This is a genomic window from Streptomyces coffeae (genome assembly GCF_016741875.1).
GTDB lineage: Bacteria > Actinomycetota > Actinomycetes > Streptomycetales > Streptomycetaceae > Streptomyces > Streptomyces coffeae.
Genome location: NZ_JAERRF010000008.1, coordinates 401,199 through 443,073, shown reverse-complemented (window position 1 = coordinate 443,073; position 41,875 = coordinate 401,199). Strand labels below are relative to the sequence as shown.

General features: G+C 71.2%; 28 protein-coding genes, 3 tRNA genes and 3 pseudogenes (1 of these 34 running past the window's edge). 18 read left to right on the top strand and 16 right to left on the bottom strand.

The genetic code is table 11. The features are described 5' to 3' along the window. The first annotated feature begins 30 nt into the window (after positions 1 to 30). The 4 genes from JK363_RS16855 (at position 31) to JK363_RS42445 (ending at position 10,784) form a co-directional block, all read left to right on the top strand. Entirely contained in the window at positions 31 to 5,085 is a 5,055-nt protein-coding gene (locus JK363_RS16855; RefSeq protein WP_215910959.1) for a non-ribosomal peptide synthetase, read from the top strand. Then, positions 5,082 to 9,020 carry a non-ribosomal peptide synthetase gene (locus tag JK363_RS16850; RefSeq protein WP_201875706.1) on the top strand — a complete coding sequence of 1,313 codons (3,939 nt, stop codon included), beginning with the start codon at positions 5,082 to 5,084 and terminating at the stop codon, positions 9,018 to 9,020. Before JK363_RS16855 ends, JK363_RS16850 begins: the two co-directional genes overlap by 4 nt. After that, positions 9,017 to 9,235, top strand: a complete 219-nt coding sequence (locus tag JK363_RS16845; protein WP_201875705.1) for an MbtH family protein — start codon at positions 9,017 to 9,019, stop codon at positions 9,233 to 9,235. Before JK363_RS16850 ends, JK363_RS16845 begins: the two co-directional genes overlap by 4 nt. 187 nt (positions 9,236 to 9,422) lie before the next feature. Beyond that, complete coding sequence (locus JK363_RS42445) at positions 9,423 to 10,784, top strand: tryptophan 2,3-dioxygenase (RefSeq protein ID WP_236075834.1); 1,362 nt, start codon at positions 9,423 to 9,425, stop codon at positions 10,782 to 10,784. Here the strand turns inward: JK363_RS42445 and JK363_RS42440 are convergent. Further along, entirely contained in the window at positions 10,774 to 11,265 is a 492-nt protein-coding gene (locus tag JK363_RS42440; protein WP_236075833.1) for an alpha-hydroxy-acid oxidizing protein, read from the bottom strand. The genes JK363_RS42445 and JK363_RS42440 overlap by 11 nt on opposite strands. Before the next feature lie 27 nt (positions 11,266 to 11,292). Beyond that, positions 11,293 to 12,816: an aminotransferase-like domain-containing protein gene (locus JK363_RS16835; RefSeq protein WP_372444792.1), complete on the bottom strand. Its 1,524-nt coding sequence runs from the start codon at positions 12,814 to 12,816 to the stop codon at positions 11,293 to 11,295. A 157-nt stretch (positions 12,817 to 12,973) separates the two neighbouring features. On the opposite strand from JK363_RS16835, the gene JK363_RS16830 reads away from it, so the two are divergent. From JK363_RS16830 to JK363_RS16820, 3 genes are all read left to right on the top strand, one after another. Next, a complete protein-coding gene (locus JK363_RS16830; protein WP_201875704.1) occupies positions 12,974 to 14,857 on the top strand; it encodes a B12-binding domain-containing radical SAM protein in 1,884 nt (627 codons plus the stop codon). Beyond that, positions 14,857 to 16,068 carry a MalY/PatB family protein gene (locus tag JK363_RS16825; protein ID WP_201875703.1) on the top strand — a complete coding sequence of 404 codons (1,212 nt, stop codon included), beginning with the start codon at positions 14,857 to 14,859 and terminating at the stop codon, positions 16,066 to 16,068. Before JK363_RS16830 ends, JK363_RS16825 begins: the two co-directional genes overlap by 1 nt. 326 nt (positions 16,069 to 16,394) lie before the next feature. Beyond that, positions 16,395 to 17,111: a GntR family transcriptional regulator gene (locus JK363_RS16820; protein WP_201875702.1), complete on the top strand. Its 717-nt coding sequence runs from the start codon at positions 16,395 to 16,397 to the stop codon at positions 17,109 to 17,111. Positions 17,112 to 17,288: 177 nt separating this feature from the next. Here JK363_RS16820 and JK363_RS42435 read toward each other — a convergent pair. The 3 pseudogenes from JK363_RS42435 to JK363_RS16810 form a co-directional block, all read right to left on the bottom strand. Continuing rightward, positions 17,289 to 17,524, bottom strand: a pseudogene (locus tag JK363_RS42435) (amidohydrolase family protein); the annotation flags it as partial. Positions 17,525 to 17,567: 43 nt separating this feature from the next. Beyond that, positions 17,568 to 17,936: pseudogene (locus tag JK363_RS16815) on the bottom strand (mandelate racemase/muconate lactonizing enzyme family protein); the annotation flags it as partial. Positions 17,937 to 18,009: 73 nt separating this feature from the next. Continuing rightward, positions 18,010 to 19,088, bottom strand: a pseudogene (locus JK363_RS16810) (substrate-binding domain-containing protein). 789 nt (positions 19,089 to 19,877) lie between these two features. Between JK363_RS16810 and JK363_RS16805 the strand changes: the two are divergent. After that, positions 19,878 to 21,245 carry an alpha-L-fucosidase gene (locus tag JK363_RS16805; RefSeq protein WP_201875701.1) on the top strand — a complete coding sequence of 456 codons (1,368 nt, stop codon included), beginning with the start codon at positions 19,878 to 19,880 and terminating at the stop codon, positions 21,243 to 21,245. A 619-nt stretch (positions 21,246 to 21,864) separates the two neighbouring features. Here the strand turns inward: JK363_RS16805 and JK363_RS16800 are convergent. The 3 genes from JK363_RS16800 to JK363_RS16790 form a co-directional block, all read right to left on the bottom strand. Then, positions 21,865 to 21,941, bottom strand: a tRNA-Ile gene (locus tag JK363_RS16800). A 190-nt stretch (positions 21,942 to 22,131) separates the two neighbouring features. Further along, a tRNA-Asn gene (locus JK363_RS16795) sits at positions 22,132 to 22,204 on the bottom strand. Positions 22,205 to 22,209: 5 nt separating this feature from the next. Further along, positions 22,210 to 22,282 (bottom strand) — tRNA-Asn (locus JK363_RS16790). Positions 22,283 to 22,508: 226 nt separating this feature from the next. Between JK363_RS16790 and JK363_RS16785 the strand changes: the two genes are divergently transcribed. Both JK363_RS16785 and JK363_RS16780 read left to right on the top strand, forming a co-directional pair. Then, positions 22,509 to 22,781, top strand: a complete 273-nt coding sequence (locus JK363_RS16785) for a YtxH domain-containing protein (protein ID WP_201875700.1) — start codon at positions 22,509 to 22,511, stop codon at positions 22,779 to 22,781. Between the two features lie 216 nt (positions 22,782 to 22,997). Then, positions 22,998 to 24,479, top strand: coding sequence for an FGGY family carbohydrate kinase (locus JK363_RS16780; RefSeq protein WP_201875699.1), 1,482 nt, complete (start codon positions 22,998 to 23,000; stop codon positions 24,477 to 24,479). Between the two features lie 40 nt (positions 24,480 to 24,519). Here JK363_RS16780 and JK363_RS16775 read toward each other — a convergent pair whose 3' ends face one another. The 5 genes from JK363_RS16775 to JK363_RS16755 all read right to left on the bottom strand — a co-directional run bounded on the left by JK363_RS16775 (position 24,520) and on the right by JK363_RS16755 (position 32,095). Further along, a complete protein-coding gene (locus JK363_RS16775; protein WP_372444791.1) occupies positions 24,520 to 25,803 on the bottom strand; it encodes an RNA polymerase sigma factor in 1,284 nt (427 codons plus the stop codon). 315 nt (positions 25,804 to 26,118) lie between these two features. Continuing rightward, positions 26,119 to 28,071: a DNA primase gene (gene dnaG, locus JK363_RS16770; protein ID WP_201875697.1), complete on the bottom strand. Its 1,953-nt coding sequence runs from the start codon at positions 28,069 to 28,071 to the stop codon at positions 26,119 to 26,121. 88 nt (positions 28,072 to 28,159) lie between these two features. Continuing rightward, positions 28,160 to 29,455, bottom strand: coding sequence for an NAD(P)/FAD-dependent oxidoreductase (locus JK363_RS16765; RefSeq protein WP_201875696.1), 1,296 nt, complete (start codon positions 29,453 to 29,455; stop codon positions 28,160 to 28,162). A gap of 415 nt (positions 29,456 to 29,870) precedes the next feature. Continuing rightward, the gene (locus JK363_RS16760; protein WP_201875695.1) at positions 29,871 to 31,274 is read right to left on the bottom strand and encodes a deoxyguanosinetriphosphate triphosphohydrolase; all 1,404 of its coding nucleotides are present in this window, start codon (positions 31,272 to 31,274) and stop codon (positions 29,871 to 29,873) included. Further along, the gene (locus JK363_RS16755; RefSeq protein ID WP_201875694.1) at positions 31,271 to 32,095 is read right to left on the bottom strand and encodes a sirohydrochlorin chelatase; all 825 of its coding nucleotides are present in this window, start codon (positions 32,093 to 32,095) and stop codon (positions 31,271 to 31,273) included. Before JK363_RS16755 ends, JK363_RS16760 begins: the two co-directional genes overlap by 4 nt. A 286-nt stretch (positions 32,096 to 32,381) precedes the next feature. Here JK363_RS16755 and JK363_RS16750 point away from each other — a divergent pair, with 286 nt between their 5' ends. Beyond that, entirely contained in the window at positions 32,382 to 34,664 is a 2,283-nt protein-coding gene (locus tag JK363_RS16750) for a molybdopterin oxidoreductase family protein (protein WP_201875693.1), read from the top strand. Positions 34,665 to 34,713: 49 nt separating this feature from the next. Here JK363_RS16750 and JK363_RS16745 read toward each other — a convergent pair whose 3' ends face one another. Then, complete coding sequence (locus JK363_RS16745; RefSeq protein WP_201875692.1) at positions 34,714 to 35,727, bottom strand: adenosine deaminase; 1,014 nt, start codon at positions 35,725 to 35,727, stop codon at positions 34,714 to 34,716. Between the two features lie 149 nt (positions 35,728 to 35,876). Here JK363_RS16745 and JK363_RS16740 point away from each other — a divergent pair, with 149 nt between their 5' ends. Then, positions 35,877 to 36,632 (top strand): ElyC/SanA/YdcF family protein, encoded by a 756-nt coding sequence (locus JK363_RS16740; RefSeq protein WP_201875691.1) that lies wholly within the window; start codon positions 35,877 to 35,879, stop codon positions 36,630 to 36,632. 67 nt (positions 36,633 to 36,699) lie between these two features. Here JK363_RS16740 and cutA read toward each other — a convergent pair whose 3' ends face one another. Further along, positions 36,700 to 37,023, bottom strand: a complete 324-nt coding sequence (gene cutA, locus JK363_RS16735) for a divalent-cation tolerance protein CutA (RefSeq protein WP_201875736.1) — start codon at positions 37,021 to 37,023, stop codon at positions 36,700 to 36,702. 174 nt (positions 37,024 to 37,197) lie between these two features. Between cutA and JK363_RS16730 the strand changes: the two genes are divergently transcribed. The 6 genes from JK363_RS16730 to JK363_RS16705 all read left to right on the top strand — a co-directional run bounded on the left by JK363_RS16730 (position 37,198) and on the right by JK363_RS16705 (position 41,320). Next, positions 37,198 to 37,569, top strand: a complete 372-nt coding sequence (locus JK363_RS16730) for a cupin domain-containing protein (protein WP_201875690.1) — start codon at positions 37,198 to 37,200, stop codon at positions 37,567 to 37,569. Between the two features lie 153 nt (positions 37,570 to 37,722). Next, positions 37,723 to 38,463: a bleomycin resistance protein gene (locus JK363_RS16725; protein ID WP_201875689.1), complete on the top strand. Its 741-nt coding sequence runs from the start codon at positions 37,723 to 37,725 to the stop codon at positions 38,461 to 38,463. Positions 38,464 to 38,840: 377 nt separating this feature from the next. Then, positions 38,841 to 39,251, top strand: coding sequence for a hypothetical protein (locus tag JK363_RS16720; protein ID WP_201875688.1), 411 nt, complete (start codon positions 38,841 to 38,843; stop codon positions 39,249 to 39,251). Between the two features lie 470 nt (positions 39,252 to 39,721). Then, complete coding sequence (locus JK363_RS16715; protein WP_201875687.1) at positions 39,722 to 39,910, top strand: hypothetical protein; 189 nt, start codon at positions 39,722 to 39,724, stop codon at positions 39,908 to 39,910. Continuing rightward, entirely contained in the window at positions 39,907 to 40,491 is a 585-nt protein-coding gene (locus tag JK363_RS16710) for a sigma-70 family RNA polymerase sigma factor (RefSeq protein WP_307821744.1), read from the top strand. The genes JK363_RS16715 and JK363_RS16710 overlap by 4 nt, the downstream gene beginning before the upstream one ends. A 1-nt stretch (position 40,492) precedes the next feature. Continuing rightward, a complete protein-coding gene (locus JK363_RS16705; RefSeq protein WP_201875686.1) occupies positions 40,493 to 41,320 on the top strand; it encodes a hypothetical protein in 828 nt (275 codons plus the stop codon). A gap of 130 nt (positions 41,321 to 41,450) precedes the next feature. Here JK363_RS16705 and JK363_RS16700 read toward each other — a convergent pair whose 3' ends face one another. After that, on the bottom strand, positions 41,451 to 41,875 hold the 3' portion of the coding sequence (locus JK363_RS16700) for a sulfite exporter TauE/SafE family protein (protein ID WP_201875685.1). It continues 358 nt past the right edge of the window; 425 of the gene's 783 nt are visible here — the last part of the coding sequence; its start codon lies beyond the right edge, outside the window; its stop codon occupies positions 41,451 to 41,453.

Below are 41,875 nucleotides of genomic sequence, written 5' to 3'. Positions count from 1 at the left end.
CCCACGATCCCGCTCTCGCCCACCGGAAAGGTGGACCGCGCCGCGCTGCCCGCGCCCGCGTACGGCGGAGGGGCGGGATCGGGCCGTACGCCGCGCGGCGGTCTCGAAGAGGTGCTGTGCGGGCTGTTCGCCGAGGTGCTCGACGTCGAACAGGTCGGCGTCGACGACAACTTCTTCGACCTGGGCGGCCACTCCCTGCTCGCCACCCGCCTGGTCAGCCGGATCAGGTCGGAGCTGGGCATCGAGATGCCCCTCAGGCTGCTCTTCGACGCGCCCACGGTTGCCGGGGTGGCGGCGGGCGCCACCCCGGGCAGCACCGCCCGGCCGGCCCTGACGGCGCGTCCCCGGCCGGAGTCGGTGCCCCTGTCCTTCGCCCAGCACCGGCTGTGGTTCCTGGAGCGGCTGCGCGAGGAAGGCTCCGAAGCGCTCTACAACATGCCGGTGGCGCTGCGCCTGACCGGTGCGGTCGACCACACCGCGCTGCGGGCCGCGCTGCGGGACCTGATGGCCCGCCACGAAGTCCTGCGCACCCTGCTGGTCGACACCGACGGGCGGGCCGAGCAGCGGATCCTGGCGCCCGGGAGCGCCGACTGCCCGCTGACCGTCGCGGAGACCACCGAGGACGAGCTGCCCCGCCTGGTCGCCGCGGCGGCCCGGACCGGATTCGACCTGGCGGCCGAAACTCCCCTGCGCGTCAGCCTGTTCACGCTCACTCCCGCGGATCATGTGCTCGTGCTGGTCGTCCACCACAGCGCCGCCGACGGCTGGTCGATGGCGCCGCTCGCGCGCGACCTGGGCACCGCCTACGCCGCGCGGCTGGCGGGCACGGAGCCGGCGTGGCCGCCGCTTCCGGTGAGTTACGCGGACTACACGCTCTGGCAGCGCGAACTCCTCGGCGACGAGGAGGACCCCGGCAGCGTGGCCTCCCGGCAACTGTCCTACTGGCGCGAGGCGCTGGCCGGACTGCCCGAGGAACTGCCCCTCCCCACCGACCGGCAGCGGCCCGCCGAGCCCGGGTACCGGGGCGGCCGCGTCCCGGTGCTCTGGGACGCCGGGATCCACGAGGCGGCCGCCGCACTGGCCCGGCAGAGTTCGGCCAGCGTCTTCATGGTCGTGCAGGCCGCGCTGGCCGCGCTGCTGACCCGGCTCGGCGCCGGTGAGGACATCCCGATCGGCAGCCCCATCGCGGGCCGTACCGACGACGCACTCGACGACCTGGTGGGGTCCTTCGCCAATACGGTGGTGCTGCGCACCGACACCTCGGGCGATCCCGGCTTCCGCGCCCTGGTGGAGCGGGTGCGGGCGGCGGACCTGGCCGCCTACGCCCACCAGGACCTGCCCTTCGAGCGCCTGGTGGAGGCGGTCAAACCGGTCCGGTCGCTGTCCCGGCAGCCGCTCTTCCAGATTCTGCTGGCCTTCCAGAACACCCCCCGGGTTTCGCTGGAGCTGCCCGGACTGAGCCTGGCCCTGGAGCCGGTCGAGGCGGCGGCGGCCAAATTCGACCTCTCGCTCAGCCTGCGCGAACGACGGGCCGAGGGCCCCGGCGAGAGCGCCTGCGCGGGGATCGAGGGCATGCTCGAGTACAGCACCGACCTCTTCGACCACGGCACCGCGGAGCGGATCGTCGCGCGGCTGGGCCGGTTCCTGCGTGCGGCCCTGGCCGCCCCGGACCGTCCCATCAGCGCCCTCGGCATCCTGGACGAGGCCGAGCGGCACCAGGTGGTCGAGGAGTGGAACGACACCGCGGTGGCCCTCCCGGAGGGCGTCACCACCGTGTGCGAGGCGTTCGCCGTCCAACTGCGCCGCCGGCCGGACGCCATCGCCGTACGAGCGGCGGACGGGGAGCTCAGCTACGCGGAACTCGACGCACGGGCCAACCGGCTGGCCCACCACCTGATCGCGCTCGGCGTGCGGCCGGAGGAGCGAGTCGGCGTCCTCATGGAGCGCTCGGCCGGCCTGGTGACCGCCCTGCTGGGCATCCTCAAGGCGGGCGCCGCCTACGTACCCCTGCACGAGGGGTACCCCCGCGAGCGGATGCGCGAGGTGCTGCGCCGCGGCGGGGCGCGTCTGCTGCTCACGGACACCGCATGGCACGACCGGGGCCTGCCGTCCACGGTGCGCACCGTGGTGATCGGCGCGGACCCCGGACCGGAGCGCGGGGAGCCGACCGCGCCCGAGGTGGCGGTGCGCCCCGGCCAGCTCGCCTATGTGATGCACACCTCCGGCTCCACCGGTGAGCCCAAGGGCATCGCGGTCAGCCACCGGTCCCTGCTGGAGCTGGCGCTGGACCCGTGCTGGGAGCCGGGGAACCACGACCGCGTCCTGATGCACGCGCCGTACGCCTTCGACATCTCCGACTACGAGCTGTGGGTGCCGCTGCTGACCGGCGGACGAGTGGTACTGGCACCGCCCGGGGACGTCGACGTGGCCGTCCTCAAACGGCTCATCGCCGACGAGGACATCACCGCCGTGCACTTCACCGCCGGGCTCTTCCGCGTCGTCGCCGACGAGCTGGCGGGCTCGCTCGGCGGCGTACGGGAGATCCTCACCGGCGGCGACGTGGTGTCGGTGACCGCCGTGGAGAGCGTGCTGCGGCACAGCCCCCACCTGGTCGTACGGCATCTGTACGGGCCGACCGAGATCACCCTGTGCGCCACCCGGCACCGGATCACCGCACAGGCCGCACTGGGCGAGCGGGTGCCGATCGGCCGACCGCTCGCGAACACCCGGGTCTACGTGCTCGACGGCTCGCTGGCACCCGTCCCGGTGGGCGTGGTCGGGGAGCTGTACATCGCCGGCGCCGGCCTGGCGCGGGGATACCTCGACCGTCCGGGGCTGACCGGCGAGCGTTTTGTGGCCGACCCGTTCGGGGCGCCCGGCACGCGCATGTACCGCACCGGCGACCAGGTGCGGTGGCGGGAGGGCGGCACACTGGAGTTCGTGGGCCGGGCCGACGACCAGGCCAAGGTGCGTGGTTTCCGGGTCGAGCCCGCCGAGATCGAGGCGGTGCTGGGCCGCCATCCGGCGGTCGCGCAGAACGCGGTGGTCGTCCGCGAGGACCGGCCGGGCGACAAGCGCCTGGTGGCCTACGTCGTGCCCACCGGCGGTGAACCGGGGCCGGACGCGGACGCGTTGCGCGCCTACCTCGGCACCGTGCTGCCGGACTACATGGTGCCCGCGGCCGTGGTGCGCCTGGACGCGCTGCCGCTCACCCCCAACGGCAAGCTGGACCGCGCGGCGCTGCCCGTCCCGGTGGCCCCCGGTCCGGCCCCGGAGCAGGCGCCGGCCACCGAGCGGGAGGAAGTGCTGTGCCGGCTGGTCGCCGAGATCCTCGGCCTGGACCGGGTGGGGCCGCAGGACAACTTCTTCGAGCGCGGCGGCGACAGCATCGGCTCCATCCAGCTGGTCAGCCGGGCCCGGGCGGCCGGTCTGGCCCTGACGCCCAAGCAGGTGTTCCAGCTCAAGACGGTGGCCCGGCTGGCCGCCGCGGCCGTCGAGGCGGCCGGAGAGACCGCCGGGGACGACGGTACCGGGGAGCTGCCGCTCACCCCGGTCATGCACGATCTGCGGGCGCGCGGCGGCACGCTGGCCGGTCTCCATCAGTCGGTGCTGCTGCGGGTGCCCGCGGCTCTCACCGAGGAGAGCCTGGTCCGGGCGGTGCAGACGGTGCTGGACCACCACGACGTGCTGCGGCTGGAAGTCCTGGACGCGTCCTGGCGGCTGCGGGTGCGGCCCCCCGGCGCGGTCCCGGCCGCCGGCCGCGTACGGCGCGTGGACGCCGCGGGGCTGGACGACGCGGCGCTGCGCGCCGTCCTGGCCGGCGAATCCGCGGCGGCCTTCCGGCGGCTCAACCCCGAGGACGGGGCGGTCGGCGCGGTCGGGGCGGTCGGCGCCGTCCTGGAGGCCGTCTGGTTCGACACCGGCCCCGGCCGCTCCGGCAGGCTGCTGCTGGCCGTCCACCACCTGGCGGTGGACGGGGTGTCGTGGCGGGTGCTGCTGCCGGATCTGGCAGCCGCCTGGAGCGCCGTGTCCGACGGCCGCGCACCGCGGCCGACGCCGGTCGGCACCTCGTTCCGGCGCTGGGCCCGGACGCTGGCCGAACAGGCGACGGCGGGCTCCGTGACGGCCGAACTGGGCTACTGGCGCACGGTCGGTGAGGGGCCGCGCCCGCTCCTGGGCAGCCGCGACCTGGACCCCACTCGGGACATCGCCGCCACCGCCCGGTCCCTGACCGTCACGCTGCCCGCGCCGGTGACCGACGCCCTGCTGAGCCGGGTGCCCGCGGCGTTCAACGCGCGCGTCGACGACGTACTGCTGACCGCGCTGGCCATCGCGGTGACGGCCCGTCGGGACACCGGGGACGGTGCCGCGCCCGTCGTGGTCGACCTCGAGGGCCACGGCCGGCACGGCCTGGTGGAAGGGCTCGATCTCTCCCGCACCATGGGCTGGTTCACCTCGCTCCACCCGGTCCGGCTCCAGGTGTCCACGGATGCGTCCACGGACGTGACCAAGGATGCGTCCACGGTGGACTGGGACGACTTCTGGGCGGCGGGCCCCACCGTCGGACGGCTGCTGAAGCGGATCAAGGAGCAGCTGCGCGCGGTGCCCGGGGACGGCCTCGGTTACGGTCTGCTGCGGTATCTCAACCCGGACACCGGGCCGGAACTCGCCGCGCTGCCCGCCCCGCAGATCGGCTTCAACTACCTCGGCAGATTCGACACCACGGCCCCGGACGCCGACTGGGAACCGGCACCCGAGGCGGCACCGGACGAGGCGGCCGGTCCGCCCCTGGCCGACACCATGCCGCTCCGGCACGTGCTGGAGGTCAACGCGATCACCCGGCCCGGTGCCGGGGGCGCCGAGCTGACCGCCGTATGGACCTGGCCCGCCGGTGTGCTGGACGAGGCCGCCGCACGGGACCTGGCCGACACCTGGGTGCGGGCGCTCGAGACCATCGCCCGGCACACCGCCACCATCGGCGCGGGGGGCGCCACCTCCTCCGACTTCGACCTGGTGCTGCTGGACCAGGACGAGATCGAGGAGTTCGAGACCGACATGTTCACCGAGGACGGGGAGTCAGGATGAAGCGAGCCAGGATCGAGGACGTACTACCGCTGACCGCGTTGCAGGAAGGCTTCCTCTTCCACTCGCTGTACGACGAGAAGGCCGCCGACGTCTACCACCTCCAGCTCGCGTTCGCACTGCGCGGCCGCCTGGACGCCGAGGCGCTGCGCCGGTCCTGCGCCGGGCTGCTGCGGCGGCACGCCAATCTGCGCGGCGCCTTCCGCCAGCGGCGCAGCGGCGAGTCGGTGCAGGTCGTGCCGGCCGAGGTCGAGCTGCCCTGGCGGGAGGTCGACCTGTCGGCCGAGGAGTCCGCCCGGCGCGAGGAGCGGTTGTCCGCGATCCTCGCCGAGGACCGCGCCGAGCGCTTCGACCTGAAGACCCCGCCGCTGCTGCGCTGCCTGCTGATCCGGCTCGGTGCCGACACCTACCGGTTCGTGCTGACCAGCCATCACATCCTGCTCGACGGATGGTCGGTGCCGCTGCTGCTGAACGAGCTGTTCACCATGTACGCGCACGGCGGGGCCGATCACACACTGCCCGCCGTCACCCCCTATCGCGACTACCTGGCCTGGCTGGGCGGCCGCGACCGCGAGACCGCGCTGTCCGCGTGGCGGCGGTCGCTCGCCGGGCTGGAGGAGCCGACACTGCTGGGCCCCGCCGGGGCCGGCCGGGAGACGGTGGTTCCGGACGAGTTCGAGATCGAGCTGGACGAGGCCACCACGGCGGCGCTCACCGACGTGGCCCGCGGCCACGGGCTGACCCTCAACTCGGTAATCCAGGGCGCCTGGGCGCTTGTGCTCTCCCGGCTCACCGGCCGCGACGACGTGGTGTTCGGTACGACGGTCTCCGGCCGTCCGACCGAACTGCCCGGCGTGGAGACGATGATCGGCCTCTTCGCGAACACCGTCCCGGTCCGTGTGCGCATGGCACCCGGTGAGTCGCTGGCCGGGCTGATGAGCAGGGTGCAGGACGAGCGCGGCGCGCTGGGCGAGTCCGAGTACATCGGTGTCGGTGAGCTCCAGCGGCTCTCCGGTGTGGGCAGTGAACTCTTCGACACCCTCTACGTCTTCGAGAACTATCCGGCACCGGCCGGGGCGAGCACCCTCGGCCACGACGGTCTGGAGATCACCGGCACGGAGGGCCGGGCCGCCGCGCACTACCCGCTCACCGTGACGGTGATTCCCGGTCCGGCGCTCCGCGTGCGCTTCAACTACCGCCCGGACCTGTTCTCCCGGCAGCGGGTCCTGGGCTGGTCGGACCGGCTGCGGCGGGTCCTGGACGCCGCGGTGGCCGACCCCGGCCGGCTCGCCGCCCACGTGGACGTACTGGACGAGGCCGAGCGGCGGCGGATCCTGGTGGAGTGGAACGACACCGCCCGCGCGCTCCCCGCCGAGACCTATCCCGAGCTGTTCGAGGCCCAGGTCCGGCGGACACCGGACGAGCTCGCGCTCGACGAGGACGGGACGGCGCTCACCTACGCCGAGCTGAACGCGCGCGCCAACCGGCTGGCCCGGCTGCTGGTTTCCCGGGGGGTGGGTCCGGAGTCGGTGGTCGCGCTCGCCCTGCGGCGGTCCACGGACCTGGCCGTCGCGGTGCTCGCGGTGCTGAAGTCCGGGGGCGCCTATCTGCCGGTGGACCTCGACCACCCCCGTGAGCGCATCGAACTGATCCTGGACAGCGCCCGGCCGGTGGCCGTCCTGACCACCCGGGCCGGGGCCGCGGGTCTGCCGGAGGGCACCGGCCACTGGTGCCTGGACGACACCGGGTTCGCCGCCGAGGCCGCACACCACGACGGACAGGACCTCAACGATCCGGAACGGGTGGCCCCGCTGCTGCCCGACCATCCGGCCTATCTGATCTACACCTCCGGCTCCACCGGCACTCCCAAGGGGCTCACGACCCCGCACCGCGGCCTGTGCAACGTGGTCCTCGGCATGGACGAGCGGCTCGGGGTGCGGCAGGGGGTGCGTCTGCTCGCCCTGGCGGCCGTCGGATTCGACATGTCCGTCTACGAGTTCCTGGGCCCTCTCGCGGTCGGCGCGGCCGTGATGATCGCGCCGCCCGACGCCGCCCGGGACCCCCGGGTGCTGGCGGCGGCGATCCGCGGGACAGGCGCCACGGTGATCTCCGGCACCCCCTCCCTGTGGCAGAGCGTCCTGGGCGCGGGCGCCGAACTCCCCCGGGGGCTGCGGATCCAGCTCGCCGGCGAACGGTTCGGCGAGAACATCCCGCGCGGCCTCCAGGAGGCCGGGGCCTCGGTGGTGAACCTCTACGGGCTGACCGAGGCGTCGGTCTACTCCACCGTGGCCGACCTGCCGGAACCGTTCACCGGCCAGGCCACCATCGGCCGGCCCATCGCCAACACCCAGCTGTACGTCCTCGGTCCCGGTCTGCGCCCGGTACCGGCCGGAGTGACGGGAGAGCTGTACCTGGCGGGCGTCGGTCTGGCCCGCGGCTTCACCCACCGGCCGGGAGCCACCGCCGCGCGCTACGTGGCCAATCCGTACGGACCACCCGGTTCGCGGATGTACCGCACCGGCGATCTGGTGCGGTGGACGGACGACGGCGAGCTGTTCTTCGTCGGCCGGGCCGACCACCAGGTCAAGGTGCGCGGTTTCCGGATCGAACTCGGCGAGATCGAAGCGGCGCTCTCCGCCCACCCCGCGGTGGCCCGCAGCGTGGTCATCGTGCGCGAGGACCGGGAGGGTGACGCGCGGATCGTCGGCTACGTGGTCCCCGAGGAGACCGGAGTGGACCCCGGCGAACTGCGCGCCCATCTCCGCAGGACGCTGCCCGACTACATGGTGCCCTCGGCCGTGCTGCCGCTCCGGGCCCTGCCGCAGACCCCCAACGGGAAGCTGGACCGCAAGGCGCTGCCCGCCCCGGACTTCGCGGCCCGGGTCTCCTCCCGCACACCGCGGACCCCGCAGGAGGAGGTGCTCTGCCGGCTCTTCGCCGAGACGCTGGGTCTGGAACGGGTGGGCATCGACGACGACTTCTTCGAGCTGGGCGGCCACTCCCTGCTGGCGACCCGGCTGGTCAACCGGATCCGCGCCGAGCTGGGGACCGGATCCTCGATCCGCAGTGTCTTCGAGGCGCCGACTGTCGCGGCCCTGGCGGGGCGGCTGCACCAGGAGGACGACCCGTTCGACACGCTGCTGCGGCTGCGCGCCGGGAAGGGCGGCGCCCCCTGGTTCATCGTCCACCCCGCCGTCGGCCTCGGCTGGTGCTATTCGGGGTTCATCACCCGGCTCGGCCCCGAATCGCCGGTCTACGCCCTCCAGGCGCGCGGACTGAGCGGCGGCGAAGCCCTGGCGCCCACCCTGCGGGAGATGGCCGCGGACTACATCGAACGCATCCGCTCGGTGCACCCCAAGGGCCCGTACCGGCTGCTCGGCTGGTCCTTCGGCGGCCTGGTGGCCCACCAGATGGCGACCATGCTGCAAAGCGAGGGCGCGGAGGTCGAACTGCTCGGCTTCCTGGACTCCTTCCCCGCCCCGGAGGACGCGGACGAGACCAGCGAGGACCTGGAACAGGAGATCCTGGCCGCCCTCCTCATCGATATCGGTCTTGACCCGGCGGACGAGGACGGCCCCCTGGAGGCGTCCGAGGTCGCCGCCCGGCTGCGCGAGGAGGAGGGCCCGCTGGCAAGTCTGGGCGAGGAGGGCATCGCGGCGCTCAGAAGGGTGACCGGTAACAACCTGCGGGTGGCCCGCGACTTCGTGCCCGAGGTCTTCCACGGGGACGTGGTGGCGTTCCGTGCGGGCCGACACGGCGTGGACCACCCCTACGCCGTCAAGGCGTGGGCCCCCTATGTGACGGGCGGGATCCAGGAGCACGAAGTGGACTGCGCCCACCTGGAGATGACCACACCGGCGGCACTGGATGTGATCACAGGCGTGCTGCGCGACCTGATGCCGCGGCCCGCCTCGGGACGACAAGGAGCGACACGATGACCAACCCCTTCGACAACACCGACGGAACCTTCCTGGTGCTCATCAACGACGAGGGCCAGCACTCGCTGTGGCCGGAGTTCGTGGAGGTGCCCGCCGGCTGGGAGACGGCGCACGGCCCGGACACCCGGCAGGTGTGCCTGGACTTCATCGAGCGGAACTGGACCGATATGCGGCCCAAGAGCCTCATACAGGCCATGGACAGGGAACATGCCTAGTCGCCGTGGGGAGGCGGAGAGCGGCCGCCCGCGCATGGCGGAGTTAGGCCCTGTTCGGTGGATCTTTGAGGAGCAGCCCGCGGCGTCTGGTGCCGTGGATCGCAAGGCGGAGGATCGCCCTCGTACTGGGCGTACTCGGGCGACTCCGACAACGCAGCGAGGTGCGGTGCCAGGCGTCGCGGGCCCGATGAGATCCACCGGACAGGGCCTGGGCCCGGCGGCCGCCCCCGAAGGGCTCCCCTGGCCCGGTGAGGGCGAACCGCCGGGCGTCGGCGGACCGGCCCTCACCGCGGCGCGAGGGGGCGAGGCCGCCCGGTCACTGCGGCGCGCCCTGGAGGCCGTCACCGACTGGTCCCGGCGGCCGCTCGGGGCGGAGGCGATCCGGACCTTCCCGTATGACGCGATCGCCGGGTACTACCGGCAGGTCGGCAAGGCCGCCGCCGCGCCGGAGCTGGTCGCCCTGCTCCGGGGCGCCCGCGCCCGGCTGCTGTGCGCGGGACCCCCGCGCGCCTGGTCCTCGCCGGACGCCTGGCTGCTCGACAAGTGGCTGCCGCTGACCTTCGCCGACCAGGCCATGGCGTACGACAGTTACGCCGGGCACGAACTGCTGGAGATCGCCGAGTGGGAGGGCGCGGACCCGGCGGCGGCCGAGGACGTCCTGCTGGCGACCCTGCTGGCGGAGCTCGCGGTGGTCGAGTCCGAGGCCCTGCTCGGTGCCGGACCAGCCGCCCGGCAGCGGACCAGGACCACGGCCGTCCTGCGGGCGCTCGCCCGGCTCGGCGAGTTCGCCCCCCGGGCGGTGGCGGACGCGGGTCCGCTCGCGGAGGTCCGGGCCCTGCGGGCCGCGCTCGCCGCGGCCCCCGGGGACCGGCCACCGGCCGGTGCCGGACGGGACGCGGCGGCCGCGATCCGGGACCGTGCCCCGCTCCCGGTGCGGCGAGCGGTGGACATCGCCCTGCTGCCGGTGACGACGCTCCACGACGAGTACATGTTCATCCGCTGCATCCAGCTCTTCGAGCGGCTGTTCACACAGGTGGCGCGGGCGCAGCTGCGCGCGGTCGACGCGGTGCGGCTGGGCCGGGTGCCGGAGGCGGTCGACGCCCTGGACGGGGCGGAGCTCCGGCTCTCGCACGCCACCGGGCCGCTCTACCGGGTGCTCACCACCATGCCGCCCGAGGCGTTCGCCGTGATCCGGGAGTACACCCACGGTGCGAGCGCGATCCAGTCGCAGTCCTACCGGCTGGTCGAACGCTGCGCCGCGCCGCGCAAGGAGGGGGCGTACGGCTCGGAGAAGGGCCCGCAGTTCACGCTGGTCACCACCCTCCAGGAGGAGTACCTGGAGCACGCCGGTGACTGGGACGCGGCCGACGCCGCCCGGCTCGAAGCGGTGATGCGCCGCCTGGACACCACGTGGCAGGCCATGAAGCGCACGCACTGGGGCGTCACCCTGAAGATCATCGGAAAGGCATCGGGCACCGGTGGCACCACCGGAGCCGAGTACCTCAAGGCCGCGGCCGACGTCCCGCTCTTCCCCCTGCTCACCGCGTGACGAGCGGCGGGCGCGCTGTCGAGCAGCACGGCGCAGCCGTCCGGGACCGCGTCGCGGACCGGTGGCAGTGCCGTGATGCTCGCCACCGCCCGGCGAACTGGCGCCCGCCGTGGTTGGACACCACCACGGCGTCCGCTCCCAGTCCGGCGGCGCGGGCCACGTCACGCGGATCGAGGACGCCCTTGACGACCAGCGGCAGTTCGGTGTGTGCGCGCAACCACTCCAGGTCGGTCCAGGACAGCGCCGGGTCGAAAACCGCACCGGTGTGGGCCGCGACGGCCGACCGCCCGGCATGACGGGTGTGGGTCACGGCGGTGGGGCCGGTGCCCAGGTTCGCCGCGCTGACCGAGGCCGGCACGGAACTCGACGCCGCGGTCGCCCAGTCGTTGTCCGCGCCGCCGGAGGCGGGGGCCGGGCGCAGCCCCGGCAGCCTCCAGGGTTCCGCGGGCGAGGGCCGCCCGACGAGGGTGCATACGGGCATGAGCGGAGCTCCTGACCGCCGGGGGCCTCAGCCGCGGGCCGTCGCGCAGAGCTCGAAGACGAATCCAGCCAGCCGCTCGAGGCCGACCGTGATCTCGTCGGGCGTCAGATAGCTGAAGGACAGCCGGATCTGGTGACGCGGTTGTCCATCGCCGAAGAAGTGGTGCATGGGGGTCCACAGCACGCGATGGTGACGCGCGCAATGCTCCAGGAGTGCGTCGTCCACCGGAAACGGTACGTCCAGGACGACGAAGAAGCCCCCGGTTGGTGTGTTCCAGGTGACTTCCGGAGTCGAGCCGGGAGGGAAATGCTTGGCCAGTCCGTGCAGCAGGTGCCGGAGGTTCTGCTGATAGAACCGGCGCTCTCTGGTATTCGCCGAGCGTAGACTGCCGCCGTTCTCCAGCAGCTTTCCGCCGATAACGGCCTGCGCGATGGGCGAAGTGTTCACCGTCAGCATGCTCTTGATTTTGGCGAGCTCATCGGCGAACAGCCCCGGGCCGGTCGCGGACTCCACCCGCTGATCGGCGACGACGAAGCCGACGCGGGCTCCGGGGATTCCGGTCTTGGCGAACGAACCGAGGTAGACCACCCGCCGGTCCGGGTCGAGAGCCTTGAGCGTGGGCGGCTGCGCTGCGTCCTCCGCGGAGAAAACCCCGTAGGGATTGTCCTCCAGGACCAGGAAATCGTGTTCCACGGCCAGTTCCAGCAGGCGTTCGCGAGTGGCGCGGCTCATGCTGATACCGGACGGATTCGCGAAGTCGGCGACGATATAGCAGGCCCGCGGGCGCATTCCGGCCGCCTTGGCCCGGCCGACGGCCTCGGCCAGGTCCGTCAGGTCGATACCGTCCGCCGAGCTTTTGACCGGCAGCAGCGGCATGTCCGCGAGCTCGGCCGCGCCCGTCGCTCCGACATAGGCGGGCAGCACGATGAGCAGCGCGTCCCGCGGGGTCCTGCGCAGCGCCCGCAAGGTGAGGAAAAGGGCTTCCTGGCAGCCCGCGGTGACGACGACGGATTCCGGGTCGGCCTCGATACCCTCGTCCACCGAGAGGTTTTCCGCGATCAGTTCATGGATGATCCCCTTGGTCCTGCCGTACTGGAGCACATGACGGCGGACCAGCGCGGGATCGTCACCGAACCGGGCCGCCGCGTGGTCGCAGTACGTACGGATGTACCGGTGTACATCGTCCAGATCGAAGAAGCCCTCGTAGGGGCGGCCGGCCGCGAAGGAGATCGCGTCGGGGAATCGGTGCGACACCTCGTTGAGGAAATTCATCGACTCGATGACGGGAGACCCCAGAGAACCGTGCAGGTCGAGCAGGTGTAATTCCGAGGCCATCTCATCGTTGCCGAACACCGTCTCCTCCCCCTCCGAGATGAGATGAACAGCTCCCCCTTTGCGCACCCGCCCCGACCAAGGGCCGATCGATTCGGAACGGTCGATTCCACATGAATCCATCGGTGCATAATGAACAGAACTTCGGCGATTGAACCACGCTGTCCGACCGCCCGTCAACCACCCACTCTGCGCGGCGGGTTGCGTGGGAAGTGTCACCCCCGACGCGGTCCGCGTGTCGCGTCTTGTATTCGCTTGAGATCGATCGGCAGTCTGGTACATGCTCGTGAGCGCGCCCGCATCGGCGCCTGAGGGGGAAGGGTCCATTTTGCCTGGTAACATTCACATTCAGCGCATCCCTGGGTCGGCCATTTCCATGGAGTTCAAGGAAATGCTGGCCACCCGCCGGGAGACCCTGTCGAGACTCCTCGCCCAAGGGCGGGCGAACAGCCGCTACTTCCCCGTCATCTCCGCCCTTGCACCGGTAATGACACAGCACGAAGGTGAAATCACCTACCCCGGTGATCCCATGTGTCTGTATTCCGCACTCAGCGTGACCGTCCACAATGCCGTGCACGATGCCGGTCCGCTTGAACTGGCCGAGCACTACAATGATGTGGCCCCGGATTGGACACGGTTCCCGACCATCGATTACCGCTTATCCGTCGGCTTCACCGGGTACCGGGAGTACGGGGAGCAGCCCAATACCGATCAGACGGTTTTCGATCCGCGCGTCTGGGACCAGGACGCGCGGATCCGGTGGATCCGGCTGCTGCGCGAAGTGCGGCCGCGGGTGGTGCTCATCAGCAGCGTGTCACCGGGACACCGCTATGCGCTGGACATGGCCGGTCTGGCGAAGATCGAGGTGCCGGGCACCTATGTGATCCTGGGCGGCCGTCATGTCGACGAAACCGTCCATCTGGTGCCTCATCGCGACCCCGCCCAGGAGCGGGTGCTGCTCGCGCCGAGCAGCACCTTCACCGTGATGGAAGAGGGCCGGGTGCCGCGTGTGGTGGACGCGGTCGTCTCCGGCGAGGCGTACCACTCGCTGGACCTGCTGATGCGCTCCGTCGCCCTCTCCATGGACGTCGGGACCCGCTGGGCCGACCCGGCCCAGGTGGGCCCGGTCATGGAGGAACTGCTCCGGGCCGAAGGGCCGCCCCCGGGGCGGTCGCTGGCCCTACTGGCCGACCGGGACCGGCTGGACGCCTATCCGCTGGAAGGGGCCAAGCTCGACCTGGCCCCCCTCCCCTCCCCCTACGAGGCGTTCGCGATCCGTTCGCGCTTCCCGATCTTCCTCGCCCGCACCGGGGAGATCCAGCGGACCGCTCATGTCATGGTGTCCAACGCCTGTCCGTACCAGTGCAACTTCTGTTCCGAAACCGCCAAGATCGCGGGCGGGCTGAAGCGATTCCGGCAGACCTCCGTCGGTGTGGAGCGGGTGTGCGAGTACGTCGGCTACGGCGCCGAGGCTCTGTTCTTCGACGACTCCATCTTCTGGAGCGGACGATTCCCTGACATCGCCGAGTTCTGCGCGGAGTTGAGGGAGATCAGAGAGAAACCCTCGGACGGCCTCGACGAGCGGTACCGGCGTTTCCTCGAGGACGACGCCGCCGTGGAGCGGCTGCGGCGGTTGCAGTGGGGCGCCCAGCTCACCGTGGACGTACTGGCCGCGCTGCACAGCCCTGAGGAGTCGGGCCGGATCCTGGACCTGATGCGCGACGCGGGGTGCACGTATGTCTACATCGGCATCGAGAGCATGTCGGCCCAGGTCATGGAGAGGATCCACAAGAACCTGCGGCGCGAGGAACACCGCGACTGGGCGCAGAAGGTGAAGGAGGCCGCGAGCCTGGTCAAGGCCGCCGGAATGCGGGTGGGCACCTCCGTCCTGTTCGGGCTCGACGGAGAGACGCGCTCCAGCATCGACGAGACCATCGCGGGAGTCAGCCACCTCATCGACGAGAAGCTCATCGATCTCGCGAGTCCCAATGTGCTCACCTACCACCCGGCCACCCCCATCACCCGGATGCACGGCATGGTCGCCAAGCTCGACTACCACTCACCGCACGTGGACAACCGCAAGCCCTACATCTACTTCGAGGAGGCATTCCCGGGAGTGGTGTCGACCTCGCTCACCGAGGACGACCTCTGGTACATCCACCACGAGACCGAACGGCGCTGGGGCACCACCCGCAACGACAGCGCGCCGGTGCAGGACGCACGAGACCCACGGAACGCACACGAGAGGGTGGGCGGCTGATGCGCCTGGACGCCTTCGATCTGGCCACGCTCTCGCGCCGGGATGGCGAGAAATGGTCATCGGCCCCCGAAGGGGTCCTGCCGGCCTGGGTGGCGGACATGGACTTCCCCATCTCACCGGCCGTCCGGCGCGCCCTGTTGCACCGCATCGACACCGACCTCGGCTACCCGGCCTGGTACGACGAGTCCGAGGGCGGACCGCTGGGCGAGGTCTTCGCCCGGCGGATGCGGCAGCGGTTCGCCTTCGAGGCCGATCCGGCGCACGTCCGTCTGTTCACCGACGTCAACCAGGCCATGCAGATCGCCCTGCACCTGGGTACCGCGCCGGGCGATCCGGTCGCCGTGCACACCCCGGCGTGCCCGCCGTTCCTGGACGTGCTGACGAAGCTGGACCGACCGCCGAGGACAGTGCCGATCCGCCGCGCGGGCGGCGAGTGGGACCCGGACATCGGCCGGCTCGTCGCGGAGCTGCGCGGCGCGGCCGACGGCGGCTGCCGCGCGCTGCTCCTGGTCAACCCGCACAATCCGACCGGGCGCGTGCTGCGGCGCGATGAGCTGCTGGCGCTGGCCGAGGTGGTCGTCGAGCGGGACCTGCTCGTCATCTCGGACGAGGTGCACGCCGAGCTGACCTATGACGGCTCCGTGCACATCCCCTTCGCCTCACTCTCCGAGGAGGTCGCCGCCCGGACCGTCACCGTCACCTCCGGCAGCAAGGCATTCAACCTGGCCGGCGCGCGCTGCGCGGTCGCGCACATCGGGGTCAAAACCCTCCGGGACTCCGTCGACGCCCATCGCGGCCTGCTCTTCGGGCAGGTCGGGGCACTGGGTGTGGAGGCGCTCAAGGCCGCGTGGAGCGAGGGGGACGAGTGGCTGGCCGGGGTGCGGGAGGTGCTGGCGCGCAACCGTCTGCGGGTGGCCGAGGCGCTGCCGGAGGGCATCGGCTTCGTGCCGCCCGAGGCGACGTATCTGGCGTGGCTGGACTGCCGCGCCCTGGGCGTCGGGGACGACCCCTCGGTGTTCTTCCAGGACCAGGGGAAGCTGATGCTGTTCCGGGGCGCGGACTTCGGGCCCGAGGGCAGAGGCTTCGCCCGGCTGAACTTCGCCACGTCGCCACCCGTACTCGAGGAGTTGCTGCGCCGGATGCGAACGGCAGTCGAGCGCCACCGCGGCGGGTCCGCGCACCGCGGGGGCCCTGACGCATGGCCGATCTGATACCGATCCGCGAGGTGGCCGACCACGTCGGGCTGCCGCTGTCGACGCCGCACTACGGGGAACGGCGGGGCCCCTCTGTTCCCTGATCCGGCAGTAGCTGGCGACAAGCCCGAGCAACCCCAACATGGTGACGATCGCCTGGAGTGCGTCCTTGCGGCTGGGAGCGATGGTCGGCGTCTGCTCGCCGGGCTTCTGGGTCTCCGTGATCGACGTGAGACGAACGCCGGCGGGCCCGTGAAGCCCTGGGTCCGAACGCGATGACGCAGTACCCCACCTCGGTAAACTGGTGCTGCCCCGACAAGCCCCGAACAGCAGCAGGAGTCCGGATGCCGCCGCACGACACGTCCGCGTCCGGGGCACCGCGGGAACTGAAGGGGCAGGACCTGCCTCCTGCCCGTCAGGCTCTCTCGGACAGCGTCTATGAGGACATCAAGGCCATGGTCATGGACCATGAGATCACCCCCGGCGCGCGTGTCAGCATCGAGGCCCTGGCCCGTGTCCTCAAGGTCTCGCCAACTCCCATCCGGGAGGCGCTGGCCAGGCTGGAGTCCGACGGCCTGGTGGTGAAGAGGACTCGCTCGGGGTACCGCACCACCGAGCTGCTGACCCGGCAGGGACTTGAGGAACTCTTCGAGATGCGGCAGCTGCTGGAACCAAGGGCAGCCGCTCTCGCTGCGGTCAACGCCAGTGAGGCTCAGCTCGACGACATCGAGCGGATCGCGGAAGAGATGCAGTCCCACCCGGGGACTGCCGGGCGCTATGCGGCCTACCGCGACTTCGCCGCCCTCGATCAGCGCTTCCACGACGTGATCGCACAGGCATCCCACCGGCCGCTGCTCGCGGATGCGGTGGAGCGGCTCCACTCCCATCTGCACATCTTCAGGCTCAGCAGCGTCCTCGGCGCCGATGACCCGACCCTCGCGGAGCACCAGCGCGTGGTGCACGCGATTTTGCGCCGCTCTCCCGACCGCGCGGCGGAAGCGATGGCGGAGCACCTCTCCCGCAGCCTCCAGCGCCAGCTCAGCCGGGGCGAGGAGTCCTGAGCCCGCGGCTTGCCGCGTCAGCTCGGCCGGGCCGGCGGTTCTGGCCGGTGGACAATCAGCGGTCACGGCGCTGGCTGGTCCACCGTCACTCGGTGGACCCGGGCCGCGGTGCCTGACCACACGGCCGACTGCTCGGTTTCGCTGAGTGCGGCGGTGCGAGCCTGGGTGTACGCGACGCAGGGCGGCGAAGCGCCGCAGTTCGCCGGACCAGGGCTGGACCACGTTCGATGCGATGGGCGGCCTGCCCAAGTGGTCCAGGACGAAGGTCAGTTCCGGCAAGGCGTCGGCTGCCTGGATCGCGGCGGGCAGCTGGTGGGCGGCACCACCACGTCGTAGACGAGACCTGCGGCTGCCGCCGAACGCAACCCACGCAGCACATCCGGCCGGGTCAGCCATCGCAGTCCAGGCTCGCCCGCTCGCCAGGAAGGGGCCGTCGATGTCGCGGGGCAGCCCGGCCAGGTCCTGGCGGTGACCGCCGGCCAGCCGCCACAGCGGCTCGCCCGCGCGCTTGCGGCGCACGTCCCACAGCGCGGTGTCGACGGCGGCGAGCGCGAGCGAGGCGATGGCTCCGGTGGTGGTCGCACGGCTCAGGGCAAACAGCCTCTGCCACACCGCCTCGACGATGCGCGCGTCCTGCCCGATGAGGGCGGGCAGCAGGTGGTCCCGCAGCATGGCCAGTACAGAGGTTCCGCCGGTGCCGATGGTGTAGGCGTAGCCGGTCCCCGCGCTGCCGTCCGCCGTACTGACGTCGGCGAGAGCCGTCTCCTGCTTGACGAAGGGCTGCACCGCGTCGGTGCGGTCCGTCTCCACGGCGATGTCGGCCAGCTTAGCCGTGGCGGTCGGTCGTGATGATGCTCATGCGTGATGTCCGGTTTCTGTAGTGCGAGGACAGCAGGGGTCAGCGGCACGCCAGGACTTCGTCAGCGAACTGCTTCTTCAGCCGATCGGTCTTCGCCTGCCTCGCACTGTCATAGGTCGCGACGTTCTCCTTGGTGACGACGAACGAGCCGGAGTCGACGGACTGCCCGGGCGTGCGCATGGTGCACTGCTTTGTCTGCAGCAGCGCGAGTGCCCACGCCCCGACCTCGGCCTGTCCCACCGGGTTCTGCACGACGGTGGCGGTGACCGTGCCCCGCTTGATCGAGCTGAGGATCTTGGCGTCGTCGTCGATGGCGACGACCTTCGCGTGCGAACCGGAGCTCCTGACCGCGTCGGCGGCGGCGACGGCCGGGTTGTAGGCGGTGGAGACAATGCCCTTTATCTGCTTGCCCTTGGCCGCCATCAGGTCGGACACCGCCTTCTGCGCGGTCTGCAGGTCCTTGTCGATGTCGGTGACGGTCTGCAGCAGCTTCACCTTGCCGGCCGACTCCTTCACTGCCCAGCCGACGCCCTTGATCCGCAGCCGGGTGTTGGCGTCCACATTGTTGCTCGTCAGGTGGACGATCTTGCCCTTGCCGCCCCTCGCGGCGATGGCGGCCTTGGCCGCCTTGTACGCGGCGAGTTCGACGTCCGTGGAGAGGCAGAAGTCGGCGTCGTCCTTCGTGCCCGCCGGGCAGGAGCCGAGTGAGGCCACGGCGAAGCCCGCGAACGTCGTGTTGATGTCGGTCGGCGAGACGCCGAAGATGCCAAACGCGTTGTAGCCGCGCGCGGCGAGCGTGGACAGCAGGTTGTTCTGCTTCTGCTGGTCCCACTCCGCCGTTTCGTCGAACGTCACGTCCCCGAGCCGGTACGTATTCTTCGCGTCGGCAGCGGCGGTCTTCCAGGGCTGAAAGTAGGGATGAGCGCCACCGGGCACGAGCGCGACCCTGGTGGTCGACCCGTCCGCGAGCACGGCCGTGCCGTGGCCCGCCCGCGCGGACGCGGGGGCCTGCCCGCCGTCGGCTCATCCGCGTTCTTGACCGTGCAAGCTGCCGAACCCGTGGCCAGCATCGCGACGGCGACCACTCCCGGCAGGAGGGGTCTAGTCCGAAGACGCATCCCCCTCACCTCAGAAATCAAATAGGAAATTGGTGCCGCGATAGTGCGCTTCACAAGACGCCCCGTCAAGACCCCTGACCATCAGGGCCCGCCGACACCTGCTGCGACCATGCACCAACCCGGCCGTCAGGACCTTCATCCAGGCCGAACAGCCAGCTAGACCCTCTCCTGTAGCCCTCCGGCGCCCCTGAACGCCAGGCATCCGATCACGCCACGCAGGCTCACCCTTCGGAGGGTGGCGGTCCGATGAAGTGGGTGCCCCTCTCTTGGCCGACCGCCACCGATCCCGCATTTCATATAGGAAGCTGAGGAACGATGCATTCTTGAGAACGTGCCTGGCGGGCCCCATCGAGGCGCTCGACCCGACCGGCTTCACCTCGCCATCGCCATCACCATCGAGCTGGCTACCCACGAGGTGATCGGTTACTCGACGGCCGCATCACCCCGGGTCGGCCGTCCGTCGGCGTGCTGAGTGTGGCCAACGACCGGGGCGGTCGCAGTCGTGACGCCACGGCCCGCAAATCATATATGATCTTGAGAGGGGCTGACTGGGTCCGCGCCGACATCTCCGGCTCACGGGCAGGCGCGGGCGATGCGATGCGGCCTGTTGCGCTCGGCGGACAAGCGTCTGTTTCAGAGTGACAACGGGTTCGGCGTGCATGTCGTGTGGGCGACATCCGCCCCCGCAGCCGACCATGAGATCGATTCGATGTGGACGTGTCACGACCCTTGACTCGCTTGCGGGGCTCTGTTTCATATAGGAAACATCTTCGCCCGAGGAGGTTTGAAGTGATCCGATTGTTGAGAACCTACGTGCTCGCCGGCCTAGCGACGCTAAGCCTGCTGTTGGCCGGCATCTCAGGCGGCGGCGCCACGGCACAAGCCGCTGACCCGTCGCCCGCGCAGAAGTGGGTGACGAACAACCCGTTCGGGATGTTCCTTCACTACAACATGTCGACCTACTCGAACGTACAGTGGGCCAGTCCCGACGACTCGCCCAGCACATTCAACCCGACCAACCTGGACGCCGACCAGTGGGCCAAGGCCATCAAGTCCGCCGGGATGACGTTCGGCGTCCTCACCGCCAAGCATCACGATGGATTCGCGCTGTGGCCCACGGCCTACTCCAGCCACGACATCGCCGCCAGCCCGTACAAGGACGGCAAAGGCGACATCGTGCGTGAGTACGTCAAGGCGATGCGCGCCAACGGCCTCAAGGTGGGCCTGTACTTCTCCATCTGGGACCGGAAGAACGGCGACTCGGAGCAACTGGTCAAGAACCAGCTGAAGGAACTGCTCACGAACTACGGCCAGATCGACTACCTCTGGTTCGACGGCTGGGGCTGGAAGGTGCCCTACAGCACCATCCCCTACAAGCCCGTCCGGGACTATATCCGCGAGCTGTCACCCAACACCGTTGTCGCCAACAACGACCACAAGAAGTCACTCGACACCTCGGACGTCATCGTCTACGAAGTCCCCAACGGCATCGATGGTCTGCCGCCGACGACCAACACCAACCCCACCGACGGCAGTGACACCCTCGACTCGAAGAGCACCTGGTTCCACACCACAAGCACCGGCGCTCCCCGCAGCGCCGGAGACATCCTCACCAAGCTCCAAAGGCTCAAGGCCGGTAACGCTCTGTACCTGCTGAACGTCGGTCCGAACAAGACGGGCAAAATCCCACAGACCTACGTGGACCGGCTCAAGGGGATCGGGACCCTGATAAAGGACCGGAACGTCGCTTACGGCCAGACCGCGGAAGCCAGTTCAACGTATGCAAGTGCCTACCCGGCGTCCAAGGCTGTCGATGACGATCCCAGTACGATTTTCGCCAGCACCACCGGGGGCGGGAATCAGTGGTGGGAGACTTCCCTTCCGCAGCAGTACACCCTGTCGCGGGTAGAGATCGTCTTCCGGAACGACGGCCACGACATCTCGACGGAGCGGCGGAACTTCGAGGTCTGGGTGTCAAACAACCACGACATGTCCCAGGGGCACACCGTTGCATGCTCCGTCGGTGCGACAGCACTGCCCTACGCGAGCACGTACACCTGCAAGCTGCCCTCTTCTGGGCCCTGGAAGTACGTCGCGGTGGTCAAGACCGACGCCGACACCCTTACCCTGGCGGAGGTACGGGTGCTGGGCCACTGAGCCGTCGCAGCGGCCGACCAACGCAGGATGCCTCACCGGCGAGGGCGAGGCATCCTGCACCGACGACCCGGCCACACGCCGCCGCCCTGTGAAGAAGCAACTGGCAGCTGAAATAAGTAATTTGACGGCTCGCATCACGTAGCAGACCAAAGCCGTGGCACCGGCGCTGCCCCGCCGGTACAGCGTTGCGCGGGACAGCACGGCCATCCCACTCATCGCCGGATCCGTGTAGATCACCTGGCACCAGTAAGCCACGGGGCAGCGTCATGCTGACCACCGCCCATCGACGTGGGTGGAGCCGACGATGAGGTCGGCTCGGCTATCAGCTACCTCGAGGACATCTTCGGCGGCCAGTGCCAGCCGACGCACATAGCCTCGGGCTGCCGCGAGGCCGGCAGGCGGGGGCACCTGCCGGCGACGACGGGAAGGACCTCTCGCCGGGCTTCAAACAGGCGCCAGAAGGTGGCGTGAGAGCCCCTCTGTCCCCTGATCCGGTCCCGTGTCCCCTATGTGTCCCCTGGATCTTGATCTGAACGTATGAACGGGGGTCTCCACGTCGGAGTGGCGACCCCCGTTCTTGCGTTTCACCAGGTAGAAACGATCCGGCCGACCGCTTCCATGGTGGGGCGGGTGGGACTCGAACCCACGGCCGACGGATTATGAGTCCGCTGCTCTAACCGGCTGAGCTACCGCCCCGTAACGGCGCGTCGTCCACACGTGTGCGCGCCGTCTGCCGCAGCATAGCCGCTCATACGATCTGCTGCTTCGGCGGGCTGATGTTGGACGCCCCGGCGGCTCGATCATGGCTGGATCTTGACGTAGCGCCGTCCGGCACATCGGCGCACCGACATGAAAAAGGACCCCCTCAGGGGTCCTCTCCCGTCTGCTCCCCCGACTGGACTCGAACCAGTAACCCTCCGGTTAACAGCCGAATGCTCTGCCAATTGAGCTACAGGGGACCGCGCTCCCCCGACTGGACTCGAACCAGTAACCTGCCGGTTAACAGCCGGCTGCTCTGCCAATTGAGCTACAGGGGATTGCTCCGTGTGCCTCGTCCGCACCCCCGTCCGGGGTTCCCGGAGGGCGTGCGTTCGCTGCGACACATACATTAGCGCAAGCAGGGGGGTGCTCCGCCAATCGGTATCCCCGCGGGAGCCCGCCGGATGATCTGTTGCTGAGCCGTGGGTGATCTGCGGCACGGGCGGGTAGGCGAGCGGCACGACCCCGGGGTCCGATGCGAAGGACAACCAGAAGGGCAGGTCGATGCGCTACCGGCTGACGTTCATCACCGGGCTGGCTGTTGGTTACGTACTGGGAACGCGGGCCGGCCGCGAGCGGTACGAGCAGCTGCGCAGCTGCGCGCGGCAGTTCGCACAGAACCCTGCCGTCCGCAACACCGCCGAATCGGCCGTGCACGGCGGCCGCCAAGCCGCCGCCAAGGCGCTCGGCAAGGTGCGGCCGCTCCGCGAGCGGATCGGCGGGCAGCGCGAGGAGCGCGTCATGGAGGAGGACGACTGGGGCACCAGCAACACGTAGGCCCTGTCCGGTGGGTCTTTGAGGAGCAGCCCGCGGCGTCTGGTGCCGTTGCATCGCAAGGCGGAGGATCGCCCTCGTACTGGGCGTACTCGGGCGACTCCGACAACGCGGCCGGGGGCACCTCCCAGCGTTAGCCGGGGGCGCGGTGCCAGGCGTCGCGGGCCCGATAAGACCCACCGGACAGGGCCTGCTGCCCGCGGTGGCATCATCTGGTCCATGGGGATAGTCGCCGGGTTGGACAGTTCGTCCGACAGCACACGAATCGTCGTCTGTGACACGGATACGGGAGCCGTACTCAAACAGGGGTACGCCCCGCATCCAGCCCTCGGAGGCGGCGATGGCTCCCCGCATGACGTGGATCCGCAGTCCTGGCTGCTCTCCCTCGGCGAGGCCGCCGAGGGCGGGCTGCTGGAAGGGGTGCAGGCCATCGGCGTCTCGGCGCAGCAGCACGGACTGCTCGCGCTGGACTCGGGCGGGGCGCTGGTGCGCCCCGCGCTGGTGGGCAACGACAAGCGCGCGCAGGCCGCGGCCGCCGACGTCGTCGAGGCACTCGGCGGCCGCACCGCGTGGGCCCAGGCCGTCGGCGCGGTGCCGACCTCGACCCAGGCGGTCGCCAAGCTGCGCTGGCTGACCCGCACCGAGCCGGACGCGGCACACCGCGTCGCCGAGCTGATGCAGCCGCACGACTGGCTGGTGTGGCAGCTGCTCGGACGGCCCCACCGGCGTACGACCGACCGGGGCACGGCGTCCGGCACCGGCTACTGGTCGGCCGCCACCGGCTCCTGGCGCCCCGATCTCATCGAGCTGGCGCTCGGCCATCAGGTGCGGCTGCCCGAGGTGATCGGCCCGGCCGACGCGGCGGGGCAGACCCCCGAGGGGCTGCTGATCTCCGCCGGGACCGGCGAGACCATGGCCGCGGCCTTCGGGCTCGGCGTCGGCATCGGTGACGCGGTGATCTCGCTCGGGGCGTCCGGTTCGGTCTTCTCCGTCCACCACGAGGCGCTGGCCGACCCGACCGGCACGATCCTGTCGTACGCGGACGCCACCGGGATGCATCTGCCGGTCGTGCACACGCTCAACGCCGTACGGGTGCTGCGCGGCACCGCCGAGCTGCTCGGCACCGATCTGGAAGGGCTGTCCGCGCTCGCGCTGAAGTCCACACCCGGTTCGTACGGGCTGGTGCTGCTGCCCTATCTGGAGGGCGAGCGCACCCCCCACCTGCCGCACACCGCCGGAACGCTCACCGGGCTGCGGCGCGAGTCGATGAAGCCCGAGCATCTGGCGCGCGCCGCCTTCGAGGGGATGGTGTGCGGGCTCGCGGACGCGCTGGACGTGTTGCGCGGCCGCGGCGTCCAGGTGCGGCGGGTCTTCCTGCTCGGGCCCGCGGCCGACCTCCAGGCCGTACGCGCCATCGCCCCCGCGCTGCTGGGCGCGCAGGTGGTGGTGCCCCAGCCGGCGGACTACGCCGCCATCGGCGCCGCCCGGCAGGCCGCCTGGGCGCTCGGCGCCGCGCACGGCACCCTGTCGCCACACGAGCCGCCCCGGTGGCCCGCGGCGGCCAGCCAGGTCTTCGAACCGGGCGAGGAACTGGCCGTGGGGCAGGCCGTACGGCAGCAGTACGTGGCGGTGCGCGAGCAGACGTATCCGGGGGCCTTCGAGGGCGATCCGGGGGCGGGGGCGGGGGCCGGGGAGTACTGACCCGGGCCGGGGGCACCGGCCGGGCGGGGAGGAGAGGTGTTCAGTCCAGGTAGCCGCGGAGCTGGTCGGCGAAGGCGTGGTCGCGGAGCTTGCTGAGCGTCTTCGACTCGATCTGACGGATCCGCTCCCGCGTCACGCCGAAGATCCGGCCGATCTCCTCCAGCGTCCGCGGGCGGCCGTCCACCAGCCCGTAACGCAGCTGGACGACCTTGCGCTCGCGCTCACCGAGAGTGGAGAGCACGGCCTCCAGATGTTCGCGGAGCAGCAGGAAGGCCGCGGACTCCACCGGGGACGCGGCGTCGCCGTCCTCGATGAGGTCACCGAGGGCGACATCGTCCTCCTCGCCGACCGGCGCGTGCAGGGAGACCGGCTCCTGGGCCAGCCGCAGCACTTCGCCGACCCGCTCCGGGGTGAGGTCGAGCTGCGCCGCGACCTCCTCGGGAGTGGGTTCGTAGCCGCGCTCCTGGAGCAGCCGGCGCTGCACCCGCACCACCCGGTTGATCAGTTCGACGACATGCACCGGGACCCGGATGGTCCGGGCCTGGTCGGCCAGGGCGCGGGACATGGCCTGGCGGATCCACCAGGTCGCGTACGTCGAGAACTTGTATCCGCGCGCATAGTCGAACTTCTCGACCGCGCGGATCAGGCCGAGATTGCCCTCCTGGACCAGGTCGAGCATGGTCAGCCCGCGGCCGATGTAGCGCTTGGCGACGGAGACGACGAGGCGGAGGTTGGCCTCGATCAGACGGCGCTTGGCCATCCTGCCCTGGACCACCAACCGGTCCAGGTCCAGGGCGAGTTGGGAGTCGAGGTCGGGGGTGTTGCCGAGCTTCTCCTCGGCGAAGAGGCCCGCCTCCACCCGGCGGGCGAGATCCACCTCCTCGGCCGCGGAGAGCAGCGGGATACGGCCGATCTCGCGCAGGTACTGGCGGAAGAGGTCGGAGGACGGGCCGCTGGTGTCGGGCCGTACGGCCGACGGCGGCTCGGGCAGTGCCGGCGGGGCAGGCTCCTCGAACTGGTCAGCCGGTTCGGGTGGCCCCGGCTGGTCCGACGGCTCATGGTCCGACGGCTCCGGTTGGCCGGAGGGCTCCTGTTGGTCGGCTTGGTCGGCTTGGTCGGCGGGCCCGGACGGGTCGCGACGTCTGCTCCGCTCGGCTCCGTCCGGTGACGCCGTCACGTCCCGTACCCCCTCCGGTCCGGCGTCCGGCGCGCCCGTGGAGTCCGCGGACAGCGGCGGCGCGGCCGGTTCCGCGCCGGGCGTGGGGGCCGACCGGGAATGCGGTGGCGCGGCCGGGGCCGCATCGGTGAGGGTCTGGGTCTGCACGGGGGCGACCTCCAGGGTGATCGCGCTTGAGGCGGCAGAACGATCGGGTACGGCTGCGGCGGCCGCGCCGCCGTCCGTCCCGTACAACATGAGCGGATCTGCGGGGGAATCCGGCACTTGCCGGTCAGCACCGCCGCGCTCCGAGGACTCAGGCACCGCCCCCAGTGTGGAGTACGAGACAGGCCCGCCACGAGGGGCGTGCGGGCACTTTTTGCTCAGCGGCCCGTGACCGTCCGACTACCCGGCGGCTACACCCACCTTCCACAGGCCCCGGAACGGCCGGAAAAGGCCGGCCGGAAACGGCTTGCGGGGGCCTTACAGCGCCGCCGCGCCCCGGTCGCGCAGGGACTGTCCGTACTGCTGGAGGACCCACAGCTCGTTCTGGACGGCGGCGAGCTGGGCGGGGTCGGCCTGCTGCCCGAGACGCTGGAGCGTGCCCCGGACCTCCGTGATGCGCTGATTGACGGCGGCCAGGCGCACGGCCACCAACTGCACGCCCGCATACGCCTCGTCCGCCTCCCGGCGGGTGTGCAGCGGCTCGACGGCCAGCTCGGTGACCATCGCGCGGACCGTGTCGTCCGGGGCGACGTCCCGGACCCGGGCGAGATAGTCGCCGTCGGCGCCCGTCGCCCCGCCCGCGTCCTCGATGACGCGGCGCACCGCGGCGTACGGCGGGGCGGTGAACTCGTCGATGCCGTACGCGTCGAAGGCCGGGGAGACCAGCTCGGGGCGCTGGAGGGCCAGCTTGAGCAGCTCGCGCTCGACGCGGTGGGCGGGGCTGCGGAGGTTGAGCGCGGGGCCGCGCGGGGGCGCCGGGGCGGTCTGCGCCGCCGGGCCGCCCCGAGGGCCCTGCGGCCCGCCGTCCCCCGGAGCGCCGCCCGGACGGCCGCGCTGATCGCCCCGGCCGCGCCGGTCGCCGCCCGCGCCCCGTCCGCGCTCACGCGCCCAGAGGGCCAGCTGCGAGACGCGCCGTACGACGAACTGGGTGTCGAGGATGCCGAGCAGACCTGCGAGTTGGACCGCCGACTCGTGCTGGATGGAACGGTTCTTGATCCCGGCGACGACGGGCGCCGCCTCCTCCAGCGCGGCGGCGCGCCCCACCGCCGTGTCCAGGTTGTGGCGCGCGACGATCTGCCGGATGGCGAACTCGAACAGCTGGGTGCGGCTCTCGACCAGCGCCTTGACGGCGTCGTCGCCCTCCGCGAGCCGCAGCTCGCAGGGGTCCATCCCGCCCGGGGTGATGGCGATGTAGGTCTCGGCGGCGAACTTCTGGTCGTCCTCGAACGCGCGCAGGGCCGCCTTCTGGCCCGCCGCGTCACCGTCGAAGGTGAAGACCACCTCGGCGCCCGAATTGTCCATCAGCAGCCGACGCAAGATCTTGATGTGGTCGCCGCCGAACGAGGTGCCGCAGGTGGCGATGGCGGTGGTCACTCCGGCCAGATGGCAGGCCATGACGTCCGTATAGCCCTCGACGACGACCGCCCGGCTGGTCTTGGCGATGTCCTTCTTGGCGAGGTCGATGCCGTACAGGACATGGGACTTCTTGTAGAGCGGGGTCTCGGGAGTGTTGAGGTACTTCGGGCCGTTGTCGTCCTCGCGCAGCTTGCGGGCGCCGAAGCCGACGACCTCGCCGGTGATGTCGCGGATCGGCCACATCAGACGGCCGCGGAAGCGGTCGATCGGATTGCGGCGGCTCTCCTGGGCGAGGCCGGAGAGGATGAGCTCCTGGTCGGTGAAGCCGCGACCGCGCAGGAAGCGGACCAGGTGGTCCCAGCCCGCCGGGCTGTAACCGACGCCGAAGTGCTGGGCGGCGGCCTGGTCGAAACCGCGCTCGGCGAGAAACTTCCGGCCGATCTCCGCCTCGGGGCCGTCCAGCTGCTCGACGTAGAACTGCGCGGCGGCCCGGTGGGCCTCGACCAGGCGGGTGCGCTCGCCCTGCTGACGGCCGGGGGTGTAGCCGCCCTCCTCATAGCGCAGGGTGATGCCCGCCTGGGAGGCCAGCCGCTCGATGGTCTCCGCGAAGGAGAGGTGGTCGATCTTCATCACGAAGTCGACCGTGTCGCCGCCTTCCTGGCAGCCGAAGCAGTAATAGAGCCCCTTGCTGGGGCTGACCTGGAAGGACGGGGACTTCTCGTCGTGGAAGGGGCACAAGCCCTTGAGATTGCCGCCCCCCGCGCTCCGCAGCTGGAGGTACTCGGACACAACGGCGTCGATCGGGACCGCGTCCCGCACCGCCCTCACGTCGTCATCGTTGATCCTGCCTGCCACGCGTGAATTCTACGGCCGGGGTCCGACACGGCTCGTCGTTCCGTGCCGGACCCGGGACGCGGGCGGGATACGGGCCCAGGGCCCGGTGTTACGGCATCAGCGAGGCCAGCGGGACGGCCGGGTCGGCCAGCGCCGCCGGGTCCAGCCGGGTACCGCCGCGGATCAGCTCCTGGATGGTCCCGGTGACATCCCACACGTTCACGTTCATGCCCGCCAGCAGACGGCCGTCGTTGAGCCAGAACGCGATGAACTGCCGCTTGCCGACGTCACCGCGGATCAGGACCTGGTCGTACGAGCCGGGCGGGGCGTAGCCGGAGTACTCGAGACCGACGTCGTACTGGTCGGAGAAGAAGTACGGCACCCGGTCGTACGCGATGTCCTGGCCGAGCATCGCGCGGGCGGCGGCCGGACCGCCGTTGAGCGCGTTGGCCCAGTGCTCCACGCGCAGCCGGGCGCCGGGCGGCAGGGCGCCTCGGACCGGGGTCCCCTCGAGGAAGGCGAGCGGGGCGGAGGCGACATCGCCCGCGGCGAAGATGTCCGGGTCGCTGGTGCGCAGCGAGGTGTCGACGGCGATACCGCCGCCCGCCGCGCGGTCCACCACCTCCAGGCCCGCCGCCTCGGCGAGGGCGATCCGCGGGGCGGCGCCGATGGCGGCCAGCACGCTGTGGGCGGGGTGCTCCTCGCCGTCGTCGGTCAGGGCCGCCAGCACCATGCCGTCCTGGCCGGTGATCTCGGTGAGCCGGGCGCCGAAGTGGAAGCGGACCCCGTGCTCGCCGTGGAGATCGGCGAAGAGGGTGCCCAGCTCGGGGCCCAGGACCGGGTGGAGCGGGGTCGGCTCGGGCTCGACGATGGTGACCTCGGCGCCGTAACCGCGGGCGGCGGCGGCGACCTCCAGGCCGATCCAGCCCGCGCCCGCGATGACCAGCTGGCCGTTGTCACGGCCGAGGGCGGCCAGAACCCCCTTCAGCCGCTCGGCGTGGGCGAGGCGGCGCAGGTGGTGGACACCGGCCAGATCGGTGCCGGGGATGTCGAGGCGGCGCGGCTCGGCGCCGGTGGCGAGCAGCAGGCGGTCGTAGTGGATACGGGTGCCGTCGCCCAGGGTCACCGCCTTGGCGGCGCGGTCCAGCCGCACGGCGGGCTGGCCGAGATGGAGCTCGATATCGGCCTGGGCGTACCAGGCGGGCTCATGGACGAAGACGCTGTCGCGCTCCTGGCTGCCGGTGAGGTAGCCCTTGGACAGCGGTGGCCGCTCATAGGGGTGGTCGCGCTCGTCACAGATCAGGATCACCCGGCCGGTGAAACCCTCCGCTCGAAGGGTTTCCGCGGCTTTCGCCCCGGCCAGACCCCCTCCGACGATGACGAACGTCTGGTGTGCGTCGACCACTTGTCTCCTCCTCGCTGCCGAGCAGTGGCTCTGCCTTTGCCTTACCCCGGTCGCGTCGGCCTGGCGCGTGGGTCCTCGCGTCGTTCTCGGGTGAGTTTCGCGCGCGACTCGTGTCGTTCTGCCGTGCGTTGTGTGTCGTTCTCTCGTCAGTCTCCCGCCGGTCCGGTGTCGGAGGTCTCTTCTCGGCCCTGTGGCGTCGGTGTCCTCGGTGGTCTCGGTGTCGTCGTGTCCTCGGTGGTCGGGTCGGTCAGGTCGGCCGAGGCGGCCACACCGCGGCCACATCGCGGCCACATCGCGGTCATAGAGGAGCCTCCCGCACCGCGCGGGCGGCGGGAAGGGCCGGTACGCTCCTGCCGGTCCGCCGACCGCGGATCCGGCCTCGGATCCGGCGGTCTCATCCGTGGCGCGCCGCCCCTCATGGACGGCGCGCCGACCGGGGCCCGGTGAGCCGGGTGTGCAGGGAGCGGGCCGAGACGTCGGTCAGTGCGGCGATCTGGTCCACGATCGCGCGCAGCCGCCCGGCGTCGTCCCCGGCCGCGTCGGCCTCGTCGAACAGCGCGCGGAACTGCGGGTCGAGTCCGACCGGGGCGCGGGCGATCAGCGCCTGCCCCAGCTCGGCGATGACCACGCGCTGGTCGGCCCGGACCAGCTCCTGGTCGGCGCGCTGGATGACATAGCGGTCGGCTACCGCCTTGAGCACCGCGCACTCCAGATGGGTGGCGCGGGGCACCACCAGCTCGGCGGTGTAGCGGGTGAACCGGCCGGTGCCGTACGCGGCGCGGGTGGCGCCCTCGGCGGCGAGACAGAAGCGGCCGATGAGCTGGCTGGTGGCGTCCTTCAGCCGGGCCTGGGCGACCGATGAGCCGTCGTAGCCGTGCGGCCACCACTCCTGCTCCAGCAGCCGGTCCAGCGCCTCGGCCAGCTCCTGTGGATCGGCGCCCGGTGCGTACCGGTCGGCGGCGACGGCGAACACCTCGCGCCGGTCGGGTTCGGCGAGCAGGCTGGCCGGGTCGAGATGGCCGGCGTGCAGCCCGTCCTCGACATCGTGCACCGAGTACGCCACATCGTCGGACCAGTCCATGACCTGAGCCTCGAAGGTCGTACGGCCGTCGGGGGCGCCCTGCCGGAACCAGCGGAAGACCGGGATGTCGTCCTCGTAGACCCCGAACTTCGGGGAGCCGGGGTCCTCGGGGTGGCCACCGCGCGGCCAGGGGTACTTGGTGGCGGCGTCGAGCGCGGCCCGGGTGAGATTGAGACCGACGCTCCGCTGGACGCCGGTCTCCTTGTCGGGGACGAACCGCTTGGGTTCAAGACGGGCGAGCAGCCGCAGCGACTGCGCGTTTCCCTCGAAGCCGCCGCAGGGCTCGGCGATCTTGTTGAGCACCTGCTCGCCGTTGTGACCGAAGGGCGGGTGGCCGAGGTCATGGGCGAGACAGGCCATCTCGACCAGATCCGGATCACAGCCGAGGGCGGCGCCCAGCTCCCGCCCCACCTGGGCGCACTCCAGGGAGTGGGTCAGCCGGGTGCGCGGGGTGGCGTCCCAGGCCGGGGCGCGCCCGGCCGGGCCGGGGTCGGCGGCCGGGGCGGCGGGCACGACCTGGGTCTTTCCGGCCAGCCTGCGCAGCGCGGCGGAGTGCAGCACCCGGGCCCGGTCCCGCTGGAAGGCGGTGCGGCCCGGCCGCTTGTCGGGCTCGGGGGCCCATCGCTCGAGGTCCGCCACGTCATAGCCGGGGATCCGGCGGGCGTCGGCCTCACCGGACCTGTCGGCCCGGGGTGAGGCGTCGGAAGGGTCGGGCTCGGGTCCTCTCGCGCTGCTCATACACCGACGGTAACCGCCCTGTGTGACAAGGGAGCACTCGCGAGGGCCTGTTCGTAACGGTGGAGCACAAGCCGGGCGACGGCCGGATGGGCGCCGAGCGGGGCCGCCGCGACCCCGGGGGCGGCGTCCGCGCACTGACCGGCGAAGCGGCCGGGCGCGGTGAAGTAGGAGGCCACCGCCACCCGCTCACGACCGAGGGCGGCCAGGGTGCGGAGCGCGTCGGGCACGGTGGGCCCGGCGCCGGAGGCATGGCCGGGCAGCACGGGGATGCCGCCGAGCCGGGCGCTGAGGAGGGCGGCGGTACGGGCGGTGTCGATGCCCGCGTCGAGGTCGTTCGAGCCCGCGGCGGCCAGTACGACACCCGTTGCCGCCGGGGACTGGGCTACGGCGCGGGCCGCAGGCCGCCAGCCCGCTTCGGCCAGGCGGGTGTGCAGGGCCTCGGCGAGCAGCGGATGCGGGCCCAGCGGGGCGGCGATCCGGGCGTCGAGGTGGGGCGCGGCGGCGACGGCGGCCGGGATGTCCTGCTTGATGTGGTAGCCGCGGCCCAAGAGCAACGGCACCAGGACGACGTCCCCGCGCAGCCCGGCGAGGGTGTCGGTCAGCAACGGCTGGTTCAGCTCGATATGGCCGAGGCGTACCGGCACGTCGGGGCGGAGCGCCCGGACCCGGGCCAGGAGCGCGGTCACGGTGCGCAGCGCCTCGGGGTTCCGGCTGCCGTGGGCGACGGCGACCAGGGTCGGCGGGGGCAGGGCGGGGCGACGGCCGGTGAGCCGCCCTCTGCGGCTGAGCTGGGTGTGGAGCTGTGCGGTGATCTGGGTCATGAGCTGCGCCGTGCTGTCGAAGTCGTGGGGGCCGGCGGGGCCGGCGGGGCCGATGGCACCCGTGGGACCAGGTGGGCCGAGCGGACCAGGAGGAGCGGGAGGACCCGGGAGGGGCGACACCGTCATGAAGAGAGCCTGGCAGCGGCGTATTGCGTCGCCGTTGCACCGCGATGACAGGTGGTTGCGCCGACTTCACGGACGGCCGCCGGGCGCGCTGAGGTCCGATTCCCGGAGGTGTAACGCACGGGGACGCGGGCCGTAACACGGGCGTAGCACGCTCGCTCGTATGCAGCACGCTCCTGGGGACGCACCCGCCTCACCCGCCGCCTCCGTCGACACCCACTGTCCGTACTGCGCGTTGCAGTGCGGGATGACCCTGCGGCCGTCGGCCGCGGACAGCGGTGTCGAGGTGGTGGAGCGCACCGCGTTCCCGGTCAACCGTGGTGCGCTGTGCGGCAAGGGGCGCACAGCGCCCGCTCTGCTCTCCTCCCGGGTGCGTCTGACCGAGCCGCTGGTCCGCCGCCCTGATACCGGTCGGCTCGAGCCGGCCACCTGGGAGGAGGCCCTCGACCGGGTCGCGGAGGGCCTGGCGGCCACCGGCCGGGCGCACGGCCCGGACGCGGTGGGGGTCTTCGGCGGTGGCGGGCTGACGAACGAGAAGGCGTACGCGCTGGGGAAGTTCGCGCGGGTGGTGCTCGGCACCTCGCAGATCGACTACAACGGCCGGTTCTGCATGTCCTCGGCCGCCGCCGCCCACCAGCGGGCCTTCGGTCTTGACCGGGGGCTGCCGTTCCCGCTGGCGGATGTCTCCCGTACCGGATGTGTGATCCTCGTCGGCTCCAACCTCGCCGAGACCATGCCGCCCGCCCTGCGCTATCTGACCGAGCTGAAGGAGGCGGGCGGACGGCTGATCGTGATCGATCCACGCCGTACGCGTACCGCCGAGCAGGCCGATCTGCATCTCGCGCCACGGCCGGGGACCGATCTCGCGCTGGCCCTGGGGCTGCTGCACCTGGTGGTGGCGGAGGGCCGGGTGGACGAGGAGTTCATCGCCCGGCGGACCGTGGGGTGGGAGGAGGCACGGGCCGCCGCCATGGCCCACTGGCCGGAACTGGTCGAGCGGATCACGGGGGTTGCGGTGCCCGAACTCCGCCGAGCGATCGACATGTTCTGCGATGCGGAAAACTCGATGGTGCTCACTGCACGCGGCCCCGAGCAGCAGTCCAAGGGCACCGACACCGTCGGCGCCTGGATCAACCTGTGCCTGGCCACCGGCCGCGCGGGCCGCCCGCTGTCCGGCTACGGCTGTCTCACCGGCCAGGGCAACGGCCAGGGCGGCCGCGAACACGGCCAGAAGGCGGACCAACTGCCCGGCTACCGCAAGCTGGACGACCCGGCCGCGCGTGCCCATGTGGCGGCCGTCTGGGACGTCGACCCCGATGCGCTCCCCGGGCCGGGGCGCAGCGCGTACGAGCTGCTGGACGCGCTCGGCAGCGAGGTGCGCGGGCTGCTGCTCATGGGCTCCAACCCGCTGGTCTCCGCGCCCCGCGCGGCCCATATCGAGTCGCGGCTGCGCTCACTGGACTTCCTGGCGGTCGCGGACGTCGTGCTCTCGGAGACGGCCGCGCTCGCGGACGTCGTCCTGCCGGTGGCCCAGTGGGCCGAGGAGACGGGCACCACGACCAATCTGGAGGGCCGGGTCATCCTGCGCCGGGCCGCCCTGACACCGCCGCCGGGGGTACGGACGGATCTCGCGGTGCTCCACGGGCTCGCGGCGCGCCTCGGCTGGGAGAAGGGGTTCCCCGAAGACCCGGAGGAGGTCTTCGACGAACTGCGGCGCGCCTCGGCGGGCGGGCCCGCGGACTACTCGGGCATCACATACCGCCGGGTCGCGGAAGAGGACGGGGTGTTCTGGCCCTGCCCGGAGACGGGGGAGGCGGGGGCGGGGGCCGTGCCGGGGGCGGGCCCGGGGGCGGAGGACGGACCGGGGCCGGGGCCGGATGCCGGGGTGGGGCCGGATACGGGGGCGAGGGCGGATACGGGGGCGAGGGCGGATACGGGGGCGGGGCCGCTGCGCTCCGCGGCCGACGGAGCGCCCGCACCCCACCCCGGCACACCGCGCCTCTTCCTCGACCGGTTCGCCACCGCCGACGGCCGGGCCCGCTTCGTCCCCGTCAGCCACCGGCCCGCGGCCGAGGAGCCGGACGCGGAGTACCCGGTGCTGCTCACCACGGGCCGGGTGCTGTCCCAGTACCAGTCGGGCGCCCAGACCCGGCGGGTGGCCGAGCTGAACGAGGCCGCGCCCGGTCCCTTCGTCCAGCTGCATCCGTTGCTCGCCGACCGGCTGGGCGCCGCGGAGGGCGCCCCGCTCGCGGTGGTCTCCCGCCGCGGCCGGACCGTGGCCCCGGCCCGGATCAGCCGGGACATCCGGCCGGACACGGTGTTCATGCCGTTCCACTGGGCGGGGCCGGGCCGGGCCAACACGGTCACCAATCCGGCGCTGGACCCGGTGTCGCGGATGCCGGAGTTCAAGGTGTGCGCGGTACGGGTGGAGCTGGCGGAGGACTGACGCCTCCGCCCCCACCGCGCCCTCGGAGGCCAGTGCCCGTCCGTTGGTGTCAACCGCCGTTCTGCCCGGCCTGCCCGCTTTCCTGCACTCCCTCGACTTCCTTCAGGTACGCCGCCCGCGTCTCCTCGTCCAGGAAGGCGGCGCGGAAGGAGTTGCGGGCCAGGGTGCGCAGGGTGGCGTCGTCGAGGCCGAGCGCGTTCCGCACGGCGGTGTAGTTGTCGCCCACGTAGCCGCCGAAGTAGGCGGGGTCGTCGGAGTTCACCGTCACCAGCAGCCCGGCGTCCAGCATCGCGGGCAGCGGGTGATCCTCGAGGCGGTCGACGACGCGGAGGCGGACGTTGGACAGCGGGCAGACGGTCAGCGGCACCTGGTCCGCGACCAGCCGCGCGACCAGGGCCTCGTCCTCCAGGCAGCGCACGCCGTGGTCCACCCGGTCCACACCGAGGACATCCAGCGCCTCCCATACGTACGCGGGCGGCCCCTCCTCCCCCGCGTGCGCGACACACTTCAGCCCTGCCGCCCGGGCCCGCGCGTACACCTCGCGGAACTTCGACGGCGGATTGCCGACCTCGGCCGAGTCCAGGCCGACGGCGGCGATCCGGTCCAGGTGCGGCCGGGCCGACTCGAAGGTCTCCAGGGCCGACTCCGCGCTCTTGTCGCGCAGGAAGCACATGATGAGGCGGGTGGTGATGCCATGGGTCTCCTGCACGGCGTCCAGGGCCCGCGACAGGCCCTCGATGACCGTGCCGATGGGGACCCCGCGCTCGGTGTGCGCCTGCGGGTCGAAGAAGATCTCCGCATGCCGCACACCCTGCTCCCGGGCGCGGGCCAGATAGGCGTTGGCCAGGTCGGCGAAGTCGTCCTCGGTGCGCAGCACGGCCATCAGCGCGTAGTACAGGTCCAGGAAGTCCTGGAGGTCGGTGAAGGAGTACGCGACCCGCAACTCGTCCTGGGTGTCATAGGGCAGCACAACACCATTGCGCTCGGCGAGCGCGAAGGCGAGCTCGGGCTCCAGGGTGCCCTCGATGTGGAGGTGGAGCTCTGCTGTGGGAATCGGGGGCACGGCTTGATCACACCTGTTTCTCGGTCGTACGGAACGCGTCCAAGGCTAGGCGGAATCGGCCTGATCGCTCGGGTCCGGCGCAACCGGGACGGCGCGAGCGGCGTCACTCACCCCGACGGTTGTCGGGGTGAGACGGGGCGGGGGAACGGATGCGGCGCGCGGGGGCGCGGTTCGAGCGGGTGCGGTGGGTGGCCACGGCGCCGTGGTATCGGTTGCGGCGGCGGCTGCGGAGGGTGTTCCGGCGGCGTACGCGGCGGGAGCAGCGGCGCCTCTTCCAGATCTGTGTACTGCTGTGTGTACTGGCGTTGCTTCCCGCCACCTGGTTGCAGCTGAGCACCGAGGACCGGGTCCGTACGGTCGCGGACGTGCCCGCGGCCCCGGTCGGGGTGGTCTTCGGGGCGGGGCTGTGGAACGGCTCGCCGTCCCCCTACCTGGCGCACCGGCTGGACACCGCGGTACGGCTCTACCGGGACGGCAAGATCCGCGCGCTGCTGGTCACCGGGGACAACAGCCGACACGACTACGACGAGCCGGACGCGATGCGCGCCTACCTCGTCAAACGCGGTGTTCCCGAGCGGCGGATCGTGCGCGACTACGCGGGCTTCGACACCTGGGACTCGTGCAGCCGCGCCCGGCGGATCTTCGGGGTGCACCGGGCGGTGCTGGTGAGCCAGGGGTTCCATATCCAGCGGGCGCTGGCGTTGTGCGATGCCGCGGGGATCGACGCGTACGGGGTGGCGGTCGCTGAGCCGCACGACGTGACCTGGAGCTATGGCGCGCTGCGGGAGATCCTGGCGGCGAACAAGGCGGCCCTGGACGCGACCTTCCGGCCCGATCCGGAGTTCCTGGGGCCGCGGGAACGGGGCATCGAGGAGGCGCTCGCCGCGGACGGCGACCCCCGCTGATCAGGGGCGATCGGCGCCGGGGCCCTTCGCCCTGGGGGTCCGGGCCCGGCGGCCTTGGTGCTGCCGCTCAGTCGATCGTCGTCTCCGTGACCACCCACGCCAGATAGTCCTCGCTGCCATTGATGATCGGCGTGGCGATGACCTCCGGGGTGTCGTAGTCGTGCGCCTCCCGGATGTGCGCCTCCAGCTCCTCGTACCGGGCCGCGGTCGTCTTGAACAGCACCTGCCACTCGGCCGCGGTCTCGATGGCCCCCTTCCAGCGGTAGACCGACGTCACGGGCTGGCTGATCTGCGCGCAGGCCGCCAGCCGCGCCTCCACGGCCCCGCGCGCCAGCGCCTCGGCCTTCTCGGGGGTGTCGGTGGTGGTCAGGACGGTCAGATAGTCGGCCACGGCTGCTGAACCTCTCTCCTGTGCGCCACGGGTCTCCTGGGCGGCCACGGGCCTTCCCCGCTTTCTTGGGGCTCGGGACCCGGGACTCGGCCTGTGAACTGGCGCGCACCACGCTAGCCGGTGACGATTGAGGGAACCCGCCGACGATCAGACCAGGCCGATCGAGGGGCACACATGGATGACCTCACCGCGCTTGCGCGCCACCATCTGGACCAGGCGAAGTCCGATCCGCACGGGCGCAGCGCACATCTGTTCCTGCACGACGGGCCGCTGCGGCAGAGTGTGATCGCGATGGTCTCCGGCTGTGAGCTCGACGAGCACAACGCGCCCCCGGCGGCGAGCCTGCAAGTACTGCACGGGCACGTCCGGCTGACGAGCACCGGCGGCGCGACGACGGATCTCATCGCGGGGCAGGTGCTCCGCATCCCGCACGAGCGCCATGGGTTGCGTGCGCTGGAGGACTCGGTGGTGCTGCTGACGGCCGTGACCGCGACCGTCGGCTGTCCGACGCCCGCCGAGAACGCCGAGAACAGGGCCTCCGCCTGACAGTCACCGCCACCGCCCGATGGTGCGTCCGCGCGGGGGCCGGGCGCCTGAGTACACCACCTTCCCCCTGTGCACACATCAGTAGTGGCCTGTCGGCAGGTGGTCGGCATGCTCTCCAACCCCCGCTAATCAAATTTGACTAGCATGATGGACATGGATGAGAAGACCGTTCCGATCCTGCCGTGCCGGACCCTCCAGCCGGTTGTCGACTTCTACACCGCACTCGGCTTCGAGGTGACTTACCGACAGAAGAGCCCCAACCCCTATGCGGTAGTGGTGCGCGGGGACGTCGAGCTCCAGTTCTTCGGGATGAAGCACTACGAGCCGGAGGGCTCGTACAGCACGTGCTATGTGCGGACCGGTGATGTGGACGGGCTGTACCGGGAGTTCCGGGCCGGGCTCAAGGCGGCGTACGGGAGGATCCCGACGCGTGGACTGCCGCGCATCGGGCCACTGAAAGACATGTCGTACGGCGTGCGGCAGTTCCTCATGACCGATCCGGGCGGCAACTGCGTCCGCGTCGGACAGCGGATGGACTCCGACGCGCGGGGCGGCCGCGGGAACAGGGAGAGCGGGGAGGACGGGAAGGCGCGGCCGCCCGAGGAAACCTTCGCGCGCGCTCTGCACCACGCGTCGCTTCTCGCGGATTCGAAGGAGGATGCGGCGGGCGCCGCGAAGGTCATCGACCGCGTGCTGCGCCTGGCGGACCAACGGCCCACCGCCACACAGTTGTTGCGCCTCCTCGTACTGCGCGCGGATATCGCCGGGCGACTCGGGGACGAGGAGTCGGCGGCGTCGGCGCGCGCCGAAGCGGCCGGGGTGCGACTCACCGCCGAGGAGCGGGAGTCCGTCCGCGACGACCTCCGTCGGCTGGGCGAACTCGGCGGGAGCTAGCCGGGGTTGGCCCACACCAGCACCCCGGGACCGTCCAAGGTCTGCGATCAGGCCATTCAGCAGACGTCGCCCTGACGCCAGGCCGCCCAGGTCGCCCCACCCATTGGGGGCAGCTGTAACGGTGAGCCGACGGCGCGCCGCCTACGGCACCACGCCCAAGAACCACCGGCATCAGGGCTTCCGCAACCACGAGTGGACTCATTGCCAACACAGTTGGGCACTCAGCGATAACGACTCACTGGCCGCATTCCGGCATCCTGGAGGGGCGTTAGTTCGATCATCTTCCCGTTAAGAGATTCGTTTGTTCGGCGGATCTGGAACGGACACGTGGTCATCCGGTCCGTACCACCAAACCATCCAGCAAGGAGCACGTACTCGTGCGCATATCCCGACGCATCGCCGCGTCCCTGGGCGCTGCGGCCCTGGCGGCCGGCGCGCTGACCGCCACAACCGCCGCCCCGGCCTCCGCCGCCACCAACGTGTCCTTCGAGATCGAGCACTATGACAAGCGCGACGAGATCGTGATGTACATCAATGGTGTCGGCTCCTCCAGCGTGGCGTTCTACAACGAGGGCGACAAGGTCTGCGCCTACGACGGCGCCAGCGACGGCGGCTACGTCACCGGCAGCATCTCAAGCGGTGTCACTGCCTCCACCAAGGGCCACAATGCCGACTACACGGCATGCAAGTCCAAGAACGTCACCGAGGGCACGACCCTCTATCTGCAGGCGTGCTTCAAGAAGAGCGGCTTCAGCTACTGCTCCTCCAGGTACAAGGTCTGGGCGTAAGGCACCTGCATCACCAGCCTGCACTCCCGCGCACGGGCGCGGGAGTGCAGGCTCCTTTGCTCCCGGCCCGGGACGTGAGGTCACCGCGCTCGCCCGCACCGGACCACCCTTGGAGCGGGCGGAGACGCCACGCTGTTTGTGATCTACGACACGTGATCGGCGCGGAGTGAGACCGGAGTGCGACTCACCATCGTTACGTGAAGCGAGAACCAGGTGGCACCCGTTGCGTAGACGCGCAGGTGAGAGCGGGAAACCGAGGCGGCGTCACCCCGAAGTCCCGCCGCGCGCGATGGGGCATTGATTCGAACAAGAGTAACTCCCCAGTTACGTTTGCATAGGGAAATCTAGCGGGGAGTTCAACGTTTGGCGCCTCGGCCCGATTAGCTGGTGATCGAGGGCAAAGACGCCCTCCAGCACCCCAAGGGGGGATCAGGTGCTGCCGATTTGCAAACAAGAAGGGCCTTGCACACGTGACTCACGAAGTCGCCAACAGCGCGCCGGCCTCGGCTATCGCGCTGCGCGTGTTCATCCCGGACGCCATGGCACTGGCCCGCCGGTTGCTCGGCGCCGGGGTTCGCGTGGGAGCCGCAGCCTTGATGGAGCGCCCCGACGGCATCCCTACGGCGTGCACGGTTGGTGAGGATGGTGGCCGGGAGTGAGTGACGAGCACACTTCGCAGTCCCGGCCCGCCCTGATGGTCCAGCTGCCCCAACTGCCGAAAGCTTTCTGGGCCTTCCACGACCAGTACTACCGCGCCTACCGCCGCTACGCCCACCTGCATCTCGGGGATGCGCACGCGGCCGGTGAGCTGGTCCACCGGGTGCTGATGCACCTGGCCATGAACTGGGCACACCTGATGGAAGAGGCCAACCCCGCGGCCTCCGCCTGGGCCCTGCTCAAGGAAACCGTCGCGGGCGAGCTCAAACTCCAGGGCCGTCAGCCCGCCATGCCCGAGACGGCCATCCTCCAGCTGGTCATGCGTGCGGTGCTGGAGTCGAGCCGCCATGAGTTCGAGGTCATAGAAAGCGCTCTGGGCCTGTACCCGGCGATAGCCCGGCTGCCCGAGAGGCAGTTCGACGTCCTGGTGCTGCGGCACGTCCTCGGCTTCTCCACCGACACCACCGCCCGCATCATGGGAGTCACCGAAGCCACCGTGCGCTCCCACCGCCATCTCGCCCGCCGGAAGGTCGCCAAAGAACTGGGCATAGCACTCGATGCGGACTGCGACGATGAGGAGTGACATGACACCGCCGCACAACGTCGACAAGCTCCTGGCCGACGCCGAGATCCTCCAGAACGAGTACGACGACGAGGACACCGCCGCCTCCCGCCTGCGCATCGAACGCGAAGTCGCCGACACCTGGTGGCGCAGCGCCCTGCTGCTGGAATCCTCCGCACAGCGGGTCAGGTCCGAGCTTCCCGAGGACGCTCCCCGTGACCGCGCCCGGGTGTGCACCGCCCAGCACGAACAGGCCGCGTACGACCTGCGCAAGCTGTCCACCCTGGTGATCCGCGACACCCGGGCCGCTCACCACATCGCCCTGCTGGCCCGGTCATGCCGCGTCGAACCCGCCAGCGCACTGATCTTCGCCTGCCTGCTGCACCTGGCCGACCGGGAAGGAGCCCAGTTCTGGTGGCAGTTCTCGGCCGGCGCGGGCAGCGCCACCGCGGCGCTGTGCCTGCACCTGATGCACACGCAGCGCGGAGAACTCCGGGACGCCGAGCACTGGGCACACGAGGCGGCCTTCCTGGAGGACCTGGAGAACCAGTCCCGCCCCGATGACGACCTGGTGTGCCTCCTGCGACGGCCGCCCCGTCAAGGGCACCGCGGCACCTGGTACACCCCCCAGTCCATGATCCAGCGCACCATGGCCATCCTGCACTCCGGAGTCGCCGCCAGCACCCGCGTCGTCGACTCCCCCGCCCTTGCCGCCCCACCGCTGTGCCGCTCCCTCGCCGTGGCTGTCCAGCGGCTGGAGGCCAAGTCCGACGACGACTACGGCACCATCCCCAAGGCCTCCTTCGAGCTCGCCGCCCGTCTGGAGGACTGCGCAGTATCGTCACTGTGACGCCCGGCCGATATCCGGCCCGCGACCGTGCGCATCCGACGATCAAGCGCCGATTCGTCGGATGTGCACGGCAGGGGAAACCGCCTGGCCCTTCAGCCGCTCCCCCAGCTCCTACATCGGCGAGGAAGGATCAGGAAACCCACTGGTCGTATCCCAGCTTGCACACCAGCGAGACCACGACCACCACCAGCACCCCGCGCACAAAACCGCTCCCCCGCTTCAGGGCCATCCGCGCGCCCACCATGCCGCCCGCGAGGTTGAAGCAGGCCAGGACGGCGGCCAGGCGCCAGAGGACGCTGCCTTGGAGGCCGAAGGTGAGGAGGGCGCCCACGTTGGTGCAGACGTTGACCACCTTGGCGGTGGCCGATGAGGTGACCAGGTCGGTGCCGAGGGTGGCGGCCAGGGCCAGGACGAGGAAGGTGCCGGTGCCGGGGCCGATGAGGCCGTCGTAGAAGCCGATGCCCAGGCCCACACCGAGCACGGCGGTGAGCACACGGCGGCGGGACACGGGGCCGGTCAGGGCGGGGGCGGTGCCGAAGGCGGGGCGCAGCAGGA

Bases quoted from the DNA above. Each gene is read 5' to 3' on its own strand.
- JK363_RS16850 (WP_201875706.1), top strand. From the start codon at position 5,082: ATGAAGCGAGCCAGGATCGAGGACGTACTACCGCTGACCGCGTTGCAG.
- JK363_RS16845 (WP_201875705.1), top strand. From the start codon at position 9,017: ATGACCAACCCCTTCGACAACACCGACGGAACCTTCCTGGTGCTCATC.
- JK363_RS42445 (WP_236075834.1), top strand. From the start codon at position 9,423: ATGAGATCCACCGGACAGGGCCTGGGCCCGGCGGCCGCCCCCGAAGGG.
- JK363_RS42440 (WP_236075833.1), bottom strand. From the start codon at position 11,265: ATGCCCGTATGCACCCTCGTCGGGCGGCCCTCGCCCGCGGAACCCTGG.
- JK363_RS16830 (WP_201875704.1), top strand. From the start codon at position 12,974: ATGGAGTTCAAGGAAATGCTGGCCACCCGCCGGGAGACCCTGTCGAGA.
- JK363_RS16825 (WP_201875703.1), top strand. From the start codon at position 14,857: ATGCGCCTGGACGCCTTCGATCTGGCCACGCTCTCGCGCCGGGATGGC.
- JK363_RS16820 (WP_201875702.1), top strand. From the start codon at position 16,395: ATGCCGCCGCACGACACGTCCGCGTCCGGGGCACCGCGGGAACTGAAG.
- JK363_RS16785 (WP_201875700.1), top strand. From the start codon at position 22,509: ATGCGCTACCGGCTGACGTTCATCACCGGGCTGGCTGTTGGTTACGTA.
- JK363_RS16780 (WP_201875699.1), top strand. From the start codon at position 22,998: ATGGGGATAGTCGCCGGGTTGGACAGTTCGTCCGACAGCACACGAATC.
- JK363_RS16760 (WP_201875695.1), bottom strand. From the start codon at position 31,274: ATGAGCAGCGCGAGAGGACCCGAGCCCGACCCTTCCGACGCCTCACCC.
- JK363_RS16755 (WP_201875694.1), bottom strand. From the start codon at position 32,095: ATGACCCAGATCACCGCACAGCTCCACACCCAGCTCAGCCGCAGAGGG.
- JK363_RS16750 (WP_201875693.1), top strand. From the start codon at position 32,382: ATGCAGCACGCTCCTGGGGACGCACCCGCCTCACCCGCCGCCTCCGTC.
- JK363_RS16740 (WP_201875691.1), top strand. From the start codon at position 35,877: ATGCGGCGCGCGGGGGCGCGGTTCGAGCGGGTGCGGTGGGTGGCCACG.
- JK363_RS16730 (WP_201875690.1), top strand. From the start codon at position 37,198: ATGGATGACCTCACCGCGCTTGCGCGCCACCATCTGGACCAGGCGAAG.
- JK363_RS16725 (WP_201875689.1), top strand. From the start codon at position 37,723: ATGGATGAGAAGACCGTTCCGATCCTGCCGTGCCGGACCCTCCAGCCG.
- JK363_RS16705 (WP_201875686.1), top strand. From the start codon at position 40,493: ATGACACCGCCGCACAACGTCGACAAGCTCCTGGCCGACGCCGAGATC.